Origin of the sequence: Marinobacterium iners DSM 11526 (assembly GCF_900107855.1) — a bacterium.
GTDB classification, from domain to species: domain Bacteria; phylum Pseudomonadota; class Gammaproteobacteria; order Pseudomonadales; family Balneatricaceae; genus Marinobacterium; species Marinobacterium iners.
In genome coordinates, this window is the sequence record NZ_FNRJ01000001.1 from 226,766 (window position 1) to 284,436 (window position 57,671).

Below are 57,671 nucleotides of genomic sequence, written 5' to 3' on the forward strand. Positions count from 1 at the left end.
GAGCCAACTGGTGCAAGGGATGAGTACTGAAAACATCGCCGTTGAGTACCAGAAAAGGTTCATCGCCTCGCTCACACAACAACGGCAGAGCCTGCAGAATCCCTCCGCCCGTTTCCAGTGGCTCAATTTCGGGCGAGTACTGAATCCGTGCCCCGTAGCGACTGCCATCCTGAAGGTAATCCTCAATCTGCTGACCCAGCCAAGCGTGATTAATCACGATATCGGTAACACCGGCAGCCACCAGCCGCTCAATGGGATACTCAATCAGCCGCTTGCCACCCACGCTGAGCAGCGGTTTGGGGGTTGTCAGGGTCAGCGGTCGCATACGCGTCCCTAACCCTGCCGCAAGAATCATCGCTCGCATCACTGCCACCAACGCTCGATCTGCTTGCCGGCAAAATGCGGATGCGCCACGAAGGCAGGTACCACTCGCCGATCCAGCCAGCGCACGAACGGCGCCAGCTCCTCATAGCGTGAAGCGACCCGGTAAAGATAGGCAAAGGTTCTGGGCAGGTCATCCAGGTATCCAGCCTTGCCGTCGCGTAGCCAAAGCCGGGCGAAAATACCCAGCACCTTTATATGGCGCTGCATGCCCATCAAATCGAACTGCTGCTGAAACAGCCCCTGCTCCGCAACATCAAAACCATCCTGCTTCAGGCGCTGACGGAACGCTTCCACCCAGAAGCGCACCTGTTCGTCTGGCCAGTCGATATAACAGTCACGCAACAGCGAGACCAGATCATAGGTAACAGGCCCCGATACGGCATCCTGAAAATCGATAATGCCCAACCGGCCATCGTCGATCAGCATCAAATTGCGCGAGTGGTAATCTCGGTGCACACTGATTTGCGGCTGTGCCAGCGCGGATTCAATCAGCAGCTTGGCCACCAGACCAAGGAGGTGGTATTCCTCTTCCTGCAGTTCCAGTCCCAGCAACCGTGTCAAAAACCACTCGGGAAACAGCGCCATCTCGCGCGCCAGCATCACACGGTCATAGGGGGGTAATGCAGGCTGATCGGTTGTACGCTGAATCTGCCGTAACGCTTCGAAGGCAGCGGCATAATGCTGCTCTACCGTTGTTTCGGATAGCTGGGGTAGTAGAAGCTGGTCCCCAAAGTCCTCTAGCAGCATAAAGCCCAGCTCAAGGTCGCTGGCAATCACCCTCGGTACCGCAATGCCCTGTGCATGCCAGGCCTGAGCTATGGCCAGAAAAGGCTCACAATCCTCATGCTCGGGCGGCGCATCAACGGCAATCCAGCTCCCCTCGGGGCCTGTGGCTCGAAAATAACGGCGGAAACTGGCGTCACCGGAGACTGCCTGCAGCTCAGCGTCTACCTCCATTTCCTGCGCAGCGGCCTGCTGCTGTACCCATTCTGAAAGCTGTTTCAGCCGTTGCCCCATTCGCCCTTATCCTCTAGCACTTGAAGTTGTGAATGCTTTATCATGCATGGCTCGGTATGGTACTCGACTTACGGGCTGGCGTGAAACCGGCCACGACCGCAACTGGATGGCGATCTGATGCCCTTTAACACCCGCGCTGCATTCAAACTCACCCTTGCCATTGCTGCTGCCATCTGTACTCAGTCAGTACAGGCACAGGAGAGCAACGAACGACTCTGGAGCTGTAACCTGACTCCGTCTGGAGAATGGGACTGTGAAGTCAATGAAGCCCTGATGCAGCAACAAGAGGGCACACCCTCTGCCAGTCAAACAACGGCGGAGACCGATTCCACAACCGGGCAGGACACGCTCCAACCCAGTGACTCCTCTACAGCGGATACAACTGCAACGGCCGCCACACAGAAAGAAGCGGCAGCTGAAACAGGCGCAGAATCCGTCAGCATCAGCACTGTATCTGCAGCGCCGCCCGTTACTGACACAGAGTTGAAAACAGGCGCACCAGCGGCCATACAGTGGCCTGAGCCTGCAGCGGCTACACTACGATCGGAGCCCATCATGGCTCAAACACAGATTGCAGCCCCCCCCACCACCACTGGGGACTGGAGCTGTGTCGCTGTCGACGGTGAGTGGGACTGCAACCGTCAAAATGATACCAGTGGCCCTCGCCCAGGCATGGCCATTGCGGGACCGAGTGCTGCAATGACCGGCAAGCCGGAGTGGAGCTGCGAAGCTGACGGCAATGAATGGGCCTGTCAGCAGGTCGCCACTCAGGCCCCCTCTCAGCCTGCGGCCCAGGGCGCTCGCATCGCGACCCCTGCCAATCAAGCCTCGCTGGACTGGTATGCCTACGCACCCGGTGAGGCACCTGGTGCCTGTACTGGCCGCTACATTGAACCTGAATTTGCCTTTCTGGAAGATAACCGCCCCTTTGATCAACAGCCGGTCTATATCAATGCGCTCAGATCCAGCACAGAGCTTGGCGGCATTACCCGGCTGGAAGGTGGTATCGAAATACAACGCGGTGGCCGCCTGTTTACAAGCGCCAGTGGCGAATTTGACCAGGGCGCGCGCGTTGCTCGCCTGATTGGTGGCGTTAATTACCGGGAAAAAGGCCTCCTTCTTCTGAGTGAGCGGGCCGAAGCGAACATGATCAGCGGTGAGACCCGATTCGATGGCGCTCAATATGTGATGCATGAGCAGCACATGCGTGGCAACGCGGACAACATCACTCGCTTTGGTGATCGTCGTATTCTGTTGAACGAAGGCGCCATCACATTCTGCGAGCCTGGCAGCAATGCCTGGCAAATCGCAGCGGAATCCATTGAGCTCAACCCCGAGGCCGGACGAGGTGTCGCCAGGCATGCCACATTTGATGTTGCTGGCGTCCCCATCCTGTACACCCCTTATCTGTCATTCCCGATTGATGATCGTCGCCAGTCAGGCTTCCTCTACCCCAGCCTTGGTTACTCGGAAAGCAATGGGATCGATATCGCCATTCCCTACTACTTCAATCTGGCCGAGAATTTCGACGATACACTGACCCCACGCTACATCGGTGAACGCGGGTTGCTGCTGGAAAATGAATTCCGTTACATGAACCGCTGGTCACACAGCACTCTGAGTACAGCCTGGATGTCCGATGACAGTCGTTATAACGACAGTCGCTGGCTTTTTGGCGTCGATCATAAGGGCACCCCTTATGACAACCTCTACAGCCGTATCGACTTCACCCGAGTCAGTGACGATGATTACTTTGAAGATCTTGGCACATCACTCGAAGTTCAGCGTGATGACCACCTCGATCAGCTGTTTGAGCTACGGTATCTGCAGCCGAGCTGGAATCTTGCACTGCGTACTGAAAGCTATCAGACCATTGGTGGTTCCACTCCCTATGAACGTTTGCCGCAGCTGTTGCTGACAGGCCATCAGAACCGCCTTGCCGGCATATTGGATCTAAGCTATCAGGCCGAATACACACGCTTTGAGCGTGACCTCGACAGTATCTACGCACCGGCAGGTGATCTGGCAGCGACTGTTGGCGACCGTGTACATCTGCGCCCCAAGCTGAGTCTGTCTCTTGACCGTCCCTGGGGGTTCATCCGTCCGGCCGTTACACTTTGGCACTCATCCTATGAGCTCGAAAACGAGCGCAATGGCGCCTTGGGAGGTAGCCAGTCAATCACTGCCAGTATTTACAGCCTGGACAGTGGACTGGTACTTGAACGTGATTTTGGCCTCGCTGAAAGCAACTATACGCAAACGCTTGAACCTCGTTTATTCCTGCTGCATTCGGACGCCGACGAGCAACCGGATTCACTGATTCCCCGGTTTGACTCGTCACAGCTCGGCTTTACCTACTACAACCTGTTCCATGAAACCGGCTGGAGCGGTAACGACCGGGTAGCTGACACAACGCAGGCAACCATTGGTTTGTCCAGTGCCCTGTATAATGATCTGGGTATGGAAAAGCTGCGCGTGGGTGTGGCTCAGGCACAGTATTTTGCTGATCGTGAGCACGCGGGTCGTCCGGGTGATAACATTACAGGCTCTACTGCAGGCAGCTCCAATTTGGCCACTCTGGCCAACTGGAGTATCACGCCCAGCCTGAAGCTGAGTCATGATGGCGAAGTTGATCGCGACAGTTACGAGTTTCTGGAACACAACTACAAGCTAAGCTATCTGCCGGGTGACAAGCGCCTGCTCTACGTGAGTTATCGTGACAGTATCGAAAAGGATCTCAATGAAGGTGTTAAGCAGCTGGATGTAGCCTTTCGCTGGCCCCTTAACAAAAGCTGGACCAGTTACGGTCGCTGGCAACATGACCTGGACAACAGCGAAAACCTTGAAACCCTGCTCGGGGTCGAATACGCCAGCTGCTGCTGGAAGATGCGCCTTACCGGTCGCAGCTGGGTAGTTGATCCAAATACAGTTGCCCAAAACCAGTTTGAAACCGATACAGGCATCTTCCTGCAATTCGTTTTCCGAGGCCTTGGCGCCTTTGGACAAGGCAGTGGCCGCGAGTTCCTGGAAGATATCACCGGATATGATGAGGATGAAAATGGCTCTTTCTAAACTGAGGCACCCCCTTGCGGCCTTGCTACTGTTCGCCCTGCCGCTGACCTCCGTCAACGCCGAGTTACTCGATCGCGTAGCCGCCATCGTAAATGAAGATGTGGTTCTGGAAAGCGAGCTTGAACAGCGGTTGGAGCTGGTGACTGAACAGATTAATGCCCGCGGTGAAGACACGCGCCTGCCACCCGAAAATATCCTTAAACAGCAGGTGCTGGACCGCTTGATTCTGGAAAGCATTCAGACACAAACTGCCCAGCAGCAGGGCATCCGCGTCTCCGACCGCCAGCTGAACGATGCTCTGGAACGCATCGCGCAGCAAAACAACATGACGCTGGGACAGTTCCGCGAAGCACTGATTGCCGAGGGCCAGGATTACAACGCCGCTCGTGAGCAGATTCGGCGCGAAATTCTGCTCAGCCAGGTGCAGCAGAGTAACGTCAACCGTCGCATCAGTGTCTCTGACCAGGAGGTACAAAACTTCCTTGATTCAGAGTTGGGACAGCAGGAAATTCAGGCGGAATTTCAGTTGCGCAACATCCTGATCGCACTGCCTGACGGCGCTTCGCCCCAGATGATTCAGCAAGCCGAGGAGAAGTCACGCGACCTGTATCAGCAGCTGCAGGAGGGTGCAGACTTTGCCGAACTCGCACTGGCGGTATCCAATGCCCCCAATGCGCTGCAGGGTGGGGAACTGGGCTGGCGGCGCGAGTCCGAACTGCCTGAACCACTGGCTGCAGCCATCGGCAAACTGAGCCCTGGTCAGATCAGCCAGCCAGTTCGCACTCCCGGCGGCTTTCATATCCTCAAAGTTGAGGACAAGCGTGGTGGCAAGGTCCAGCTGGTGAGTCAGGTTAAGGTACGCCATATTCTGCTGACGCCAAATGAGATTCGCAGTCCCGAACAGACCCGCCGCCTGATCGACGAGCTGTACCGCCGCCTGCAGGATGGCGAACCCTTTGATGAACTGGCCCGTCGCTACAGTGACGATGCCGCCAGCGGCTCGCAGGGCGGTGACCTGGGCTGGACCCAGAATGGCCAGATGGTGCCTGAGTTTGAGCAGGTGATGAACAGCACCGACAAGGGTGAGATCAGCGAGCCTTTCCAGTCACGTTTCGGCTGGCACATTCTGCAGGTACAGGATTATCGTACACAGGACATGGGGGAGGAGATGCTGGAATCACAGGCACGCAACAGCATTCGCCAGCGCAAGTTCTCAGAGGAATTGAACAACTGGCTGCGCGAGATTCGATCTCAAGCCTATATTGAGCGCAAGATTTGACTGTGAGTTGCCCACGCCTTGCCCTCACCCCCGGGGAGCCTGCCGGTATAGGCCCTGAGCTCTGCGTACAGCTGGCCCAGCAGGCGTTTCCCTGCCAGCTGGTTGCCGTAGCGGACCCGGAGCTGCTGCGCCAGCGTGCTGCAGCCCTGGGGCTTGAACTTGAAGTGCTCCCCTTCAACAGTGTCGAACCTGCTGTGCCCGCTCAGCCTGGAGCCATTTATTGCCAGCCGGTACAGCTCACGGCCAAAAGTGAACCCGGCCTGCTGAACCCGGCCAACGCTTCCTATGTGCTGGAAACGTTGCGACAGGCAACGCTGGGCTGCCTTTCCGGCAGCTTCGATGCGCTTATCACGGCACCTGTACACAAGGGCGTAATCAATGACGCCGGCATCGCCTTTACCGGCCATACTGAGTTTCTGGAAGAGATGACCGGCAGTCACAAGGTCGTGATGATGCTGGCCACTGAAGGACTGAAAGTCGCCCTGGCTACCACTCACCTGCCTCTTGCCGCCGTATCCGCCGCCATCACCCAACCGCTGTTGCGTGACGTCATTACGGTGCTGCTGCATGATCTCAAGCGGTCATTTGGCATCAAGCAGCCTCGCATACTGGTGGCCGGGCTCAACCCCCATGCCGGTGAGGGTGGCCACATGGGCCGCGAAGAGATCGATGTGATCGAGCCGATACTGGCGGAATTCAGACAGCACGGAGCTGATCTGGTGGGCCCCCTGCCCGCTGATACGCTGTTCACCGAACACCATCTCAAGGATGCCGATGCGGTGCTGGCCATGTATCATGATCAGGGACTGCCCGTCCTCAAGTACAAGGGATTCGGTCGAGCGGCCAACATCACACTGGGGTTACCGATCATCCGCACCTCGGTTGATCACGGTACGGCGCTTGACCTGGCCGGCACTGGGCTGGCCGACATTGGCAGCCTTGAGACCGCGCTGCGTTTTGCCCTCGACATGGCCCGCCATCAATCAGGTAACTGATCAATGAGTAAAAAACCCGTTGGACACAAGGCGCGCAAGCGTTTTGGTCAGAACTTTCTGCACGATCAGGGCGTCATAGGACGTATCATCCGTGCCATTAACCCTCAGCCGGGCGAACATATGGTCGAAATCGGCCCGGGGCTTGGAGCTCTGACTGAAGAACTGCTGGACGCCTGCAATGGCGAACTGGATGCCGTGGAGCTGGATCGGGACCTGATTCCGGTCCTGCGCACGCAGTTTTTCCGTTATGCTGACACCTTCACCATCCATGAAGCCGATGCACTCAAGTTCAACTTTGAGAGCCTGAAACAGGATGAACGGCCGTTACGCATTGTGGGCAACCTGCCCTATAACATCTCGACACCGTTGATCTTTCACCTGCTCAGCTTCAATGGCCTCATTAAGGATATGCACTTCATGCTGCAAAAGGAGGTCGTTGAGCGCTTGGCCGCAGGTCCGGGTGAAAATCACTACGGCCGACTGGGGATTATGGCCCAGTATTATTGCCGCATAGAACCACTGTTTATTGTGCCTCCGGAGGCTTTTTCGCCGGCCCCCAAGGTCGATTCAGCCATTGTCCGTCTGGTCCCCTACGCCGAACCCCCGGTTCCGGCAAAGGATGTGCACCTGTTGCAAACAGTCGTGCGTACCGCCTTCGGCCAGCGCCGTAAAACACTGCGCAACAATTTAAAAACGCTGATTGATGCCGATCAGCTGGAACAGCTGGGTATCGACCCGGGACTACGCCCGGAGCGTCTGACACTGGCACAATTTGTCAGCATCAGCGATGCTTTGACTGCGTGATGAACCCTGCTCACAGGCAAGAGGAAACCGAAAAACTGATGCAAAACCTGGACTACAGTCGAAACATCGAGATCCGTGTCGACACCGCCTACCTGCCGGAACAGTCCGAGCCAGAGGCGCACCGTTTTGTTTTTTCCTACCGAATCAGCATTACCAACAACAATACCGAAAGTGTTCAGCTATTGAGCCGACGCTGGCGCATCACCGACGGCAATGAACATGTTCAGGAAGTTGAGGGTGAGGGCGTGGTTGGAGAAAAACCAGTCATCGAACCTGGCCATACCTACGAGTACACCAGTGGCACCGTGCTTGCTACTGAGGTTGGCAGCATGCAGGGACACTACCATATGGTAACGGGTGACAATCAAGGCTTTGACGCTCAGATCCCCCCGTTCACTCTGGCTCAGCCCAACGCACTGCACTGAGTGTCAGAACAGCCCCGGTTGACGCCGGGGCTGCGTTGCCCAGTCGACAAAGCCACAAATCCCGGGCCGCTGTTGCTCCAGCCTCTGTGCAAACCAGCGCGCCAGCTCAGGCGCCCTCGCATTATCGGGCGAGTGCATGAATATGAAGGGGGTCCTGCCCTCATCAATCCATTTCAGTACCTGTCCAACCCAGGGTTCAAGCCACTGATAGCCCTGCTCCAGTGCCAGCGGTGCAATGAATCTCACCATGGGTGTTAACCCTGTCGCCAATACTCTCAGCGGCAGATCCGGTTTCTGCTGAAGTGCCTCTCGACTGACAGGGTCAGCCGCCGGGTTGGCAAACAGAGCTCTGGTATCAAAACTGATCCGATTGATCCCCGTTTCCATCAGCAGTCTGTTCAGACAACGCTCCGGCTCCCCGCCCTGAAAAAACGCCTGATGCCGAACCTCTACCCCGTAACGCACACCGGCTGGCAGCTGCTGCAGAAAGCGTTCAAGCAGAGTCAGGTCGTTCGGCCCGAAGCTGGCAGGCAACTGCAGACAGAGCATTCCCAACCGCTGCTCCAGCAACAGCATATGATCCAGAAACGCAGCCAGTTCAGCTCCGCAACCGCGCAGACGCGCTGCATGGCTGATGCTTTGGGGAAATTTGAAGCAGAAACGGAAATCTGCAGACGTTTGGCTCTGCCAACGCAACAACGTATCGCGCCCGGGCAGCCCATAGAAGGTCGTATTACCTTCCACTGAATTGAAGCAGGCGGCATACTGGGCCAGATCGGATTGCTGTGCATCCGTCTGGAAACTGTTATCCCACTGCGGATGTTTCCATTGCGGCAGGCCAATATAGTAGTCTGACGACATCGGTAGGGTCTTGTTATACTGCGACTTCACATTCCAGTGCCGACATTGGCACGGCTGTACAGGGTACTCAAAAACAATGGATTTCGCCTCACTTCTCGGGATTTTTTCAGGCATTGCCCTGATCGTCAGCGCCATCCTGTTGGGCGGCAACCCCGATGTATTCGTCAACGTCCCCGGCCTGATGATCGTAGCCGGCGGGACTATTGCAGCCACTCTGCTAACAGTCCAGTTCAAGGATGTACTGAACGCCTTTAAGGCGGCCTGGATCGTATTTACACAAGACAAAACCAATGCGCAGGAAATGATCGATACCATGCTTGAGCTGAGCCGGGTATCACACCGTCACGGTCTGTTGAAACTGGGAGATGTGGAAAGCGACTCCCATGTACTGAAACGCACCTGCAACCTGCTGGCCGAGGCCGCTTCAGAGCAAGTGATCAGAAATACTCTGCAGAATGAGATCGACTCTCTGATCGCACGTCACCATTCGGTACAGGACGTGTTTCGCAAGATGGCAGCCTATGCACCGGCTTTCGGCATGCTGGGCACCCTGATCGGTCTGATCCAGATGCTCAGTCAGTTGAGCAACCCGGAAACCATTGGCCCCGCGATGGCCGTTGCTCTTTTGACAACCTTCTATGGTTCACTTCTGGCCACCATGGTGTTTCTGCCCATTGCCGGCAAACTGCACGCGCGCACCCTGTCTGAAGTCACCAACCTGGAGATTATCCGAGAAGGCTGCATCAGCATCCTCACCAATGACCATTACATGCATGTCTACGAACAGCTGGCCTCCTACCTGCCCGAAGCCCAGCGCAAGCCGATTAAAATCGGTAAGGCACAAAAGCCCGGTGAAGAGAATGCCAAAGCAGCTCGCAAGAAGCCCGAGGCTTCGCGGTGAGCAGTCGTCGACGTGAGCTGACAGATGACTCCGGCTCTCCAGGCTGGTTGATGACCTACGCCGACCTGATGACGCTGCTACTGGTGTTCTTTGTTTTGCTGTTTTCCATGTCCAACCTGGAAAAGGAACGCTTTGCCGATGCAATGCGCTCATTTCAGACAGCTTTCCAGCGTGCCGTCTCCGGTGCGCCCAACAGTATCGTTCCACTGGAACATAACGCCCCAACCACTGACTCAACCGAAATTAACGATACCATTTTGCAAACGCCGGAAGAGCGTCCACAGTCCGATCAGGATTTTGATGCGGATCAGGAAGCACGCGCACTGGAGCTGGAGTGGCAGCAGCTGACGCGTGACATGCAGAGAGCGTTTGAGCTCATGCAGATGCAGGATGCGGTCGAAATCGGCGCACCCAAAGATGGCAAACTCTCTCTACGCGTCAAGGGAGCAGCCCTGTTTGGCTCCGGCTCTGCCGAGTTCAATCGCGCCATGCTGCCGATGCTGGATGCACTGCTTGAGACGCTGGTAATCAACCCAGGCTACAAGCTGGAAATTCAGGGTCATACCGATGATATTCCGATCAGCACAGCTCAGTTCCCGTCAAACTGGGAATTGTCGGCCGTGCGTGCTACCACAGTACTGCGCTATATGGTCGATGCGGGTATCAACCCCAAACGGCTGACAGCAACCGGCTATGGCTCTTCGATTCCGCTTGTACCGAACATCTCGCCAGAAAACAGGGCCATTAACCGCCGCATTGAATTCGTTTTGGAAAAACGGGCTGTAGAACAATGAAACCAAGGATCCATATTCCAGAGCTGGCCGACAACGGACGCAGGGCCTATCGCCTCAAGGTAAACGAGGACGACCCCATCTGGGTTGAAATACAGGGTATGAGCGTACACCTGGAAGACTTGTCTGAAACCGGTATCGCCTTTTTTGCTGAAGCAGACCTGTCGCTCCAGTGCTATCCGGTCAGGCTGAAATTCCAGATTAATGATCGCGCATTCAGTTTTGACTGCTCACTCCAGCTGGTGCGCCAGGTAAATGAACTCTGGTGTGGCGACCTGTCGGGCCTGTCCGAGTTTGAGCACAGAATGCTGTCGCAGTTCGTAACCTGGTGCCAAACACGTGCCATCCGACGCGATAGAATGAAAACGTAATAAACTCTTGACCTTAGCTTAATCCGTGCGTAATATACGCGTCATCAAGTTGATGCGGGGTGGAGCAGTCTGGTAGCTCGTCGGGCTCATAACCCGAAGGTCGTTGGTTCAAATCCAGCCCCCGCTACCAAATTTTAAGAGGCAGACTAGGTACTTACCTGATCTGCCTTTTTTCATTGCGTTTCTTATATTACTCTGTGTAAAAAACCCTCTGACAAAAAATCGCTCCTGCTGAAATATTAAATTTTTCACCTGACTTTTAAGGTACTTTTGCTCAGCTACCACTAAGAATTGCTCAACCTCAAGTTTGGCATCGGCTTAACAAGGAAGGATTACACTAGAATCCGCCCTTGCTGAGGTCATTTGGAGTAGGTATTTTCAACACGCTATGGACTGCCACAATCACGATCAAACTCTTAAATACAATCGGAATTTTTTCAAATTGGGCCGCGGCAATGGCTGAAAGTATGATTTTTTATCCCTACGATCGGAATAGCACTTTCCCCAACGAGGTTATGAAGGGCATAAACTCGCTGCGAGTCATATCCAAATGATGGAACATTAAATCAGCCGCCAACTTTTCATCTCGTTGCATAATTGCCTCAGCAATAGCAATATGTTCTTGAGCAGATTCAGCGGTCATACCCGCAACACGGTGGATATGACGCCTGTAAGGGGCGACTTTTCTTCGCACATTAAACACCGCACTCACCAGTTCATCATTACTGGTCATTTGATACATCAGTTCGTGAAACAGCTTATTTGAGAGAGAGTACTCAGGTACGCCCTCTGCAGAGGCATCAGTTGTTTGCTTGGCCAAAGCCAATAATTCTTTTTTGTCCTCAACGCTCCCAGATCTGGCGGCAAGCCGCGCACAAGACGATTCAAGCACAGCCAAAAACTCCAACAGGGATAATACATAAGTAAGGCTTACTTCCTTGACGAACACCCCACGACGCTCCCGATGCTCAACGAGCCCCTCGCTCTGAAGCCTAGCTAAAACATCTCGAATCGGAGTCCTAGATACACCGAATTCAGCCGCCAGGTCACGCTCGTTTAGACGTTCTCCTGCAATATAAAATCGGTCTAGAAGGCGTTCTTCAATCGTTTTTTTTATCTGATCCCTATCCAAAGGACGCTCCATTTTGCACAAAGCTTGATAGGTGCCCTTTGAGCTGAAGCCCAAAGGGCACTACACATTAAGACTACTTATTGTATTCCGTCAGTACCTCCACTAACAGACCCGCATCATCACCATACGTGCTGGCAAACTCCTGCATATACTTGTCAGTCAGTGAATTGATAAGCTGCTCGTCGTCCTCCTTAAAGCTGATCACTGTTTTTGATTGCGACTCCACAATTTTAGCAAGTCGCTCAGACTCCGCATCAAAGTTTTCCGCAGACCACGCGATCGTGTTCCGGACAGCCTCCCTGACGGCCTGTTGCTCAGATTCGTCCAATCGATTCCACTTACGGAGGTTCATCAGCAGGGCATAAGGTGTACGAACAATGGACCGCTCAAGCCGTGCTGGAGCAACTGTAGCCAGCCCCAGGTTGGCATAGGACGAATTGGTTGTAATAACACCATCCACACCACCTGTCTGCAGCTGTAAGAACTGTTCCGCCGCACTCATGAATACCACTGAAGCTCCAAGGTCTTGCAGAACCGGATCCGTGTACCCACCGACCCCCCTGATCCGTTTACCGGAGAACTCCTTGATGCTGGATATAGGATCCGCAAGGAAAACCGTCGTTTCACCAGACGAGTTCACGAAGCCAAGCAACTTGACTTGAGATGTCTCAAACCGCTTCCCCAGTATATCAAGCACACGAGGGTCATTCGCAAACTCCAACAATTTTGAATCTGTCATCGATTTGGATGGGAAGGGAATTGTGAATATCCGCATCAGATCAACACTGCCAACCGCATAACCACCAAACAAGCTATAGATATCTACCGTGCCTCTGGCAGTCGCCATAAACCCATCCCGGCCTTTTACCAGTGACTCCGATGGATATACTTTTACATCGAAAGCATCAGAGTTGAGCTGGTCAGCAAAGTACTGTGCAGTTTTCCCCCTGAAATCTTCAGTGGGGAAATAATGTCCCAGCCGAAGCACCTCTTTAGCATAAACAGACATCGAAAGCATGGAAGCCAACAGAACTAGCATGAACTTTTTACTTAGCGTTATCATATAAAGCCTCATTTTTTTTATGTGTATAGCGCTTAATAGATAGCTGTCAGCGAGGGAAATACCGAAAGAACGGCAATCGCAACAGCGTACAGTACGATGAACGGGATCGTGCCTCGAATGACCTGAGCAAGCGTAAGCCCAACAACACTATCTCGAACAACGTAAAGACATAGGCCGACAGGCGGCGTTATAACGGCGAAGCACATGTTCACCATAACCACGACACCCAACCAGATGGGGTCAAAGCCATAGGCAATCATTGCCGGAAATATAATCGGGATGGCGATAATCACGAGAGAGATGGCATCAAGCAGCATTCCGAGGAAAAACAGCATCACCATCACAATGATGAAGAATGTCCATTTATTCAGTTCAGCCGAAATAACCATCTCGGCGACATGTTGAGGCACCTGCGCATTGCTGAGGGCATAACTGAACACCATTGCGAATGCCAGTATTGCCAACAACATGCAGTTGGTCTTGGTGGATTTGACGAGTGCCTGTGAAAAAGTTTGTACCGATAGTGAGCCTTTTAAGGCCGAAATGACCAGCGCACCGAAAACCCCTATTGCAGCTGCCTCTGTCGGCGTGGCAACACCATTATAGATACTGCCAATGACGACGATGATCAGGAAAATAACTGGCCCCGCAAGCAGTAGCGAGCGGACAAAGCTCAGATTCTCATGCAGTTCAACTTTCACGTCCCCATGGAATTTGCGCTCTTTCATTGAAACGAAGATGACATAGCCACACATCATCAATACGATAACGATCCCTGGAACCAGTGCGCCCGAGAACAGGTCAGCAATCGACGTTTCCGTTACAACACCGTACATAATCAGTGGCAGGCTTGGAGGAATGACCATGCCTAGCCCACTGGAAGCTGCAACGGTACCCGATGACATCTCACCACTGTAGTTACGCTTCATCATTTCGGGTATAGCCACACTGCCGATCACCGCCGCAACACCAACGGCCGTTCCGCTAACTGCTCCAAAAATTGCACCTGCTACAATAGCACTGATTGCGATGCCACCCGGCAGACGGCAAAACCACTTATCTACACTTCGAAACAGGTCTTTGCCAACACCGGAGCTGTTGATAATCTCGCTCATCAGAACAAACAGAGGAATTGCGACCAGCACAAATTCGGAAACAGTCCCCCAAATGATGTCTGAGACTGCCACAGACGCTTCAATGCCGCCTACATACACGATGCCCAACAGAGCTGAGATTGCCAGGGAGAAAGCGACTGGTGTCCCCAGCGCAAGCAGTATCAAAAGCGAGGAGATAACGATGATCACCATCATGCTGCTTCTCCCTGACCAGTATTCACAACTCGGCTGATATTTCGAAGACATTGCCGTAGCGCCTCAAAAGCCAGTACGACTGACCCAATCGGCATTAACATCTGCGGTATATACAGCGGCATCCCCAAAGTAGTGGATGATTGCCAATTCAGTTGATACGACAATAACGCCATATCATAAGTGGCATATCCCACTACCAGTGCGAGGATCAGTACGAGCAGATCCACGAGTGCCATAAAAACCAATTTGGGTGAACCGGAGAGCATATCAACAAATATTGACATGCTGACGTGCCCCCCCTCTCTGTAAACCCGACCCGCCGCAAGAAAAAGTATTGACGAGACCAAATACCCAGAAACTTCAGACACCCAAACGGAGGAAGAACTGAACAAGAAGCGATTAGCCACCTCCCAGGTTATGGATATCACCAAGAAAACCGTGATAATTTGAGAAATTTTGAAGCAAAGATCACCCACTTTTCCAAAAGCACTATCTATTATTTTTATAATCATAAGAACCTCTATTTTTATAAGCGGTGCTTTATTTAGATAAAAAGGCTTGTATGCTCCGCTCTCAAATGAGCCTTTAAGACTTTTCCCATTGCATTTCTTGGCAGCTCCGCAACAACCTTCACGGCTTTAGGCACCTTGTATCCTGCAAGGTTTTCTTTGCATACAGCAATGACATTTTCGGCAATCGTGTCGGATTTCTCACCCGGTACCACCACCGCTACCACGGCCTCACCGAAATCAGGATGGGGCACACCAATGACCGCAGACTCCTGTACCTCAGGGATGGCATCAATGACCAGCTCAACCTCTTTGGGGTATACGTTATATCCTCCTGATATGACGAGATCTTTCCCCCTCCCCGAGATATACAGATAACCTTCTTCATCAAGTCTCCCCAGGTCACCGGTTTTAAACCAGCCATCACGTGTAAACTCTTCTGCTGTCTTCTCGGGTTTGTTCCAGTACCCTTTCATAACAGCTGGCCCCTTTATCTCGATTGAGCCGACATCACCAACTGCAACACTATCGCCACTCTCCGCAGTGATCCTTACCTGAACGCCTTCAATGGGAAGGCCAACAGAGCCAATTTTACGTTCCAAATTATAGGGGTTGCTGGTAATGATGGCGGATTCCGTCATGCCATAACGTTCCAAAATGACGTGGCCCGTGCGTTCATAGAACTGCTGACTGGACTCTTCAAGCAACGGCGCTGATCCAGAGATGAACAATCGCATTCTGCGCGTCAATTCTTTATCAAAGCCTGGGGCTGCCAACAGGCGAGTGTAAAAGGTGGGCACTCCCATCATGACCGTGCTCTGTGGGATGTTTTCCATGACCGTCGTGGTGTCAAACTTCTCCAAAAAGATCATTTTACTCCCGGAGAGCAACACGCAATGCGTTGAAATAAACAGGCCATGTGCATGAAAGATAGGCAATGCATGTAACAGCACATCAGAGTCATCAAACATCCACGCTTTGGTTAGCGCCTGTGCGTTCGAGGTTAGGTTGGCGTGGGTAAGCATCGCCCCTTTAGGCTGCCCGGTCGTTCCCGAGGTATAGATAATAATCGCAACATCGGAGCCATCCCTCACCACCGGGGGAGCCAACTCTTCATGGATAACATCGGCCAAAAGAGTGGCACATTCACCACTATCGTTAAATATCACCGAGCCAAGGCGAACATGAGCATCAATCGCTTTTTTATTTTCCACGGCCTTTGCAGCAGAGCAAAAAAATATTGCAGGTTTGCAGTCACAAAGAAAATAATCGACCTCTTTGGGTGTATATGCGGTGTTCAAGGGTACAAAAATACCCCCTACCCTGAGGACAGCCAAGTAAAGAAGAAAACCATGCGGACTTTTATTTATTTGGGCCGCGACCCGATCACCAGGTTCAACCCCAAGGTTATGGAGATGCTCTGAGAAAATAGAGGTTATATTCAACAGATCATTGTAGGTGTACGTCTTTCCTGCGTGCTCGACCATAAATATTTTTGATCCAGACACGGATGCAGATTCTATAATTCGACTGAAAAAATTCTCATTCATTATTATTATCCTTCAATACGGTCAATTATTTTTAACGCAATGAGTTCAACATTTACTTTTTTGACATCACCAGACACAATAATCTGATCAACAACGCCATAAGGCAGGGCCTGAACCTTAACGTTTGCAGAAGCCGTCACTTCAGTGGATGCAGAGGCAAGCGCTATGTAGAGCCCGCCTGAGACATCTTCTGCAAAGTGGCATATGACCTCACAGCCCTCATCCACCTTGTGATAAATTGCTTCAGACAGCCCATAAAGCAGATAGCTTTGGTACGCATTTTCATCCTGAGTATTGAGACTGTGGCATGGCCATTCACACGTAAGGGTGAGTGTATTTTCTCGATCCCAGTCTGTTACAGCCGATATCAGGGCCGCGAGGTCTACAACGGAGGGAGCGGTAGTTCCTGCACAGTACAAACCTGCAGCATTGATGTGCACTCGGGGGGAAACATTCTGCGGCCCTGCTGCCACGGGTATATGAGCCATATCCAACTCAGCCGCATTTGGACCGCTGCGAGTAAGAGCCTCTATTAATGCCCTCTTCACCTCGCTTTGACCTTCAGCCCAGACCCCTGATGCATCTTTTTCAATACGATTCTCTGCAGCGATAATCGCACTCACATCCTGGTTCCGGTTATCCGAGAGTTTCTCCAGCACTCGAGGACCTGTCATCGAGACACGAGTAGAGGGCTCATAGATACGCGTATCCCCCCCCATCGCAAGCAGACTGGCTCCACCAAAAACATTTCGCCCCATAAGGACAATGAAGCGGTGGCCTCCCGTTCGAAACTCAAGAACAGACCTCAGCAACTTTCTAAAAGACGCCTGAATACCGTCTCCTTCGCTTAGTCTTGCTCCTGCCGAGTTGAGATAAAAAAGAATGGGCCAGCGTTTCTTTGCAGCGTATTCAAATACTTTGCAAATATGGTCAATTTCAACCGCACCAAGAGCGCCTTTATCTGCTGTATTCTCGGAGCGGATCAATACAACAGGCTGGTCGTGAAAGCGCGCGCACCAACTGGTCACTGAAAGCGGGTTGCCTGTTAAACCAAGCGCCAAAGAATTCAAAAGTGCGACATGCTCGTCGATGAACGTACGCATGAGCTCCATGGTATTTCCTTTTTGTTTTTTGGTATACCAAATATAGCAACTGAAGCACCATATGAGTATATTAGACTTTAGTCTAAATCAATGTGTATCGTCGTCATGCCTTTGTATGATTCCAACACATACAGCACCAGCATGCTTATGACCTGCTCTACACCCTCAGATCACTGGATTTTTCAGTCAGCAGCACGGCTTGGGAGCATCAGGAGGGACGCGCGTACCCGGGTGCTGCCATGCTCAGTGGAAAAACCGCTGCAGCCATGATCAACACCCTTGGTATTCCTTTAGTTCGAGTTGGTTACCCATGGATCGGAGATGCTCAGGTGCCAGAAGAGTTTTCCGAAGGCCTGGGCGGCATGGGTGTAAGTAACATTGATGATCTAATAAAACCAATTGAAAACATTATCTACTCAATTATCGCCTGCTGTACCAGGGCAAGAGAAGAGATAAACATATAACCATCCTGGAATAGGTCATTTGTAAAAAATGGCCTATTCCGGCTTAACGCAAGGCAATTTTTCAGGGCAATGATTGTGATAGTTTACATGACTGATAATCCAAAAGCGTTCATGCCCCTCCCTCCTTTTGCACACGATACGCGACCTGTCGTCTTGTAACGCCGAGCATTTTCGCTGCCTGAGTCAGATTACCGCCCGACTTTTCCACAGCCATGTGATAGATGCGATTCAGATGCGTTTCCATATCAACTGAACTGCCAATCAGTGACTCATAGAGGCCATCAAGACCGGCCTCTTCCAGTTTGTGCACCTGCCCGCCGGGACTGAGCCCCGCGCCGGAAATCGACAGCCCTGCCTTGCCCGGGAACAGATGCTCGATTTCGATCGGGCCGCCTTCTGGCGCGAGGAGGACCGCTCGCTCTATCAGATTTTCAAGTTCACGTATGTTGCCCAGCCATTTGTATTCAGTCATGGCTTGCATTGCGCCGTCCGTAATCCCACTGATGGACTTGCCGTAGAGCGGCAGAAACTTGTCCAGCATGGCCTGAGCCAACAGCGGGATATCCGATTTTCGCTCACGCAACGGAGGTATGTTGACCGGGTATGTCGCTATTCGATAGAAAAGATCCGCCCTGAAGGCACCATCCGCAATTGCCTTCTCCAGATTCACATTAGTTGCGGCAATGAGCCGAACATCCACCTTGCGTGTCTGGTTGTCACCCAACCGTTCAACTTCCCCACTTTGAAGCACACGCAGCAGTTTGACCTGCGCCGAGGGCGAAAGATCGCCAACCTCATCAAGAAAAAGGGTACCTCCATTTGCCCGCTCGAAACGTCCGGGCCGTGACTCCTGAGCGCCCGTGTAGGCGCCTCGGCGAACGCCAAACAGCTCGGCTTCAATCAATTCATTTGGGATGGCTGCGCAGTTAATGGCTACAAATGGCTGCTCGGCACGGGCACTATTGTCATGCAACCATTTGGCAAAGACCTCCTTGCCCACGCCTGGTCCACCGAGAAGCAGCACATTGATCGGTCCACGACAGGCTTTTTGCAAAAGGTCGAACGCCTTTGCAAAACCGGGAGACTGGCCGACCAGATTCCCCCGATTCAGCGGCTCAAGTCTGGGCCTTGAGCCGCGCAACTGCTGCAGCTGCTCTTCAAGATCGCAGCCGGAGGTCGGCACCTGATCCATTCTGAACAGGTCAATGTAGCTGTCATCGTTCCACTCTTCCGCGGGTTTCCCGATGATCGTGCAGTGAGGATCCCCCTTACAGGCACATTCAACCTCTCGAAATACGATGAACCTTCGGAAAAACGTACTGACATAACCTGAGGCATAACCGACCAGGGTCCAGCAGCCAACATCGTCGCCAACACCATACTTCTGGATATGCGCTTCAGCTTCCCAGGACCCTTCCATGCGGACATGTCCATCGAAGCTGCCTTTCTCCCAATCGATATCGGCCTGAGTGATTTCGGCCTTGACCTGCCCTTCGAAAGCATGAAGCTCGGGACCAATCTTGAATACATCATAGTCATCACCGGCCCCGTACAGCTGCATGGCAACCTGAGCATCAAGCTGACCGGCCTTGAACCCCATCCGAATCAGGACCCCACGGGCACGTGCCTCGCTCATATTTGAGAACAGCTCGTCTCTCAAACTGCTCAAGGCTTGCGTATGCAGCAGCAACATCCGATTTTCACACAACCAGATGTGACCATTGTCGATATTGAATTTGAGTTTCGAGCGCAGATTGAAATGCTCGATCAATCTTTTCTCACTCATGGACTATCCACTCAGGCCACAGTTGCTGGTATTGAGGAAGACCCGGGCCTACGCCAGTGTCAATATAGCTTCACAGGCTTGTTTGACTTTCTGGTATGCCGGTCGGACCTGCTGCACCCCCAACTCTCTGGCCTGCAACAGTTCACCACGTTCGGCCAACTGAAAAATCACATCCCGGGACGAACGGTAATCCCTGATCGCTGTTCGCAATGCCGTTATGAGCTGGTCTTTAAGCTGGGGGGCCGTGTTGGTGTGACAGGCACCGCTGATCCGATCCACTTGCATGTCGATAAAGCCATCGATTTGCCGAACGCGCCTGATAAATGGCACGACCTGATCAGAGGTTCGCGCATTCATGATCATGATGTTATTCAAACGTATCTCTTCAATTAAATCCATCAGGAGCGCATGATCACTTGCCGTCACATCCAGATCACTGGCCATATCCTTGATCGTCGTGAACTGCATCGTCAGCTGACGTATATCCTCATTACAGCTATTAACGAGCTGATCGAGGCGGTTGGACAACTGCTGACCCTCATGCGCCGACGTCGTCAACTGGCCCGTGATATGCAATTGAGCATCGGCACCACCCAGCATGCGCTCTGCTTCTTGCGAAGCGATGGCTGCATGCTCATCAATACTGTTCAATAGAGCCGATACCTCCTCCGCCACGCCATGCACCGTCTCTGTTGTCTCTGTAGCGACTGTCAGCTGTACATCAAGCTTTTCAATGCCCGCTCCAATACTGTCAATGATCTGCCTGACATCCTGAGTGGAGCGTTCGGTACGCTCGGCGAGCTGGCGTACCTCATCAGCGACCACTGCAAAACCACGCCCGTTTTCACCTGCCCGCGCAGCTTCTATGGCAGCATTCAGTGCCAACAGATTGGTCTTGCCGGCAATTTCCTGAATGATGCTTACGATCTCCCCTATACGTGCAACATCATTGCGTACCGTACCAAAATCACCGGAAACCCTTGTGATCACGTCCAGCATCGTTGCCGCATTTTCCGCCATTTGACTGGCCGTGCCATTCCCCTGCTGTGCGCCGTCCTGTACCAAAGACGATACATCGACCAGCTCGGTGGCCTGTTGACTGATGTCTGATGCATGCCCCGCCACACGTTGAACAACAGTTGTTGTCTGCTCAGCCAGCAGCGCCTGACGATCAGCCGTCGCAACAATTTGTGTGAAGTTTGACACCAGACTGCCCGCCGCATTGGAAAGCGAACGGGTCAATTCGTTGATGCGTGCCGCTTTAGTGACCTTCTCAGCCAACACGTCATTGAGCTGAAGCAGCTGTTCAGCCGTGGATCTGCGGCTCGCGTCTGTCTCGAAAAGAGCGCAAACCCGGTCAGCCGCGTTTACCAACCGCTTTTCCCGTGCCTCACTTGAAAGATGGTAGCCCACTGCCAGCAACAGGGCGAAACCGGTGAGTGCCTTCAATTGAAAACCACCGGCACTGTAAATAATACACACCAGCACCAGCACGAGCGCAGCCAATAAAAGGCGCTCTGATTTCAGCTTTGTTTTTATAGTCATCAGAGATTACTCAAGAATAAAAGGACATCCCTGTCATGAAATCGCGTGTTTATGTCATGCTTTTTTTCTAAGCAAGAAGTACCCCAGAGAGGGCAGCAATATCAGTGCTCCGAGCATGTTCCAGATGAACATGAATGCCAGTAGGATACCCATGTCCGCCTGGAACTTGATGGGCGACAGCACCCAGGTAAAGACCGCCACACCCAGTGTAATGCCAGTCAACACAACCACTTTTCCGGTAAACAGCAGGGCCTGATAGTAAGCCTCTGACAACGTTTTTCCTTCTTTCAGGCGCGCCATGGTCACTGTGAGAATATAGAGGGCATAATCGACCCCGATACCGACGCCCAATGCAATCACGGGCAGTGTTGCCACCTTAACCCCAATATTCAGCCAAACCATCAGCGCCTGGCAGAGTATGGATGTCAACATCAAGGGCAGTACCGCACACACAACCGCACGCCAGGACCGGAAGGTAATGAAAGCAAGCAGGATAACGGCGGAATAGACCAGCACCAGCATTTGCACATTGGCCTTTTCCACCACGATATTGGTGGCGGCTTCGATACCGGCATTGCCGGCGGCACTCAAAAAGCGGATCTTGTCACTGTTGTATTGGGCCGCGAAACGCTCCACTGTTTCGACGACGCTGTGCAACGTATCGGCTTTGTGGTCTTTAAGGTAGGCATAAACAGTCAGCAAATCACAGTTTTGATTAAACAGCTCACGCGGTGCCCGTGTGATAATGGCATTCAACATCCCCTGAGAACGCGGAATGCCATACCATTTAAGGCTGCCTTCATTCATGCCGACCTGCGCAATCTTGGCCAGTCCGGCAAGTGAACTGGTGGACTCCACGGCCGGCAACTGGGCCAGCTGACGCTCCAGAGCATCGACAGCCATCAGTGTGTCATAGTGCGCACACTCATACTGCCCCGTGCGCACCATTACAACATAGACGTCACTGCTGGCGGCGTAGTTGTCTACCATGAACCTGTTATCCAGGTTGTAACGCGAGTCCGCTCGCAGTTCCGGTGCTCCCTGACCGGTATCACCGATTCTAACCTTGGAGCTGACGACCAGCCCAACGCCACCCAGCGCAATAGAAAAGACCACAACAAGCGTCGCGTAACGTTTTTGGGTGAACAGGTCCAGCCATGCCCAGAATGGGTGTTTGCTATGTTCCGTATCGTTGAGATCGGCAATCTCAGCACGAATACTGCGTTCGGCAGCTTTTGCATTCACTCCAGTGTAAGACAGGAGCACAGGCAACAGGATCAAATTGGTAAAAATCAACACCGCTACACCGATGCTGGCCGTCACTGCCAGATCCTGAATCACCGGAATATCAATGACCATCAGAACAGCGAAGCCAATCGCATCAGACAGCAAGGCTGTCAAACCGGCCAGAAAAAGGCGACGGAAGGTGTAACGCGCTGCCAGCAACTTGTGCACACCTCGACCAATATCCTGCATGATGCCGTTCATTTTCTGCGCGCCATGACTCATGCCGATGGCAAACACCAGAAAAGGAACGAGAATCGAGTAGGGATCCAGGTCGTAGCCCAGCAGGGGCAACAATCCCAGCAGCCAAACCACAGCCGTCAGCGAACTCAGCACGACCAACAACGTGCTGCGGAGGCAGCGGGTATAAAGATAAAGTACAAGCATCGCGATGGCGATCGTCAGGGCAAAGAACAGCAACACCTGCTTCAGCCCCTCGATCAGATCGCCCACGACCTTTGCAAATCCGGTGATATGGATGCGAACCTTGTTTGATTCGTACTTGCTTCTCAACTCTTCGAGCTGCTGCGAGAACGCATGGTAGTCAATGCGCTCTCCCGTTGATGCATCAGTTTCCTGCAGCGGCACCAACAGAATGGAAGACTTGAAGTTTGCTGCCACAAGCTGACCGATCTCGCCTGACCGCTCAACATTGTTGCGTACCTGATCGAGGCTTTCAGCCGAACCATCATATCCATCCGGTATGACAGGGCCTCCGTCCAGACCCTCTTCTGTCACGCCGGTCCAGCGTACGGCCGGCGCCCAAAGTGATTTCATGAAGGGGCGATCGACACCGGGCAACAGAAAAATCTCGTCGTGGATTTTTCGCAAGGTGTCCATGTACTCGGCATCGAAGATGGTGCCTTCCGCGTTTTCAACCGCAATCCGAAGGGTATTGCCCGTACCCGCCATTTGTTTGCGGTTTTCAAGGAAATTAACGATGAAGGGATGACTGGTTGGAATCATCTTTTCAAAGGCTGCACTCATGCCAAGATTGATTGACTGCATCCCCAGAAACACTGTAATCGCCATGCAAATCAGGATCACGGCGATACGATTGTTAAACAGAAGCCGCTCCGTCAGCCGACCGGAACGGGTATCAAAATCTTCCAGGTGACGAATCATCTCACCTGTATGGGCTTGATTGGAGCTATTCATCACTTGTCTTCCAACGCAAAAATGGAATCTTCCAGACGCACGGGGCCCCTTGCGGTGGCGAGTATCAGGGCGCCATCACGGGCAAGCGTCATGTCTGTAATTGAAGGTACCGGGTTGATATCCAGCTTCTTGAAATCCAGGCCTCGGTCGTTGCCCAGCATCAGATGGCCACCCTCGTCAGCCAATAGAATGTGGCCATCCTTCAGTTTAAGCCCTGCCGTCAGGGTCGCCTCCGAGCCGAGATCAATCGCCTCCCAGCCCGCATTGCTGCTGCACCAGACATTTCCTCTGAGCCCAAATACCAGCAACTCATCGTTGTACAAGGGCACAAAACCGAAGAACGTTCCCTCATAGGGGGTTTCCACTCGGGAGTAGGTCAACGCCTCGGCCCCGTGTCGGAACAGATTCCCCTGCTCACCGGCAATGATGCGACGACTGCCTTCCATCTGGACCGAGTAAAGATGTCGGCCACCCGTGTTTGGAATCAGCTCCACACTGGACTGCCAGCTCTGCCCCCCATCAAGGGTATGCAGGGCGATGCCATAGGCACCGACCGCCCAACCCCGGTTTTGGTCAGCAAAGAACAGGTCAAGAAACGGCTTGTCGGCGCCTTCCTTGACAAGGTATTCGGCATTGCGGACGGCATCTTCTGCGTCCGGCATACCGGCATCAAGCCTGCGCCTGGCTTCCTGATAAATCAGATCGGCGGCCTTGTAGCCATCCATTTGCAACGTCCAGGTTTCGCCGCCATCGGCCGTGTGAAGAATCACACCACTATGGCCGGCAGCCCAGCCGTCCATGGGTGAAGCAAACTCAACATCAGTCAACGTTACGCTGACCGGTACACCTGAGCTCTGGCGCCAGCTGCGCCCGTTATCATCCGACAACAGAACAATGCCCTTCTCACCTACCGAGACAAGACGCTCACCTGCCAACGCGATACCGAGCTGGATCGACTGGAGTCCTCGGGCGGCTTGCTGTGCCGGCAATTCCAGAAGATCGGGCACTGAGTTTCGATCTGCAGGCTGAGCCAATGAAAAGTCAGCTGCACTGATCAGCAGCGTGCTCAATACCGAGGCTTTCAACACCTGGTTGAATCTGGCGTTTTTTATTTTCATCTTTGACTACTCAACTGGCGGGTTTACCGGGTACCTGCCCGGTAATTGGCCGAGTCGCCTGCACCGGCAATACCGATGCAGGCGACTCAGTTTTAGCGAATGGCTTCTGCAGCAACAGCATCACCAGTGAAGAAGGTTTCCGGTTTAGTCTCAACAATGCGGAAGTTTTCTTCGTTCAGGGCCTGAATCACGCTCATGGTGTTGGCCTGCAGATTGAACACGGTGGCGGTTTTCATCATCAAGGTTGGTATCTTGGGCACGACAAAAGGCGTTACCATGGATGTCCGCCACAGCTTGTCTTCAGCGTCGTAACCATCAACCAGCAGGACCAGCCAGCTGTCTTCGTCAACATAATAGGTTCGCTTGGGCACGGCATGACGCTTGCCATCAGCCACATTGGCTTCTACAACCCATACACGGTGCTTTTCCCAACGCATGTGATCCGGATTCAGGTGGTATGTGCTCAGAGCATCATCAAGTGAAGCGCCGACAAAGTTGTTGGTGTTGTAGGGTACCAACAGTTCCTGTTTGCCTTTCAACGTCCAGTTGAAGCGATCAACAGAACCGAAGAAGCCCTGTACCTCATCGAAGTAGTTGGCACCTGAGGCCACGAAGTCCGGGGTATCGTAAGAGACTGTCGGAGCACGACGCACGCGTCGCTGCCCCAGCAGATACTGCCATGCCTGACGCGGCTGATCACGATCAATGCTGTCTCGTACCACCAGAGACTCACCGGCCTTGAAAGGCGGTTCCAGCGTATTGAAACGGAACATTGAGTACTCGCCTGACCAGTCTTGTGGCGTTGCATCCTTGTAGTACTGCGGATACTGGAAGGAGATGTCATTACGGGTCGCCAGGGTATGACTGCCATCGGCATTACCCACAATGTTCTTGAACGTGTACTCAATAGACGGCGCTTCCACACGCATCAGGAAGTTCCACATCACTTCCACGCCTTCCTGTGGAATCGGGAACGGGATACCGCCTGCACAACCCTCAACGGAGTAGCCACCCTCAATCAGCTTGCATCGAGTCGCATTCGCCAGGGTGTTGTCATACACCGATTGAGGCGCCGCCATGGTACGGTGAGTTGGATAGACATCAAGCCGGAAACTGTCCGGGTATTTCTGCAGCATGGCCTGTACGCCATCGCTCAGCAGCGCCTGATATTGAGACATGTTTTGTGCCGTCACTTGGTACAACGGCTTTTCATCGGCAAAAATGGACTTGGGAATGTCGCCAATATAGTCACCGGGCAGCATCTCGGTCATACCGCCCGTCCAGGCGGGAATGCTGCCATCGGCATTAGCGGCTTTTTCACCGCCAAGTGGTGTCAGGTCGACACTCAAGCGAGCCGCTTCCTCGGCAGAAACACCCGCCTGCACCTGCGGTGCCACAATTAACAGGGCCGCAACACCGGCCAGAATGGATGAAGTGGATTTCATTATTGTTCTCCTAACCACGAGTTCGTAACAGATCAAAACGTGCGCTGGATCGACAGTGAGATGAAGTCACGGTCACCGTGGAAGTTGTCGTAGGACAGCTCCGGTACCGCCGTACCGTACTTCACGATCGAACCGGCACTGCCGATGTAATGGGTGTAATTGAGTGCAGCCTGCCAGATACGCTGGTAATCGGCTGTCAGGCCCAGACTGATGTTGCCGCCACCCTCAGACGGGAACAGCACGCCGTTAACGGAAGAACGCCCGGACAGACCATATCCCACACCGATCGGCGTTTTCAGATCCAATCCAGGCAGTACCTGAAAGTATTCCGGAGTGAACACAAACTGCAGCGCACTGGCACTGCGGGTGGCGGATGGATCAAGCTGATCGGCGTTATCGCTGATGCTCAGCCGGCGGTTGTAGGCGAATTCGCCGATGAAGGTAGCGCCATCCCAGAGGGCACTTTCGGGCAACACGCTGATCATGGAGAGGTTCAAGTGCATGGTGCGACCAACCGGATAGGCGGCATTGTTGTCACCGTCCGAGAACTGGTTGGTAATAACAGTATTGCCGCTGGCTACTAAAGGCTGGTTGTCACGGAATGACAATTCGCCCGCCACATTGGTCTCGCCGACCAGCGTACTGAAGCTGGCACCCACAGTGCGAATGTCTTCGCCAAACACCTCGACGTAGTCACCTACACTGCCCGGCTGTACGTTAGAGCCCGGGCGCGCGTAGAACTGAGGCAGTTTTTCGTGGAACTGGGCGGCATACAGGCCATATTCGGCGTTGTCAGTCTTGAAACGTACCTGCATACCGAACTGGCCACTGTCACTGGGTTCAATGTCTTCACCGCGATACACGACCGCTCCCGGCCCCAGTATCAGGCTTTCACCGCCTTCATCGACGAAGTCGGCAAAGCTGAAGTAGCTGCCAGCGCCGGGGATACGCGTCTTGCGCCACTCCAGCTGGTAGTAGGCACCGATCGTGAGATCAGAACTTAACTGCATCTGGCCAGACAACTGACCCACCGGGCGCAGAATTTCCTGGAACTGGGAGTTGGGTACCGACAGTGCCTTGACCAGATCCAAAGAGGTCTGGGCCGCCGCAATACCGTTCGAGCCAAAAAAGAGGCTTTCGCCGTACAGCTGTGTAAAGCGTCCCAATTTCAGGTTCAGGCTTTTGTCAGCCACGTTGAAATTGCCGTAGGCAAAGGCGTCAAGAATCTCGGCATCACCACCATGCAGATCCTTGGTGGCATCGGTGAATTGGGTGTAATCCACTGAGCGAGAGTTGACCAATGCACCACCGAGGGCTCCCGGATTATCGGTGTCACGGTGATAGACATCGTCATACCAGGCCGCACCCGTGAGGCGCAAACCGTATTTGCGTTTATAGGACAGGTTGAACTGCGACAGAATATCCAGACGGTTTGAGATCAGCCCCTTATCGAAGTTAAGGTCACCATCGTTGGTGTTGGCCTGTGGTCCAATGGAGTTGTCGGCCACATCGGGGTCGGCATCCTTGAGACGATACCCCAGGCTGTACTTGATCGTATTATCCCAAGTCATGCGGATGTCGGGGTTGGAGCTGTCGATCTGGAAGGCTTCAACGCCTGTTGCACAGGCGAGAGTGATCAACCCCACCACTACAGGCAATGTGCGCCGAGTGCCAATAGTGGCTGGCATCGAAGGATTAAATTGCATGCTCATCATGCGATCTCCTTTGTATTATTTTTTATTCTTGTCTCGCTCTTGCCCTGGCAATCACGGATATTTTGTACGTTATAGAACTGATCAATTACCTTCCAATACAATTGACTAACCATCTTCATACCCATAAGGTATGAATAAACGTATAAAAAACCGCTTTGATGAGACATACCCATGGACCTCAGGAAGCTGAAATACTTTGTAACCGTGGCCGAGGAAGGACACATCAGCCGAGCGGCGACTGTCCTTAACATTTCCCAGCCACCGTTAACGCGTCAGATCCAGCAACTTGAAGAGGAACTGGGCGTTCAGCTGTTTACCCGCACGGCCAAGGGGATGGAGATCACACATGCCGGGGCCCTGTTTCTGCAGGAAGCACGCAACATTTTTGCGCTGATTGAGCAGGCAACCGAGCGTACCCAACGCGCAGGACAGGGCCGCCTCGGCCGTTTGGACATTGCCATCTTTGGCTCGGGCATTCTCGAGACGATCCCTCGCATCCTGCTGACATTTCGAAACACCTACCCTGACGTCAAGATTGTGCTGCACACAATGGACAAGCACTCGCAGATCGAAGCGCTGCGCCAGCAACGCATCACGATCGGTTTCAATCGCATGGTCGAACCTCAGAGCGACATCAGGACAGAGCTGGTGATCACCGAAAAGTTAGTGCTGGCCGTAAGTGATTCATCGCCTCTGGCCGCCCTGCCCGTGATCGATTTCCGCGAGATTGCCAATCACCCGTTGATTCTGTTCCCCGCACAGAGCCGCCCCAACTTCATTGATAAGGTATTGAAGATGTGTGAGCTATCGGGCTTTGCTCCGCAGATTTCCCAGGAAGTGGATGATGTATTGACGGGGGTCGCACTGGTTGCCAGTGGCTTCGGTGTCTGCCTTGTATCGGAAGCGGCACGCACGCTTACCTTGCCAGGCGTCACCTATATTCCCCTGACCAATACACCTCCCGGGGCGAGCGCTGACCTCAGCTGCATTTATCGGGAGGGAGACCAGTCTCCAATTCTGAAGGCATTTCTGGGTACGGTTCGGGAGTATTCCAGACAGCAGCCCCTTGAGACTGAACGCTAAAAAGAAGCCATCCCTGGCTGAAGGGGGAGAGTAAACGAAGCAGTCCCGCTCGGTTCTTTAGTCCGGTTCAAATCTGCCTTTCATCTTGCCTATGACACGGATGATGAGGTCACTTTCGGGATAAATCCTGCACGCCAACACGCGATCATGTTCCAGATCATCCTCATTGATGTGACTGCGGCTCATCCTTTTGCTGCGGTAATGACCGTGAAGCACTTCGACCTTGCAAACGCCACAGCCGCCGCCCCGACAGCCTGAGGGGATGCCACGACGTCCCAGTCGAACCATCCCCTCCAGTACGTTTTGCGTACTGCTGCAGACAAAGGTTTCATCACTGTCGACGATTTCAACACTGAATTTGATCTGGGCATCCATCATCAGGCATCACTTGCCAACAGTCCGCGCTCCTTCGCCATGGTCATCGCAGTATCCTGAATCATGTCTTCCTGACCACCGATCATTTTCTTGCGGCCAAGCTCTACCAGAATATCGCGCGCCGGAATGCCGAAACGCGCTCCGGCCCGCTTGGCGTGCAGCAGGAAGGTGGAGTAGACACCGGCATAGCCCAATGTCAGAGACTCTCGATCCACTCGCACGATATGCTCCATCATCGGTACGATAATCTCTTCGCCCACATCCATCAGCTTGAACAGGTCGATACCGGTTTCAATACCCATGCGCTCGCATACTGCGGCGAACACCTCCAGCGGTGTGTTCCCGGCCCCCGCACCCAGCCCGGCCACCGAACCGTCAATGCGGGTTGCACCGGCTTCGATCGCCGCGATGGAGTTGGAGATCCCCATGCCCAGGTTATGATGGCCGTGGAAGCCGATTTCGGTTTCCGGATTGAGCACATCACGCAACGCACTGACACGCTCGGACACATCCTGCGGCAACATGTACCCTGCAGAGTCGGTGATGTAGACGGTATTGGCGCCGTAGGACTCCATCAGCTTGCCCTGCTCGGCCAGTCCCCTGGCATCGTTCAGATGAGACATCATCAGAAAGCCCGAGGTATCCATGCCCAGTTCGCGCGCACAGGCGATATGCTGCGGCGAGGTATCCGCCTCTGTGCAGTGGGTCGCCACATGGACGCTGCGAGCCCCACAGTCATAGGCTGAACGCAACTCTTTCATGGTCCCCAATCCCGGAATCAGTAGCACCGATACCTTGGCCTGCTTCATGCGCGATGCCACCGCCGTGATGTATTCCTCGTTACTCGCCAGCGCGAAACCGTGCTGCAGTGAATTGCCGCCCAGACCCGCACCATGGGTGACCTGGATATAGGGCACACCGGCATCATCCAGTGCCGTGGCAACCTTGATCATCTGCTTAACGCTGATCTGCTCACGCAGCGCATGCATGCCATCTCGCAGACACATGTCGTGCAGAAGGACGTTGCGACCTTTCAGTGTGCTCATCAGGCCACCTCCACCGGTTTGAGTTCGATTTTTCCAGACAGGATTTCTTCGGCAAACATTTCAGCCGTACGCGTGGCGGCGGCGGTCATGATGTCCAGATTGCCGGCGTATTTGGGCAGGTAGTCACCCAGGCCTTCCACTTCCATGAATACGGCGACCTTGTTGCCGTCAAAGCTCGGGCCGTTGACCAGCTTGTAACCGGGTACATACTTCTGCACTTCCCCGATCATCGTCAGGATAGAATCACGAATGCTATCCTGATCCGGCTCTCCTTCGGTGAGGCAGTAGATGGTATTACGCATAATCATCGGCGGCTCGGCCGGATTAATGATCGCCAGCGCCTTGCCCTTCTTCGCCCCCCCCACCACTTCGATGGCGTTGGACGTGGTGTAGGTGAACTCATCCAGATTGGCGCGAGTGCCTGGCCCAATGGAGCGTGACGACAGACTGGCAATGATCTCGGCATACTCTACCGACTGGATGCGTGATACGGCGTTCACGATCGGGATGGTGGCCTGACCGGCACAGGAAATCATGTTCACGTTCATCTCCTGTTTGTCGGCATGCTCGGCCAGATTGACCGGCGGCACACAGAGCGGGCCGATCGCCGCCGGCGTCAGATCGATCATCATCACGCCCAGTGCATTCAGCTTGCGGCTGTTCTCGGCATGTACATAGGCACTGGTGGCATCGAACGCGATCTGGATACCATCTTCAATTACATGCGGCAAGAGCCCATCCACGCCATCTGCCGTGACCTTCAGCCCCATCTCCCGCGCACGCGCCAGGCCTTCTGATTCGGGGTCGATTCCGACCATCCAGACGGGCTCTAGCACCGGGCTGCGCTGGATTTTGTAGATCAGGTCAGTACCGATGTTGCCGGACCCGATCAGGGCACATTTGATCTTTTTCACTTCGTCGCCTCCTGCTGAGCCGCCTCAGCTGCAGCCTGATCGCTGGCACGACCGGCCCGACCCGCTACATAAAACTCATCCTTCCCATGTTCAGTGATCAGGATACGTACGGTATCCGGCTTCACTCCCAGGCTTTCCGCAGCAGCGGCTGTAATGGCGCTGGCCGCACGGGCCTTGTCCTCACTGCTGCGTCCCACCAGCAGATGCATTTCGATAATTGGCATGAATCAGTCCTGTTGTTATTGTTCGAATCGAATGGAGATGGAGCCCAGTTCCTGGAATCGGGCATTGATGTGATCGCCGGGCTGTACCGCTACAGCGGCGGTGATACCACCGCTCATGACAAAACTGCCGGCCGGCAGTGTTTCACCCAGGTCATGCAGAATATTGACCAGCATCGCGACCGCTTCGGCAGGATGCCCCAGTACTTCAGCAGCGGCCCCCATCTCGACGATTTCACCGTTTTTCTCCAGCACGACGCCCAGCGTGCGCAGATCCAGCTCATCCGGATAGCGCGCACGGCCACCACTGACAAAGCGCGCGGAAGAGCCGTTATCAGCCACGACACTTTCCAGATCGAACTTGAAACCCGAAAAACGGGAGTCAATGATCTCGATGGCCGGCAGCACATAGTCGGTCGCGGCCAGCACCTGCTCGGCGGTACAGTCAGGGCCACTCAAGTCCGCCTTCGTGACGAAAGCCACCTCGCACTCCACCCGCGGGTGCACCAGATCGGATACCGAGATCGAGGAGTTTTCCGGTCGCGCCATTCTGTCGGTCAGAAAGCCAATGGACGGTACATCCACACCCATCTGTTTCATTTTGGCCCTGGAGGTCAGGCCCGCTTTCCAGCCGATCAGGGCATGTCCCTGCTCGATAAATCGACGGCGCAGTTCGGTTTGAATCGCATAGCCATCAGCCATGGTCATATTGGGATATTCGTCGGTCAGTTTCGGGATCGCGTAGGCTCGGGTCTGAGCCCCCTCAACACGCTCACACAGACGTACGATATCTTCACGAGACAGGGTAACCATCAGACTGCACTCCTTCCGCTGAACTTGACGCGGCAACTGCCCAGACCACCGACCGTGCACACCAGCTCGTCACCATCGACGACCGGCACCAACTGTGACTGTGAACCGGACAGAATCACCTCGCCGGCCTTGAATGGGATACCCAGCTCACCGAGGGTATTGGCCAACCAGACCACAGCATTGACCGGAGAGCCCTGCACCGCAGCGCCCACGCCGGTGGAAAACAGCTCGCCGTTTTTCTCCAGCACCATGCCGGCCAGCGTCAGATCCAGCTTGCGTGGATCCCCCCTGGTTTCGCCCAGCACATAGACGCCACAGGAAGCGTTATCCGCCACCGTGTCCTGAATCTTGATTTTCCAGTCATCGATGCGGGAATCGACGATCTCGAAGCAGGGCACTACGTAATCGGTGGCCCTGATCACATCCATCGCCGTGATGCCCGGACCGTTTAAATCCTCCTTTAACACAAAAGCCAGCTCAGCCTCGGCCTTGGGCTGGATCAGCCCGTTCAGGTCCAGAGTGGCGCCACCGGTGAACACCATACCGGACGTCAACTGACCGAAATCAGGCTGATAGACCCCGAGAAACTGTTGCACCGGCTTGCTGGTGGCACCGATTTTTTTGCCGACAATGCGTTCACCGGCTTCAAGGCGACGGGCGATAAAGCGCTCCTGAATGCGGTAGGCATCCTCAAGCGTGAGGTCGGGCAGCTGATCGGTCAGCGGCGCAATCGTGCGACGCTCGACGAAGGCGGTGTACAGCGCATCACCGAGCTCTTGAATTCTGTTAGTCTCCATTTTTCACCTCAGAGCTTGATGCAGACATTGCGAGTTTCGGTGTAGAACTCCAGCGAGTGCACGCCCCCCTCACGGCCGATACCGGACTGTTTGGAGCCGCCGAAAGCGGTGCGCAAATCGCGCAGGAACCAGCTATTGATCCAGGTGATACCGACATCAACGCGCTCGGCCATGCGGTGCGCCCGGGTCAGATCCTGGGTCCAGATGGTGGTCGAAAGGCCGTAGTCGGTATTGTTGGCCAGGGCCACCACCTCCTCTTCAGTGTCGAAGGGACGAATATGGCAGCAGGGGCCAAATATTTCCTCGGTCACCACAGCGGCATCATCGGCCAGGCCGGTCCAGATGGTCGGCTCGATCCAGTTGCCCGCGGCCAGCTCTGCGGACATCTCGGGTATGCCCCCCCCGGTAACAACAGTCGCTCCTTCTTCAACCGCCTTGCGGTAGTAGGACAGTACCTTTTCACGGTGCTCACTGCTGATCAGCGGGCCATAGTTGGACGCCTTGTCCAGTGGGTGACCAAAACGAACACTTTCAGCCCTGGTTTTAAGGGCGTTCACGAAGCGTTCGAACAGCGGGCGTTCAACGTAGACACGCTCCGTGCCCAGACAGACCTGGCCGCTGTTGAGGAAGGCGGAACGGAAGATGCCGTCGACCGCCGCGTCGAAATCGCAATCGGCGAACACGATGCCGGCGTTCTTGCCGCCCATTTCGAAGGACACATCACGAGTGCCTTCGGCGGCGGCCTTCATGATCGCGGTACCGGTACGGGTTTCGCCGGTGAAGGTAATCGCATCCACCTGCGGATGCTGGGTCAGGAATTCGCCCGCCGAATTGGGGCCAAAGCCGTTGATCACGTTATAGACGCCCTGCGGAATGCCAACGCTGTTCATCACTTCGCCCAACAGCGCGGCCGTCAGCGGCGTCTCTTCCGAGGGCTTGACCACCACGGTGTTGCCACAGGCCAGCGCCGGCCCGACTTTCCAGGTCATCAGCAGGAAGGGCGCATTCCAGGGCGAGATCACGCCGATCACACCCTTGGGGACACGCATGGCGTAGTTCAGGGCGCCTCGACCATCGGGTGTGGAGGTTCTGAAGGATTCACTGGCCACGTTCTTGACTACATCGGCAAACACCTTGAAATTGGCGGCACCGCGAGGAATAAACGCATGGGTCATGACATGGTGCGGCTGTCCGGTATCAGCCATTTCGGCCTCGACAAACTCGTCGAAGCGGCGGGTAATTTCGTCCGCCACGCCGTACAGCAGGTCTACGCGCTGTTCGGGTGAGATCCGACCCCACTCACCCTGCAGGGCGTTGCGGGCCGATATCACGGCACGATCCACATCAGAACGTCCCGCTTCGGCGATGGACGCGATAATTTCGTTGTTGACTGGTGAACGTTTCTCGAAGCGCTTGTCGTGCTCAGCGACCTCGAACTGCCCGTTTATGAAATTATTGATCAGGCGCATCTCGGTTTGACCTGTGGTTTGATTGGTTTGGAAATCCACGCTCGAATACCCACACTCAATCCGGTAATGAAATTCGAGAACTCTCCACAGACTAATCAACCAAACCCATACCATCTAATACTATTTATTGTCATTCTTGATACTTATTAGGTATTAAATGAACACTCTCCCAATACAAAAAGCGGAACCTCCGTCAGGATGGTTCCGCAAAAAAGCTGTCCAAGGCCCTCTCAGAGTCCATCGGACCGACAGCTATGGCAAACAGGTTTTCAGGCCTGCATAAAATTCAAATTCGCTTGAACAAGGCCGAACGCGTTTGCTCCTGAGCCCCATCCGCGGCGGTTACAAAACGTTCCATGTGGATGTCACGCTCAAACAGACGCCCCTGCATCAACGTGGTAATGGCCGCGTCGATCATCGGTGGCGGTCCACACAGATAGGCCTTGTGACCACTGAAGTGATTGTCGAAGTACTTCGCCGCCGCTTCGTGGACAAAGCCCTTGAAACCATCCCAGCAGTCCTCATCCTGAGGCTCGTTCAGAGCGGGAATGTAGTGGAAGTTTTCATGCTCGCGGTCCAGCGTCTCGAACAATTCACGGTTATACAGTTCAGTGACATTGCGCGCGCCCTGAAAGAGGTAGATCTGACGCGTATCGCCCTCTTCCAGCATGTCCAGAATCATTGACTGTGGACTGGACAGGCCTGAACCACCGGCGATGAAAATCGCGCCCTGATCATCAGACTTGCGCACGAAAAACTGACCGTAGGGCCCGGACACATTGAGCGTATCACCTACCTGCAGGGTTTCATGCAACCAGGTGGTACCCGCACCACCGGATACAAGCCGCACATGCAACTCCAGCCCGCGGCTGTCCGATGGCTTGTTGGCAATGGAAAAGGCACGTGTGCCTTCGACACCGGGAATACGCAGGTTGACGTACTGCCCGGCCTGAAATGCCATGTCATTGTCCAACTCAAATGTGACCCTCTTGATGGTTGGGGACAGATCAACGATGTCAGTCACGGTGCCAACAAAGTCATGCACCGGGTAACCCTCGAAGTCCGGATCAACATCGATATCAGCCTCAATTACCATATCCGACTCGGGTATGGCGCAGCAGGCCAACACCTTGCCCTCCTCACGCTCCATGTCCATCAGGGCAAAGGGAGAGGCATTGCCAAGATCGGCATCGCCCTCCAGCACTTGCACCTTGCAGGTGGCACAAGTGCCGTGACCGCAGGCAAAAGGCAGCCACACACCCTGACGCAAGGCTGCGTCCAGAATGGTCTGTCCCTCCTCTACCTCAATTACATCACCGGTTGGCTCTACCGTGACTTCATAACTCATGACTGCTCTCTCCTCGGCCTAGATGGATGCACCGCTGATTCCGTTCAGGCCGGGCGTACTGAACCGCACGCTGGCCTTGTGGCCAATCCCCTGCTCGTCCAAGGCCTTATCCAGCTCTGGCTGGAATGACTGATGACTGAGCGTCCAGTTGACCTGCTCCCAGTCGATCTGTCTCCACTCGGGATGTTGACCATAGGCTTCGGCCATCAACTGATCACGCAGTTGACGAAAGGTCATGCCCTTGGGCACCAAAAAGGAGAACGGACATGAAAAAAGAAGGTGACGCTCCCAGCAGACATACACTACATGGTTGCCGTGAAAGTTCTCTGCACGGTCTCTGACTTCGCCCCGATATTCAGGCGTATAAGCATGTACTGGCATTGTTTTTGTCCTCGGTTTCACAACCTGCCACGCGGCTTTGGCGGCAGGTTGTGGGTACACATGTTGTCGATGAAGGGTTAGGCCACACCTTTCCACTCTTTCCAGCGCACTTCGTCAGGCGAGCCCTTGATGTCCAGATTGTCGCTGCCCAGATTGATGCCGCAAAACTCCAGAATCCCCGGCAGATCGGGACCACCGCAGTTGCCCTGATAGATCTGATGGACCGGCAGCCAGGACTGCACGTACTTTTCTGGCTCCTCTTCGAAGATCTCCTTACAGCCATCGGAGCAGAAGTGATAATGCTCACCCTGGTAGTGGGTCTCACGATGGGCAATCAGCGTCGGATCATCCATCTCGGTGAACAGCAGCGGTAACTGGCAGGTTGAGCACAGCTGCAACAGTGTGCCGTTGTAGAAACGCTTGCCCTCGGCCTCGAGCTGCTTGGCATACTCCCAGCGTGGGCGGTAGTACTTGTCGAAGGTGTTGGGATATTTCTCGCTCAGCCAGTCCAGCTCTTCGTCAGTCGGAATCCAGGTGTGGAAACCGGCCGCCTGACCATAGGTGTAAAAGGTCCACCAGGTCTGATGGGACACGTGCTCTTTTTCCTTCTCAACCTGATCGGCAAATTTCGGAATCCTGATACCATAACGCACCAGATCCTTGAACAGGGCGCCACCGGCTTCCTCGAAGTAGACCTCCCAGGCTTCCTGCCAGCTCATCACCTTGTTCGGCAGCATGTAATCCATCATCATCGCCACCACGCTGAGCAGGCGGGTGCCGCGCCAGAACCACTTGTCGATCCATTTCTGTACGATCGGCACGTTGTCTTCATGTTGTTCCAGCAGGAACTTGATCACCTCAAGACCCAGCGTCATGTGACGTGCTTCATCGGACTGAGCCGAGAAACCGAAAGTCACGGTCGCCATGTCACCGTTATAGGCAGCACCGGACATGAACGGTACGAACAGCAGGTTGGTCAACACGTATTCAAAGCTGAAACCGATTGCGACAAGAAACTCGAACGGACCGGCACTGCGGGCATCATGGAAGAATGAGGTCGGCACCGACAGGTACCAGAGGCGGTCCTGCATGTGCGACCAGTTCTGGAAGCCATCAAAGTATTTGTTGTACTGGCTCATGGCATGGACCTGGGTCTGCACATGGCGCAGTTCGTCCAGCGACTGCATCTGGCAGGCAACACGGGCACCAACACCGCCATACTGGCGACCGATGTGGGCAAAGCCCTGATGCGCCTGATATTCCTGTGGCGAAATCGCGGTCAAAAAGATTTTGATGGCGTTAACGTAACGCGGGTCGGTCACGTTCAGCTGGCCATTGTTCTGGGCAAAGGCATCCAGAATGGCATACAGCTTCTTCTCTTTCTCGGACTGGTATTTCCAGTAGGCGTCCATGGTCAGGCGGAAGGGATCTTCCCACTTGTCCCAGTCGGTGATCTTGATGCCTTCGAACTCTTCAAACGGAAACGCCTCCTTACGATCCTGGTAGGAGAATTCCCAGTCCAGATCACGGGTCAACAGGCCGTACTTGTCTTTCAGGTTCAGTTTTTTGGCTGCCATTGTGTTCACCTTTTTATTATGAGTTCCAGGACAGACTCAGCTGGTCATCGTCTTCATCGACATTGCCGCCCAGAGTAATCAGGTTCAAATGCAACTCCTGAACCTCCCAGTCACGGCCCATTTTTTCCTCGACCGTGCTTTTCCTGACCACCAGATGCCCTTCATTTTCGATGCGGATCATGGCCGGGTTATGGATCACGGTAACGTCCGGATTGTCTTCTTCTATTGCTTCGACGATATAGCGGGACTCGTCGTTATCCTGCAGTGCGATATACACCTTTGACATGGGTCTGCTCCTTACTGGATACCGGCTTTCGCCACACGTTTATCGAGAACGGTCAACGCGGTTGCCAGTGCATCCGCACCCAGCATCTCCTCGGCGACCGGTGCCAAGGCCTCAGTAGCCTTGCCACGCCAGGTTTCAATCCATTTGGCCATAAGAGCCTTGTTGTGCTCGGATTCGGCGGCAGCGGTTTTGATCACCGCATCCACCCAGCGTCCGGTATCCTTGTTCCACTGCTGCATGAATTCCGTCAGCATGGCGATATCACGGCCACCGTTTTGAGTCAGTTTTTGATCAAACTGGTTATAGAACAGCTCATGCATCAAGGTATCGATCACCAGATCCTGAGCAAGAAAGAGCTCGAACCAGTCTTTCACCACCAGGGTTTCTTCACACAGCGCGCGCGTGCCCTGCCAGATGGGATCGTTCATCCACAGGCTCTTGGCCTCCTTAAGCACCTCACCGCTGTTACCGTCCAGCAGCAGCCCGATACGAGACAGATACTGGGCGATACCCAAACGATCCATGCCGTCATACAGCAGCGCCTGCGTAATCGCCGTGCCATAGCCATAGGCGGTTCCGTACATGTTGTTCAGGTTGGCGGTATGCTCAATATGGCGCAGAGGTATCAAGTACCGAATCACCTCAGAACGCACCGCGTCACCAAGCTGCTCCGCCAAGCCTCTCTTCTCGAAAAAGGCAAAATTGCTCTCGGCAATCTCTTGCATCCTGGCGCGCTGCTGCACATAGGTGCCGTAATAGAACTGACGCGGGTCTTTCAGGGAGTACCAGTCCTGCATCACCAGCTCTGTGCGCCGCGGGTCATTCAGTTCGCGCTCAGGGTCCCAATAGGGACGGTAGTGGAAGTTGGCTTCGGCTTGAACGTCGTACGTCGCTTCCTGATAGCGCGTGGCCGGTTTGTCACCAAAGCGCCGCTCGATGTGCGCAAACGTATTGCGTACTGGCTCCAGCGTTGATGTTTTAATCTCTAAACTCATGTTCAATGTCTCCAGCTGCTGCTGTTGTTGTTATGCTGCTGTGTCTTCGGGCCCGCTATTCGGCGCCATGATCATGGTTACGGGCCATCAAGGTGCCGTCTCCGTAGCGCCACTTTTCCATTTCGGCGTCTACAGCATGCATTTGCTCTTCACTCATGTGCACTACGTCATTGACGGCACAGAAATGCTCGAAAGCCTTTTGAGGCATCACCAGCTCGACGAACAGGGAGGGATCGCCAATGGCAAAATCAAACTCGACAAAGCGAGACTCGGGACCGCTTCTCACTCTGATGAACTTGGTCAGGCGCCTCAGGCCATCGCACCCGTGATCTTTCTTGACCAGATGCATATTCATAACCCCTTGTTTTTAAAAACCACCCCCATACATCAGGCGCAAGGAGGTCCCAGAGACAGATCTCAGGTCTGTCTCCCACACAGAAATGGCGATTATTGGTCGGCTTAGCTAACGACCGTCAGGAACGTCTCATGCAGCTTGCGTTGAGGGTAATCCAGCCCCTGCGCGAAGTTGTCGAACGTCCAAGTCAGGGGTTCATAATCGGGATAGGGTTGATAACCGCCCATGAAGGTTTCAAAGCGGTTACCGGAAGGGTCCCAGGCGTAGATGGTACAGCCACGGGTGATGCCATGACGGGTCGGGCCGATATCGACCGCCACGTCATTCATCGACATGATGTCACCGGCACGCAGCACCTTTTCCCAGCTTTCCATCAGGAATGAACAGTGATGCAACTTGCCGGGCTCTGGGTATTCGGCAAAGGCGATATCATGCACCTTGTGGGAACAGGACAACCAGATGGCGGCTTCACTTTCGCCATCCTCGCCGATGACGCGCTCGACCAGAAAGAAGCCCAGCACGTCGGTAAAGATCTTTTTGACTTCAGCAATATTGGGGCCGTACAGCAGAGCATGATCCAGTCTTAAAGGAGCAATACCCTTTTCAGACTCGTCATACCAGGGGGCGGGGTTGACCATCGACATGCCGTTGCCACAGGCGGTTTTGGTGGCATACAGCTCCATTTCATGACCCGACGGCAACGTAAAGCGGACCCGCTCGCCGGTCTCCAGCAGATCACCCGCGGGCATGCGGCGGGTTTCGATCCCATAGGCCTGCAGATCCGCTTCCAGTTGATCCAATGTCGCTTCATCCAATACCTTGAAGCCGAAGAAGTCGATGCCTGCCTGATCTGCTTCACGGATTATATAACTGCTGTGATCCCGCTCATCCCAGCACTTGAAGTACACTCGGCCATGCTCATCGCGACCGGTTTCAACCAGCCCCATGACATCACGATAGAACTTGATACCCTCTTCAAGATCCAGTACTCGAACCTGTGCGTGTCCGGGACGCAATACACCTGTCATCGCCATATTCTGTAACTCCTGCTTTGTTTTTATAAGTGTCTAATACGTCGAAAAATGGCTGCTTCGACTTAGCTTGCCTTGTTACAAAGCAGGTTTGATGCCAAAACCCGTAACATCATGTTTATAAACAAAAAAACAAAATTTACACCAGCCCATAACCGATATATAGATTACAAAAATGTCAAGCAACCCATCCAGGGTTACAAAATTGTGAGTATGAGAGGGCGACTAGCTAGAGCGCCGTTTCAGATGGTGCACAAAAACCAATCTGCCAGTCTTCAGCCCGTTGTTGTTGCTGCCAGAGATGGGCGTACAGGCCATTAAGGTCCATCAGCGTGTCGTGGGAGCCTGCCTCCACCAGGCTTCCATGATCAAGAACGAGTATTTTGTCTGCGTCCTGGACTGTTCTCAGTCGATGGGCAATGATGACGACCGTGCGACCACGGGCGAGGTTACTGATGGCCCGCTGGATCTCGCTTTCAGCGGATGGATCGACACTGGCGGTAGCCTCATCGAGCAGCAGGATGGGCGCATTTCTCAGCAAGGCACGGGCAATGGACAGGCGCTGGCGCTCACCACCGGATAGCGAACCGCCATTCTCGTCAAGCACGGTGTCATAGCCATTGGGTAACGCCCGGATAAAGTCGTCCGCGTAGGCCTGTTTGGCGGCGGCAACGACCTCTTCATACGAGGCATCCGGCCTGCCCAGGCGCAGATTGTCCATAACCGTCCCGGAGAACAGCACCACGTCCTGGAACACCATGGCCACCTGCTGATAGAGCGTATCCCGGCTCATATCACGGACATCAACGCCACCAATGCGAACACTACCCGTGTTGACGTCCCACAGGCGGGCAATCAGATGGACGAACGTTGTCTTACCGGCGCCACTCGGCCCGACCACTGCCGTCAGCGCATTGGCCGGAACCACACAACTCAGGTGGTTCAGGACCGGCTGTTTGTCATAACCGAAGCTGACCTGATCAAACTCGATGGTCTGGTCAACAGGGACGGAAGGTGACGATGGCTCCGGCATCACCGGCTGTTGCAGCAGTTCCTCAAGGCGCGCCATGGCCCGGCTGGCAAACCGCAGCAGCAGAGTGGACAACCCGACTTCGAAGAGTTGCCGGTAAACAGGCAGGGCAAGCACCAGAAACGTCACCAGGTCGGCGGTTCCGATGGAATCGTTGCCCAGCCAGCCGGCACCGGCCACGACGATCAGGAGATAGCCCAGTTCCAGCACGAAACCGAACGCGGCCAGCCAGGGAGCCGGCCTGGATTCGGCCTCCATTTGCGCACGGTGATGCTCATCCAGGGTTGACTCAAGCCGGCTCCATGCCCAACCGAACCGACCAAAGCCCCGAATCGCGGCAATGCCCTGAATATATTCCTGGACAGCCGCCTGGGCGTGGGAGCCGGCCGCCAGCAAACGCGGTCCGGTGCGGGTCAGCCTCTTCTGCGTCAGGTACAAGGTCACCAACGCAAAGGGGATGGTGATGAGGGTAACCAGCGCCAGTTGGGCGTCAATGGTAAACAGAAAGAGCAATAGGAAGACCGGCACCAGCAGGCCGGACACAAACACACCGAGAAAATGCGACCAGATGTGCTCGACCAGCTCTAGGTCAGAGGTCAACCGGGCACCCAGGTCACCCCCCCGTTGCTGGCCAAACCAGCCAAGCGGAACACGCCCGAGGTGATCCGCAACCCGCAACCGGGCTTCGGCCATCATGGCATAGGCGCCGCTGAACACCAGTGGCATGCCTCGAATCCCCGCCAGTATGCGAAGCACCACCGAGAGCAACATCAACGCGGCAAAAAGCAGTATCTCCGCGCCCGTAAGTGCCCCCTCGAAAAGCCCGGTCAGGAGGTAATAGACAAACACGTACGGCAGGGCCGTGAACAGTGCCTCTGCCATGATCCAGACAAGGCCTCTGGCAAGTCTTGGGTCGCGTTGCCCGGAAAGCCGGAATCCCGCCTGCATTAATTCGCGGATCATATCTCTACTCCTGTCGTCGATCCCAGAGTCCAGTTTCGGGCCCGCTGGTCTGCACCCCACAGCCGGCGGTAGACCTCACAGCTCCCCAGCAGTTGCTCATGTCGGCCACAACCGACCACCCGCCCTTCATCCATCACCACTATCCGGTCGGCGTGCTTTATCGTGCCCAGCCGGTGCGCAATCATCAGCACGGTGCGATTCCGACACAGGCGGTTGAGGGCCTGCTGGATATAAGCCTCGTTCTCCGCATCAATACTGGCGGTGGCCTCATCCAGTAACAGGATCGGGGCGTCCTTGAGTAAGGCCCTGGCGATGGAGATCCGCTGGCGCTCGCCTCCCGACAGGTGGGAGCCCAGCTCGCCAATGTCGGTGTCATAACCATCGGGTAAGCCGGCAATAAATTCATGCGCGCGGGCCGCACGGGCCGCCTGTTCAATGTCGCTATCAGAAGTCGAGGGTCTGGCCATCCGCAGGTTGTCGCGAACGGTGCCGTGAAACAGGAATACGTCCTGCAGCACCACACTGAAGCGCTGTAGCAACTCGTCCAGCGGCCAATCCTTGATCTCCCGGCCACCCACGAGGATGTCGCCCTGCTGGTATTCGTAAAGCCGGGCAATGACTCTCAGCAAGGTACTCTTGCCCGCGCCACTGGCCCCCACGATTGCCGTCATTTGCCCGGTTTTGGCGGTAAAGCTGACGTTATCCAGCACCCAGTTGTCGTGATACCGCTGGCTGACATTGCGAAACTCAATCTCCAGGTCTGTTTCAGGTAAGTCGTCTGCGTGGGCCTGCTGCAAAGCAGGTGCCTCAAGGATTTCCCCGATTCGCTTCAGAGCCTCCTGGCGTTGCGCCTGCTCTCCGATCGCAAAGGTCAGGCGTAACAGGGGGGAAAGAACCGTGGGCGCCACCAGAAGAAACAGCACCAGTGTGGACACTTCCAGATCATGGCTCAGTACACGCCAGGCGCCCAAAGGCGCGACAACGGCCAGTCCCGCCCCCAGCAGCGCAACAAACACCACCCAGGCGCGGGAAGACTGGCGAGCGAAATCCGAGACCCAGTCAACGGCTCCCCGGATCGCCTGGGCCAGCTCACCAAAGGAGCGGGCACTGAGGCCGAAGGTCTTGATCAGGTGGATACCCCGGATATACTCACTGACCTGACCGGCGATGCGCTGCTGGAGCTCATTCCACTGGCGCATGCGTTCACCGCTGTTACGCATGAACCACCACTGTCCCAGCAGTGCCAGGGGCAAGGGTGCAACAGCCGCCAGCCCCAAGGGCCAGTCGACCACCATCAGAAGAGCAGCCGCCAGCACCGGTACCGTGGCCGAGGCGGCAATGTCCGGCAGCATGTGTGCGAAAAAGCCTTCCATGCTATTGGCATCATCGTTAATCACCCGGCGCAGGGCGCCACTTCCGCGGCCACTGAAAAAGGACAGAGGCACCTCACCAAGCCGGCGGGCCATGGCCATTTTCAGGCGGTGCTGGATGCGAAAGGCCCCCTTGTGGGCCTGCACATGGGAAACCGCCATCAGCGCCCACCGCAGCAGCAACACCAGAGCGATCAGTCCTGTCTGCTGCCAGATGACCGTCATTGACGGAGACGCGCCCTCCAGCTCAACCACCATGCGGTAGATCAGCCACAGGGGCAGAATGCTCAGGCCCGCCGACAACATGGCGCAGATAATCGACATAGAGACAGGACCAGGCGCCAGCCGCAACAGCCGGGACATGGTTAAAGGCATTGCAGGATCTTGACTCATTATGCGGGCTCCAGGCCGGTTTGATCGGGATTTACCGGCGTTCTGTTCATCACATTCATTGAAACCAACACTAGGGTGGCCAGCAGTGACAGAGAGGTGGAGACCCCAAAACAGACGGGGTAACCAAAGTGCTGTGCCAGAGCGCCGCCCAGGACACCACCAATCATTGCGATCAGGGCATCGGAGCATTGGAAAAGGGTGAAGTCGACGCCGGATTGGCTTGGGCTGGTCAGTTGCATTAACGCGGAATAGATCACCACGAAGCCGGCAGCCATGCTGGAAAAGATGCCGCTAGACAGCGCAACCAGCACACTGGTCGAGGCTTCAAACACCAGTGCGACAATAACCCCACCCAGTGCTGTGGCCTGCAGCGCCAACACCACCGTGACGGCCCACCAGCCGGGCAGAAGGCGGGCCAGGATACCGCCAACCAGGGTGCCCAGCAGTCCGGCCAGAGCACTGAAACCGCCAAACAGCCAGCCAAGCTCCGACAACTCGATACCGTGGTCCAGAAGCATCGGGCCAAGCATGCCAAAGGCCATGCGTATGCCAGCGCCCAGCAATAGAACCAGAAGCAGGCCCTGCTGGATTTCCCTGCGCGACAGCGCCATCAGCAGTGATGGCCGCGTGCGGTGGCCTGCCACCCAAGCCTTCGGGCGCCGGGTCATCAGCAAAGGCACGCTGATCAACACCACCAGCGCGGACACGATCAGCAATGCCCAGGGCCACCCGGTGATACCGGCAACCAGCAGGAATCCCCCGCCCCCCAGCAAAACGCCGACATAACTCCCACCCACCTGCATCAGGTTGCCCCGCTCGAAACGGGCCTCTCCACGCAGGGTATCGATAAGCAGGCCGTCAGTGACGATATCCACGGAAGCCGACACCAGCGCAGCCAACAGCAGCAAAATTCCGACCATCACGGGCAGAGTGATACCACTCAGCGACAGCACGGCAGGGAGCAGAAGGACCAGGGCCAGCAGACACTGGCCGCCTACAATCATCCGCACAGACCGGTCGTTACCGGGATATGGATGCCGGGCCCGTTCCACAGCGGGTGACCACAAGAACTTCAGTACCCAGGGCAGATAGAAGAGGTAACTGAGCCCCACCATTTGCAGCGATAACCCGGCATCCCGAAGCAGTGCCGGCATGGACTGGGTCGCCAGCGTGGTGACCAGCGTCTGGGAGACGTAAATCGCCCCACAGGCCAGCAGGAACGCCATTGGCGCCGAGCCGGCTATCCTCCTGGCCTCAGTAGACATAGTCGACTGAAACCCCCAGAGTTCTGCCGTCTGCAACCTGGGCATAACGGGTACCACCGAATACAAAGCCGTAACCGCGGTAGGTTTCATCCGTCAGGTTCTGGCCGTAAACGGACAGGATGAGGCCCGGTAGAGGCTGCCAGTCAACACTGGCATCCAGCAGGGTGTACCCGGGCTGCTCCAGGGTATTGGCACTGTCGAAGTACTGCCGACCAGTCCGAGCCACTGTCACACGTGGCTCCAGGCGCTGCCCTGAGGGCCGGAAGTGACCGGTCACTGATATACTGCCCTTATACTCCGGCACCAACGGCACCTTGTTTCCGGAGCAGTCACTGCAACTGGCCGGGCTGTCGTAGTCGTCGTACTCCGCCCTGGTATAATGACCGGCGGCAGAGAGGGACAAATGGGGCAGCGCCCACCAGTCCAGAGACACTTCCAGGCCGGTGGCATGCATATCGCCCACGTTCGTGAGCGTCTGAGTCCCCATATCGCTGTCGCCGTACATCTGAACGTCCCGGGTATTAATCCGGTAAAGGGCGGTTGCAAAGTTCAGCCGGGGCGCCTGGTAACGAAGCCCGAGTTCGTAGCTGATCGAGGTCTCACGATCAAACCCTTCGGCATCGGCGACACTGGATGGCGCCAGGTTATAGCCGGCGGGTTTGTAGCCCTGGGAAACATTCACATAGGTCCGCCAACGATCACTGAGCCAGTAGCCTGCAGCCACACGCCCGAGCCAGGTATTATCCGTGACCTCCGCACTTCCACTCAGACCACTGCCTGCCACCGTGCCATCGAAGCGAGTTTTGGCATGATCCCGGGAAAAACGACCGCCCACAGACACATCCGCGCGGTCCGTCAGATACCAGGTCAGGTCGGCGTAGGCCGCCAAGGACTTGCGTTCATTGTCAGAGCGGGTGTCGATATAGGGAGAGTATACCGGTGCTACCATATCGAACAGATAACGCCGGCTCTGGTCCGTTTCCTGATGAAAGATCCCCATGATCATGTCCCAGGGCTGGCTGCCGTCATTCAGGCTCACCATCCTGATCTCCGCCGTACGCTGGTCCCACTGCTCCGGTTGGGAGGAGTAGTAGTTGGCAATGGCCCAGTGTCGGCGGACGTCCAGGTCCTGGTCACTGAACATCGCGGAGATCTGCCAGCCGCCTATCTCATATTGGCCGTTGACCGCAAACTGATTGCCGCAACGCTCCTGGTCAAATTTCCGGTATTGGTTCGGTAGGTCGGGTGAAATCGCGGCCTGGCGATCATCGATCTCATCATAGAGAGTATAGACATCCTGGGTTGTCTCAGTGCAGTCCCTTGCTGCGGTCACATTCACTTCGTAATCGGCGTCATCCGGAGCCAACCGGAGTCGCAGCCGGCCGGCATCCGTCTGCATACCGCCAAGATCGTCCGAAACGAGTGAGCTATCCAGGTCACCGTTTTGTTCCTGACTCAGAACAGTCAGGGAGCCATACAGCAGGCCAGGCTTGATAGCGCCGGAAGCCTGTCCCATCAATTCATAACCATCACGACTTGAGACACCGGCTCTGGCATGCAGGTAGGGTTCATTTCCAGGCTCCCGGGTCACAATATTGAGGATGCCACCCGAGGCACTGCGGCCATACAGCGTTCCCTGCGGCCCCTTGAGCAGTTCCACCTGACTGACATCTCCCAGGGCTTGTAATGAGGCCACGGGCAACTGCGGCACACCATCTACATACACCGTCAGCGCCGGATTATAAAAATCCTGCGCTGACGTCACCCCACGCATGGTCATGATCGGAAACAACGAGGAACCACTGTAGGACATGTGTAGTGACGGGAACGCCCAATCCAGTTCCTGGACGTTATTGATATGCCCTGCCTTTAACTTTTCACTGTCGGCGACCTCTACTGCCTTATTCATAGCCGCTGCCGACTCGCCTTTCTTGCTCGCCTGAATCACCAGTACCTCAAGTTCCTGGATGCCTTCAAGCTTCTGCTTCTCGTCTTGCCCCAGAACGGCGGTCGGAGAGAATGTAAGCGCCAGTGCAGCCACCAAGGGCATTCGAGCGCCGATGTATCGTCGTGGAACGTGCTTCATGATCACACCTGCATTACAATCGGAATTGATAATGCGTATCATCTACAGCGCAATCATGAGCCGCTAGCGAATTTGCGCTGAAAATAGCGGAAATGAGGAAATAACTGATGGATTGCCCTGCTTCAGCCCCCCGCAACCCGATGTCCCTGTCCATGCCCTCGGACTGGGCGCTGATCAGCCAATTGCACTCAGTCAGTGACGGAGTCAGTATCGGCTGCCTCGATGGCCGGCCGACATCCAACTGGCAGCTTGATGGTATTTCCCGGCCGGGTTTTGGCATCGCTATTGTCCTGGAGGGAGCCGGGACCATGGCGCTGGACGGCGGACCGCCACTGAGCATAGAAGCCGGCACCGCCATTCTCTATTCCACCGCCCAACCCATCCGGGGCTGGGACGATTTTCGGGGCGGTCACGCCACCCGCATTGTTGATATCCGCTTTACGCCGGAGGGACTGGCATCCCTGTGCGGGCATCCACCACCGGAACTCACAGGCAAACTGCTGCGTGACTGCAGCGTTCCCTGCCAGAACGCCTACCTGGGCAGCCTGCCGGCCAGCCGTGAGATGAAACGGCTAGCCGCCGATATTCTGCAATACCCGACAAACAGCACAAGTGAATTATCTTCTTTGCTGTTCCTGCAAGCTAAAGCTATGGAATCCCTCGCCCTCACCCTTCGACATTTAGACACCCGCCGGCGACATCCTACAATGCCAGCTCCGTACGACCGAAGTAGGGTCCAGCAGGCATATGAGTATATCCTCCAGAACTATGAGCAAGATTTGACGATCAAGGTACTTTCTGAACAAGCTGGCATCAGTGAAAAACGACTTCAAGCAGGGTTTACCGCTCTCTATGGCCAGACGATACATGCCTGTCTGAGACAGACACGAATGGAAATAGCTGCTTCTCTTATGGAGCAAGGATGGAGCGTCACGGAAGTAGCCGACGCCGTCGGTTTTTCCAGCCTGAGCCACTTTATTAAAGCCTTCAAGCGACACTGGGGCGCAACCCCAAAAGCATGGATCAGCTCTGCCAACAAAGAAGTTGATCCCGTCAGTAACGACACCATGCTGTAATACCAAACACTGTACCCTCGCAGTCTAAGAATAGTTCCTCCGCAAATACCCGAGCACATCTGCCATTTCAAAGAGCTTTTGTAATCATGATGAAAGCGTCCATTTTTTCACCGGCTGCAACTACCTTTTCTGATAGTACAAGCGGATTAACCCTGCCCTTTCAACATCTGGTCTACCCGTACAACGTTGACCAGTTTACTGTCGTTTTTCTTCAGGCCACGGTAGCGTGGCGTTTACAAAACCAAACTGGCACTTGAGGATCCGAAACAGATTCTCAACTTTCGCATGGATACTGGCCTTAAGATCTCCGGGGTGCCAGTGCTGTGCTTGAACGGCCGGGGATAGCAGCCAAGGGTTCCGTGGCTAGCATTCAGGCGCCAGTTTGCAAGCCTGAGGCTTGATCGTCCGCCAGGCCTACCTGCAGACGTGCCGCCTGCAGAGAATGCCATAAAGCGTGGTAGCGGCCCGCTTCTGCCATCAGTTCATGATGTTGTCCCTGTTCAACCAGTTGGCCGTCTTCAACGACCAGAATGCGGTCGGCACCGACGATGGTCGACAGGCGGTGCGCAATAACGATCACGGTTTTATCGCGCACGAGTGCGTCGATGGCGCGTTGCACTGCCAGTTCATTCTCTGCATCCAACGCCGCAGTGGGCTCATCAAGGATGATGATCGGAGCGTTCTTGAGCAGCGCTCGGGCAATGGAAATTCGTTGACGCTCTCCCCCGGAAAGCCGCTCGCCGATCTCTCCCAATCGGGTATGCCAACCTTGCGGAAGACGTTCAATAAATGTCAGACACTGGGCAGCTTCTGCGGCGGCCCGAACGTCGTCTTCACTTGCCTCGGGCCGTGCCATGCGGATATTGGCGAGAACGCTGTCATCGAACAGGTAGACATCCTGGAATACCACCGATATTAGGTCGCTCAATGCTTCGCTCGGTATCTGGCGCAGATCAGCACCGCCAATCGTGACACGCCCGCACTGTGGGTCAGCATAGCGCATCAGTAGTCGCGCAACCGTGGTCTTGCCCGCGCCCGAAGAGCCCACCAGTGCCGTCATGCCAGACGCCGGGAACAAAGCATTGAAGCCCGACAGGGCGGCGCTATCGGCATGTCTGTAACGAAAGGAGACGTTCTCGAAGCAGATATCGAAGGTCTTGGGTATGAGAGCGGGCGCCCGCTGGGGCAGTGGGGGGATGGCCAGCAGTGCGTCGATGCGATCCAGCGCCGCCTCAATCAGTTCCAGCATCATGGTATAGCTGACAAAGGTCGCCAATGGTTCAGAAAAGCGCACGATAATGACCATGGTGGCTACCAGCGAGGCCAGATCCAGGGTTCCCATCACCACCCAAGTGACACCGCAGGCGGCCACCCCCAGCAAGCCCAGTTCTACCACGCTTGCGACAAAAACGTCAGGCTTGGCCGCATGTCGACGGGCTTCGGTCTGAACCGTTTCAAGGTGCAGGAAACTGGCCTGCAGTGCCGCCGCCTTTTCGCCTCCACTACAGGCCGCGCGCAGAGTCGGCAAGCCCTGCAGGTACTCGATGATGTCGGCATTGGTGCGTCGATGAGCCTGGTCAAGTTGGCGCATACCGCGCCGAAAGGCCGGACGCCGCCAGCCATACAGAGGCACGATGACGGGAAACACCAATAACAGAATCACCCCCAGCCGCCAGTCCACAAACAGTGCCGCCAGGGCAACAGTCAGCGGTGTGATCACTGCCAACATGATCAGATTAGCGATGGCCAGGGTGTAATTGAGGTTTTCATCCACGTTGCCAATCAGTACCGCGCTTATCTCCCCGGTACGGCTGTCCTGCAAGCGCTCCAGCGGCATCCGGCGCAACTGCTCGCCGAGACGGGTACGCAGCGAGTGGGTCATCGCTGCCAACTGGCCGTCGTACTCAAAACCCTGCGCCCACCAGCGCAGAAGAGCCGCAATGATCGCCAGGAACGACATGACCGCTAGCCAATGCAATGCGGCCTCGGTATTGCCGGTTGACAGCATGGCCCTGAACATCGGAAACAAACACGCCAGTGCCAGCCCATTGGCGATGGCAGCCGCCAACAGACCGATCAGACTGTTGCGCAGTGCCCTGGCATGTTCACCAGCGGTTCTCAGCAGGCAGAGCCAGGTTGCGATCCAGGAGGCGGAGGTGTTGCGGCCTGAACGGGTGGTTACCATCGGTTATTCTCCTCCGTTTTCCGAGACCACAGGTCGACGCTTCAATGCCCAGTTTTGGGCTTTTTCATGGCGGCTCCAGAGCCAGGCATAGATACCGCTCTGGTTCACCAAGTCATCATGTTGACCCCGTTCAACCAGTTGCCCCTGATCGAAGACCAGTATCTGATGGGCACTGCGAATGGTGGCAAACCGGTGAGTCACCAGGATCACAGTTCGGCCACGCATCAGCACAGACAACGCCTTCATCAGTGCAGCCTCGTTCTCCGGGTCGGCAAAGGCGGTGGGCTCGTCGAGAACCAGGATGGGACGGTTTTGTAGAATGGCCCGGGCAATCGTAATGCGCTGGCGCTGGCCACCAGAAATAAGACCTCCACGCTCCCCGACCTGGGTGTCGTAGCCCTCAGGCAGACTCTGGATGAAGTTGTGAGCCTGAGCGGCGCGTGCGGCCGCCACCACCTCTTCCATGGTCGCGTCCGGCCTCCCCATGCGGATGTTATTGGCAACGCTGTCGGCGAGCAGGAAGCTCTCCTGAAAGACGAAGGCGACCTGTGCCATGAGCGTCTCGGTGGTCATATCCCGGATATCAACGCCACCGATCCGGATGCACCCCGCGTCGACATCCCAGAATCGGGGGATCAGCCGGGCGATGGTTGACTTGCCTGCGCCTGAGGGGCCAACCAGAGCGGTTACGGTGCCGGGCGCGGCATGGAAGGTCACATCGTGCAGGACGAGCTCACCTTTGCTTTGCGGGTACGCACCGTGTCCAAAGCTGACGCCCTCAAAGTCGATGGCGGAACTGGATGGCTGCCTGGACTCTATGGGGATCGGCAATATGGGCAATGCCATGACTTGCTGAATACGGCCAACACTCAGTTTCGCCCTGGCAACCAGATGATGCAGTGACATCAAGGGCATGACAGACTCAGCCATACCGGCACCGAGCAGGAGCACAGCCGCCCAGGTCGCGAAATTCAGTGTACCTTGGGCTCCCAGCCAGCCGCCCAGGCCCAGCAATACGATCAGAGTCGGCAGTGGGTTCAACACGACAAAAGCGTATCGGGTAGGGAAACCTGCCTGCCGGTACCAGTCGGTGAGTATTTCCTGGTAGCTCTCCAGTGCCTGCTGATAGCGGCTGAAAGTGGTATGGCCGGTATCGAAGGTACGCACCACGGGCATGGCCTGAACGAATTCGACGATGGCTGCGCTGACGCGTTCACGGGCGGCGTTGTAGCGACATTGCATCTGGCCTGAGTTACGCATCGCCAGGCCTAGTACGCCGACCCCCAATAGCAGCACAGCCACCGCGCCGGATGCGAGCCGCCAATCCAGCCAGACGAGAATCAGCAAAGTGCAGATTGGCGCCACCATTGCGCGGGCATACATCGGCGTACTGTCGGCCACGAAAATATGAAGCGCCTTGATATCGTCCTGCATCACCTTGGACAGGGCTCCCGCCCCAAACTGCTGTATGTCCCCCAGCGACACCTGCGCCAGATGCTGTGCCATGTCAGTGCGCAGAATCGTCTCCAATCGGAAGGCGGCATAATGTGACTGGTTGAAGGCACTGAGGCGCAGCAACAGGCTTGCAGCCAGGCTGATAAAGGCCAGGGTCATGGCCAACCAGGGCCAGACATGAGGGTGTTGCATCAATTGCCCCAGAACCAGCCCCAGCAGCGCAAGCGCTGCGAGCCCAAACACGGCACTCGTACCTGAGAGCACCATGGCAAGCTGTATCTGTCTCTGGACAGGCTGAAGTATATCCCACGATTTACTCATCGCACCTCCTCGGCAATCACCGATGCGACTGGCGGAGGAAACGAAACAGCATCCGTACAAGACAGGGCGCCGACCATTGGTCGGTAGCGAAACGACAGCAGTGCCGCGATGATTGCCGCCAATACCGCCAGCGCCAATACACCAGCGTAGCCAAATATGTCTGCTAGCGCAGCACCCGCCGACATCATGCCCATGGCAACGAACATGTTAAGGCTGTACTGAAACGTATAATCGGTTGCCGGACGTTCGAATGACGCATGATCCATCATAACCGTGGCAAGTACGGTCGCGGCCGGGTTGTAAAGAAGAAAGAACAGGCCGACGGACAGCGTCGCAACCATCTCGCCGGTATAGTCAAACACCGGCAGGGCAATGATCGCGATTCCCGGAATCTGAACCAGGGCAGCACCAATGAGCACCTTTCGCCGCCCCAACCTGGTGAGTAACCAACCGGTCGAGAGAGCCGCCAGGACACCCAGTGAGGAGCCGACAATATTGACCGAAAAGCCAATGCGCTCCATTCGCCACCCGGCATCGACCAGTATCGGCGTAATGAGGGCGTAGGCAAGGCTGCTTGATATGGGATAGACCAGCAGTAACATGAGCCAGCGGCGGCCATTGGGCTGCTGCCAGAATGCTTTGACACACCGTATCAAAGCATGGCCAGTTGCTCGCGGCGTCTCCCAACCTGGCTCACGAAACCCGGCCAACAGGGTCAAGGGCAAACAGGTGCCGACCGCAAGAATCACCACGCTGCCGTGCCACCCGATATGAGGATAGGCCAGCAACACAGCACCCCCGCCCAGCATGTTGCCCAACAGGCCACCGGCGATCTGGATACCGTTACCCAGGCCTCTCTCATCCGCAGAGAGCAAGCGGCAGGCCAAACCGTCGATGGCAATGTCCTGGGTTGCCGAAAACAACGCCACAAGCAGGCACAGTGAATAAATCACCGCAAAGTCGTTTAGGGGATCGAATTGACCGAAACCTAGAAAAGCTAGCGCCAGCCCACCCTGCATGACGATTAGCCAGGTTCGGTAGTGCCCCATACGGGCAATACTAAACCTGTCCACGATGGGCGCCCAAAGGAACTTAAAAGGCCATACCATTCCTGTCATATAGATAAGACTCACCTGCCCTAACGTGGCCCCCTGCTCTCGCAGGATGACCACCAGCGCCACTACCAGAAACCCCAAGCCGAGATACTGCGTCGTATACAGGCTAGCCAGGAGGCACCAGGTGGATTTGGGTGTTTTCGAACTCATGCGCGACCTCATGGCAATTAGAAGGTGTAGTTAACACCGAGCCCGAGGACTCGGCCCTGGGCCGGAGCACCGTAGTGGGTAGAAGGGGGTGCAAAATAGCCATACAGGTCGTAGTGTTCATCCAGCAGGTTGCGCCCCCAGACATACCATTCGCTGTTGCCGCTGCCGAGGCCAAGACGCATATCAATCTTGTTATAAGCACCAAGATCAAAGGAGTTCTGAGGATCGGCGGGGCGGGTCCCTTGATAGTGATAATCCAGTCGCGCGTTGAGCAGTGGAGAGGACAAACCCAAGAAGGGCGAAATCTGTCGTTGATAGGTCAGTGCCAAGTGGCCGGACCACCGGGGAACGTCAGGTACACGGTTACCCGCGTGTACATCTCCATCCCCTATATTGAAAACATCCGTGGTAATTTTTGAATCTATATAACTCACATCGCCTGAGAGGGTGAGGCCATTATCAAATTGCCAGCTTGCTTGAAGCTCGACCCCCATGCTGCGGGTGTCGGCATTTACCGCGCTGACGGCATAGGTGGATGAGTCGTAGGAAAGTAGATGATTATCCTCGATATCCGTGTAAAAAAGGGCGCCATTCATGGTCAGACGCAGGTCTTCCATCGAGTATTTAAACCCTAACTCTGCCGATTCAGAGGTTGCAGCGCGGTAACTGGCCGAGCCCGGGGCGTTGGCGTAATCCTGAAAACCACCGGGGTTGTATCCTCGCGAGAACATGCTGTACACATTAACCTCTGGCGTTAGCGCATAGGTCAGCCCAACCCGACCAGTGATGAAGTGATCGTCCAACGATTCCGATTCACCAACAACCGTTCCACCTGAGTGGTAGGTGGCATCATAGGTTTTGCTGTCCCAGGTGTGGCGTAGCCCGGCTGTCAGCGTCCAGTCCCTGGCGAGAGGAAGCGTCGTTTCGCCATAGAAGCCGTAGCGTTTCGTGGTGAAATCCCTGAACTGGGCGTTAGAGGTGCCATAGGTATTGCGCGGGTTATCATAAGAGCGGTCAGAGTGCAGAAGACTCACCCCGCCAACCCAGAAGGTATCCGCACCGGGCAGCGATGACAGGCGCAGGTCCTGTGTCAGCACTCGTTCATGGGACTCCTGGACCTGCCAGTATTCGGTCGCATTCGGGTTTCCGGTTCGGGAGATCTGAATCAACCGGTCGTAGACCACCGGCGAGGTATTGAAACCATCAGTGTAGGAAGTCACGGCGGTGAACTGGCCGGCGTCGAATTCGTGGTCGATCTGCAAGGAAGAACGCTTCACTGTCTTGTGGCTGTCATCGTAGATGTCTGGACTTACATCCATTACAGGCTTGTCCCCGTAAGGGCGCAGGACGATGTTCTCTCCCATGTACCGAGCCTTTTGTCTCTCGGCGCTGACAAGCACGGAGGTGTCCGGCGTGACATCCCACATCAGGCTGCCCCGGACAGCCAGCAGGTCCGGTTCGGAAACAGGGTCACCCGTTTGTAGGTTGGTTATGGGGTAGTCGAAAGACGACTGTTGAATGGCGATACGGCCGCTCAATTGGTCGGTCAGCGGTCCACCAAAGGCACCCGCCACCAGGTGCTTTCCTTCCTGACCATACTCACCCCGTAGGTACCCTTCGAGCTGACGCGTAGGCTTGCGGGTGGTGATGTTGATGGCACCTGCTTCAGCCAGGCCTCCGAAAAGAGTACCTTGCGATCCTTTTAGCACGTCAATACTTTCGACATCCAAATTACCCAGGGAAATATGCCGCGAAGAGATCGGGCTGCCGTTGAGATTCACGGCAACGGAGGTATCGTCCATACTCATTGGGTAGAGAGCGCCGCCCCCCCTGATGTATAGGGACGATACGTTGGCACCGCCAGACGAATTCACGTCGACGCCTGGGGTGGCACGCAAGACATCCTCCACTGACATCAAGCCACGCTCTTCAATCTCTTTACCCGACACCAGGGTCATACCAAAAGGAAGCTCTCTGGGGTCCTCCAGAGTGTTACCGCCCCTGGCCGAGACAGTCAGAGTGGGTAATGAGGGGATCATCGCTGCTTCTTCCGCGCCATTCTCCTCATTCTGCTGAGCGTAAGCGGCATTGATTGACAGCAGGGATGTAAAGGCAAGCAGCTTTATGAAACCTGCATCGTGCCAACCTAATACGTACTGACCAATCAACAGGTCACTTGAACCTTTCATTCCCATCGATAGCTCCTCGCCCAATTGTGATAGATAGCTAGTGAACAGACGGTAGTCGGTGGTCCAGCCCTTCCAGGACGAATTCTATGGCAGGGCATTGCAGCCGCCTGGCACTGAGAGCTTGTAGGACTCGACTTTTAGTCTGAGATACCGCACTATTTATGATTGAGAATCATTTCGATATCTACTCAAGTCGGTTCAATCTCTACCCGTTTCGGTTGGCGAGTGCTTGAGTTGAGAAAAGGTAATGCTATGTCGTCATTCGACGCGAAAGCAGAGATCGCCGCGTCTAGGTTGCTGGCAACTGGGATCAGTTCATTATTGCCTGTAACGCAGGAAGACAAATGCATCCTGTTAAAACGCACGCTTCAGGAAGGCATTGATGTTGTTGTATGGAAGGGGCGATTTACCCAGCCGATGGAAATCGACATCCACGATGACGACCACCGGATCACTTTTTCCTGTTCGCTGGCAGGCACCTCACATACCAGGTTCGATGATGGCGCCTCACCACTTGTCCACACCCTTCAAGAAAAAGAGGCCAGCATCAGCTTCCATCCTGGGCGCGTTGGCACTTTCACCCAAGTGGGACAATTCGACAGTGTTATGGTTATGGTACGACCGGACATTCTTGAAAAGTGGCCATTAGATACAAGTGTGATGCCATCAGATATCACGATCGGAGACTGTTATCTGACCCGTTGCGCGTGCAATGCCGAGCTCCGCGCGACAGCTCAGGTGCTGAGCCAGGGGCTGTGTAGCGTGCAAGCTTTTGCAGGTAGCAACACCGATCGCCTGCCACTATGGTTACTCGGTCAATGTCTGGTCATGGTGAGCCTGATCCAGCAAGGGAACCGTCATTCGGCCCCACACACCGACCGGATACCTTGGCGAGACCAGCAGCACCTGCTCCGTGCGAGAGACCTGCTGTTACAGGACCTGAGCGCCGCGCCCACACTACCTGAGCTCGCACATGAGGCAGGTCTGAGCCTACTGAAACTCAAATGCGGATTTCGGCAACTCTTCGGCCATACGGTCTACGGACTGTTTCAGCGTGAGCGCATGCAGGAAGCACGGCGTCAACTGAACCTGGGCTTGCCAGTATTAACTGTCGCCTCTGACCTTGGCTACAGCAATGCCAGCCACTTTGCTGCAGCCTTCAAGAAGCAATTTGGCATCACCCCTTCAGAAGTCAAACGCCAGCGCTGAAGCGTGCAGCGCTATAAATATTTCTCAATCGGCAGCCAGAACAGCACCCGGGTCATGGTTCGGCGCAAGAAACCGTTTCCGGTTAATGGGA

The 57,671-nt window shown here is 55.1% G+C and carries 49 protein-coding genes, 1 tRNA gene and 1 pseudogene (1 of these 51 cut by a window edge); 13 read left to right on the forward strand and 38 right to left on the reverse strand.

Translation table 11 applies throughout. From position 1 onward, the window contains the following. Nucleotides 1-364: the 5' portion of an N-acetylmuramate alpha-1-phosphate uridylyltransferase MurU gene (gene murU, locus BLV48_RS01185; RefSeq protein ID WP_091821800.1), read on the reverse strand. 323 nt of this gene lie to the left of the window's left edge; only the first 364 of its 687 coding nucleotides appear in the window; the start codon lies at nucleotides 362-364; the stop codon falls past the left edge of the window. Then, entirely contained in the window at nucleotides 364-1,401 is a 1,038-nt protein-coding gene (locus BLV48_RS01190) for an aminoglycoside phosphotransferase family protein (protein WP_091821803.1), read from the reverse strand. Before BLV48_RS01190 ends, murU begins: the two co-directional genes overlap by 1 nt. Before the next feature lie 117 nt (nucleotides 1,402-1,518). Between BLV48_RS01190 and BLV48_RS01195 the strand changes: the two genes are divergently transcribed. From BLV48_RS01195 to apaG, 5 genes are read left to right on the forward strand one after another with little or no spacing between them, the layout of a single operon-like run. Further along, complete coding sequence (locus tag BLV48_RS01195) at nucleotides 1,519-4,473, forward strand: LPS-assembly protein LptD (RefSeq protein ID WP_091821806.1); 2,955 nt, start codon at nucleotides 1,519-1,521, stop codon at nucleotides 4,471-4,473. After that, on the forward strand, nucleotides 4,460-5,752 hold the full coding sequence (locus BLV48_RS01200) for a peptidylprolyl isomerase (RefSeq protein WP_175527530.1): 1,293 nt from the start codon (nucleotides 4,460-4,462) through the stop codon (nucleotides 5,750-5,752). Before BLV48_RS01195 ends, BLV48_RS01200 begins: the two co-directional genes overlap by 14 nt. A gap of 2 nt (nucleotides 5,753-5,754) precedes the next feature. Then, nucleotides 5,755-6,747 (forward strand): 4-hydroxythreonine-4-phosphate dehydrogenase PdxA, encoded by a 993-nt coding sequence (gene pdxA, locus BLV48_RS01205; RefSeq protein ID WP_091821812.1) that lies wholly within the window; start codon nucleotides 5,755-5,757, stop codon nucleotides 6,745-6,747. A 3-nt stretch (nucleotides 6,748-6,750) separates the two neighbouring features. Then, on the forward strand, nucleotides 6,751-7,551 hold the full coding sequence (rsmA, locus tag BLV48_RS01210) for a 16S rRNA (adenine(1518)-N(6)/adenine(1519)-N(6))-dimethyltransferase RsmA (RefSeq protein ID WP_091821815.1): 801 nt from the start codon (nucleotides 6,751-6,753) through the stop codon (nucleotides 7,549-7,551). A 38-nt stretch (nucleotides 7,552-7,589) separates the two neighbouring features. Beyond that, nucleotides 7,590-7,976 carry a Co2+/Mg2+ efflux protein ApaG gene (gene apaG / locus BLV48_RS01215; RefSeq protein WP_091822836.1) on the forward strand — a complete coding sequence of 129 codons (387 nt, stop codon included), beginning with the start codon at nucleotides 7,590-7,592 and terminating at the stop codon, nucleotides 7,974-7,976. Between the two features lie 3 nt (nucleotides 7,977-7,979). Here apaG and BLV48_RS01220 read toward each other — a convergent pair whose 3' ends face one another. After that, a complete protein-coding gene (locus BLV48_RS01220; protein WP_091821818.1) occupies nucleotides 7,980-8,837 on the reverse strand; it encodes a DUF72 domain-containing protein in 858 nt (285 codons plus the stop codon). Nucleotides 8,838-8,913: 76 nt separating this feature from the next. Here BLV48_RS01220 and BLV48_RS01225 point away from each other — a divergent pair, with 76 nt between their 5' ends. From BLV48_RS01225 to BLV48_RS01240, 4 genes are all read left to right on the forward strand, one after another. Next, on the forward strand, nucleotides 8,914-9,738 hold the full coding sequence (locus tag BLV48_RS01225; protein WP_091821821.1) for a motility protein A: 825 nt from the start codon (nucleotides 8,914-8,916) through the stop codon (nucleotides 9,736-9,738). After that, complete coding sequence (locus BLV48_RS01230; RefSeq protein ID WP_091821824.1) at nucleotides 9,735-10,532, forward strand: flagellar motor protein MotB; 798 nt, start codon at nucleotides 9,735-9,737, stop codon at nucleotides 10,530-10,532. Before BLV48_RS01225 ends, BLV48_RS01230 begins: the two co-directional genes overlap by 4 nt. Continuing rightward, entirely contained in the window at nucleotides 10,529-10,900 is a 372-nt protein-coding gene (locus BLV48_RS01235) for a PilZ domain-containing protein (RefSeq protein WP_091821828.1), read from the forward strand. The genes BLV48_RS01230 and BLV48_RS01235 overlap by 4 nt, the downstream gene beginning before the upstream one ends. A gap of 53 nt (nucleotides 10,901-10,953) precedes the next feature. Further along, nucleotides 10,954-11,030: transfer RNA gene (locus BLV48_RS01240), tRNA-Met, on the forward strand. Between the two features lie 351 nt (nucleotides 11,031-11,381). Here the strand turns inward: BLV48_RS01240 and BLV48_RS01245 are convergent. The 6 genes from BLV48_RS01245 to BLV48_RS01270 all read right to left on the reverse strand — a co-directional run bounded on the left by BLV48_RS01245 (nucleotide 11,382) and on the right by BLV48_RS01270 (nucleotide 17,576). Next, entirely contained in the window at nucleotides 11,382-12,032 is a 651-nt protein-coding gene (locus tag BLV48_RS01245; protein ID WP_175527531.1) for a GntR family transcriptional regulator, read from the reverse strand. Between the two features lie 73 nt (nucleotides 12,033-12,105). Further along, entirely contained in the window at nucleotides 12,106-13,095 is a 990-nt protein-coding gene (locus tag BLV48_RS01250; RefSeq protein ID WP_175527532.1) for a TRAP transporter substrate-binding protein, read from the reverse strand. Between the two features lie 32 nt (nucleotides 13,096-13,127). After that, nucleotides 13,128-14,405, reverse strand: coding sequence for a TRAP transporter large permease (locus BLV48_RS01255; protein ID WP_175527533.1), 1,278 nt, complete (start codon nucleotides 14,403-14,405; stop codon nucleotides 13,128-13,130). Further along, nucleotides 14,402-14,917: a TRAP transporter small permease subunit gene (locus BLV48_RS01260; protein ID WP_091821841.1), complete on the reverse strand. Its 516-nt coding sequence runs from the start codon at nucleotides 14,915-14,917 to the stop codon at nucleotides 14,402-14,404. The genes BLV48_RS01255 and BLV48_RS01260 overlap by 4 nt, the downstream gene beginning before the upstream one ends. A 32-nt stretch (nucleotides 14,918-14,949) precedes the next feature. Continuing rightward, nucleotides 14,950-16,464 (reverse strand): AMP-binding protein, encoded by a 1,515-nt coding sequence (locus tag BLV48_RS01265; protein WP_091821844.1) that lies wholly within the window; start codon nucleotides 16,462-16,464, stop codon nucleotides 14,950-14,952. 5 nt (nucleotides 16,465-16,469) lie between these two features. Beyond that, complete coding sequence (locus BLV48_RS01270) at nucleotides 16,470-17,576, reverse strand: hypothetical protein (protein ID WP_091821847.1); 1,107 nt, start codon at nucleotides 17,574-17,576, stop codon at nucleotides 16,470-16,472. Between the two features lie 230 nt (nucleotides 17,577-17,806). Between BLV48_RS01270 and BLV48_RS01275 the strand changes: the two genes are divergently transcribed. Further along, nucleotides 17,807-18,031 (forward strand): hypothetical protein, encoded by a 225-nt coding sequence (locus BLV48_RS01275; RefSeq protein ID WP_175527534.1) that lies wholly within the window; start codon nucleotides 17,807-17,809, stop codon nucleotides 18,029-18,031. 109 nt (nucleotides 18,032-18,140) lie between these two features. On the opposite strand, the gene BLV48_RS01280 is transcribed toward BLV48_RS01275, so the two are convergent. From BLV48_RS01280 to BLV48_RS01305, 6 genes are all read right to left on the reverse strand, one after another. Continuing rightward, a complete protein-coding gene (locus BLV48_RS01280) occupies nucleotides 18,141-19,817 on the reverse strand; it encodes a sigma-54-dependent Fis family transcriptional regulator (RefSeq protein ID WP_091821850.1) in 1,677 nt (558 codons plus the stop codon). Between the two features lie 48 nt (nucleotides 19,818-19,865). Beyond that, nucleotides 19,866-21,362 carry a methyl-accepting chemotaxis protein gene (locus BLV48_RS01285; protein ID WP_091821852.1) on the reverse strand — a complete coding sequence of 499 codons (1,497 nt, stop codon included), beginning with the start codon at nucleotides 21,360-21,362 and terminating at the stop codon, nucleotides 19,866-19,868. Nucleotides 21,363-21,416: 54 nt separating this feature from the next. Continuing rightward, nucleotides 21,417-23,804, reverse strand: coding sequence for an efflux RND transporter permease subunit (locus BLV48_RS01290; RefSeq protein WP_091821853.1), 2,388 nt, complete (start codon nucleotides 23,802-23,804; stop codon nucleotides 21,417-21,419). Beyond that, nucleotides 23,804-24,922, reverse strand: a complete 1,119-nt coding sequence (locus BLV48_RS01295) for a WD40/YVTN/BNR-like repeat-containing protein (protein WP_091821854.1) — start codon at nucleotides 24,920-24,922, stop codon at nucleotides 23,804-23,806. The genes BLV48_RS01290 and BLV48_RS01295 overlap by 1 nt, the downstream gene beginning before the upstream one ends. A gap of 92 nt (nucleotides 24,923-25,014) precedes the next feature. Beyond that, nucleotides 25,015-26,367 carry a DUF1329 domain-containing protein gene (locus tag BLV48_RS01300; protein ID WP_091821855.1) on the reverse strand — a complete coding sequence of 451 codons (1,353 nt, stop codon included), beginning with the start codon at nucleotides 26,365-26,367 and terminating at the stop codon, nucleotides 25,015-25,017. A gap of 32 nt (nucleotides 26,368-26,399) precedes the next feature. Next, nucleotides 26,400-28,082, reverse strand: coding sequence for a DUF1302 domain-containing protein (locus BLV48_RS01305; RefSeq protein ID WP_217632917.1), 1,683 nt, complete (start codon nucleotides 28,080-28,082; stop codon nucleotides 26,400-26,402). A gap of 171 nt (nucleotides 28,083-28,253) precedes the next feature. On the opposite strand from BLV48_RS01305, the gene BLV48_RS01310 reads away from it, so the two are divergent. After that, nucleotides 28,254-29,165, forward strand: a complete 912-nt coding sequence (locus tag BLV48_RS01310; RefSeq protein WP_091821856.1) for a LysR family transcriptional regulator — start codon at nucleotides 28,254-28,256, stop codon at nucleotides 29,163-29,165. 57 nt (nucleotides 29,166-29,222) lie between these two features. Here the strand turns inward: BLV48_RS01310 and BLV48_RS01315 are convergent, their stop codons facing one another. From BLV48_RS01315 to BLV48_RS01400, 18 genes are all read right to left on the reverse strand, one after another. Beyond that, nucleotides 29,223-29,543, reverse strand: a complete 321-nt coding sequence (locus BLV48_RS01315; RefSeq protein WP_217632918.1) for a 2Fe-2S iron-sulfur cluster binding domain-containing protein — start codon at nucleotides 29,541-29,543, stop codon at nucleotides 29,223-29,225. After that, a complete protein-coding gene (gene dmpG, locus BLV48_RS01320) occupies nucleotides 29,543-30,586 on the reverse strand; it encodes a 4-hydroxy-2-oxovalerate aldolase (protein WP_091821857.1) in 1,044 nt (347 codons plus the stop codon). Before dmpG ends, BLV48_RS01315 begins: the two co-directional genes overlap by 1 nt. Next, the gene (locus BLV48_RS01325; RefSeq protein ID WP_091821858.1) at nucleotides 30,586-31,500 is read right to left on the reverse strand and encodes an acetaldehyde dehydrogenase (acetylating); all 915 of its coding nucleotides are present in this window, start codon (nucleotides 31,498-31,500) and stop codon (nucleotides 30,586-30,588) included. The genes dmpG and BLV48_RS01325 overlap by 1 nt, the downstream gene beginning before the upstream one ends. Further along, nucleotides 31,497-31,724, reverse strand: coding sequence for a tautomerase family protein (locus BLV48_RS01330; RefSeq protein ID WP_091821859.1), 228 nt, complete (start codon nucleotides 31,722-31,724; stop codon nucleotides 31,497-31,499). The genes BLV48_RS01325 and BLV48_RS01330 overlap by 4 nt, the downstream gene beginning before the upstream one ends. Before the next feature lie 15 nt (nucleotides 31,725-31,739). Beyond that, entirely contained in the window at nucleotides 31,740-32,534 is a 795-nt protein-coding gene (dmpH, locus tag BLV48_RS01335) for a 2-oxo-3-hexenedioate decarboxylase (RefSeq protein WP_091821860.1), read from the reverse strand. Beyond that, entirely contained in the window at nucleotides 32,534-33,331 is a 798-nt protein-coding gene (gene dmpE, locus BLV48_RS01340; RefSeq protein ID WP_091821864.1) for a 2-oxopent-4-enoate hydratase, read from the reverse strand. Before dmpE ends, dmpH begins: the two co-directional genes overlap by 1 nt. Nucleotides 33,332-33,339: 8 nt before the next feature. After that, nucleotides 33,340-34,800: a 2-hydroxymuconic semialdehyde dehydrogenase gene (locus BLV48_RS01345; protein WP_091822844.1), complete on the reverse strand. Its 1,461-nt coding sequence runs from the start codon at nucleotides 34,798-34,800 to the stop codon at nucleotides 33,340-33,342. Nucleotides 34,801-35,086: 286 nt separating this feature from the next. After that, on the reverse strand, nucleotides 35,087-36,148 hold the full coding sequence (locus BLV48_RS01350; protein ID WP_091821867.1) for an NADH:ubiquinone reductase (Na(+)-transporting) subunit F: 1,062 nt from the start codon (nucleotides 36,146-36,148) through the stop codon (nucleotides 35,087-35,089). Nucleotides 36,149-36,166: 18 nt separating this feature from the next. After that, the gene (locus tag BLV48_RS01355) at nucleotides 36,167-36,529 is read right to left on the reverse strand and encodes a phenol hydroxylase subunit P4 (RefSeq protein ID WP_091821870.1); all 363 of its coding nucleotides are present in this window, start codon (nucleotides 36,527-36,529) and stop codon (nucleotides 36,167-36,169) included. A 77-nt stretch (nucleotides 36,530-36,606) separates the two neighbouring features. Continuing rightward, entirely contained in the window at nucleotides 36,607-38,106 is a 1,500-nt protein-coding gene (locus BLV48_RS01360; protein ID WP_091821873.1) for an aromatic/alkene/methane monooxygenase hydroxylase/oxygenase subunit alpha, read from the reverse strand. 16 nt (nucleotides 38,107-38,122) lie between these two features. Further along, nucleotides 38,123-38,392, reverse strand: coding sequence for an MmoB/DmpM family protein (locus BLV48_RS01365; protein WP_091821876.1), 270 nt, complete (start codon nucleotides 38,390-38,392; stop codon nucleotides 38,123-38,125). Nucleotides 38,393-38,403: 11 nt separating this feature from the next. Continuing rightward, nucleotides 38,404-39,387, reverse strand: coding sequence for an aromatic/alkene monooxygenase hydroxylase subunit beta (locus tag BLV48_RS01370; protein ID WP_091821879.1), 984 nt, complete (start codon nucleotides 39,385-39,387; stop codon nucleotides 38,404-38,406). A gap of 55 nt (nucleotides 39,388-39,442) precedes the next feature. Continuing rightward, nucleotides 39,443-39,736 (reverse strand): phenol hydroxylase subunit, encoded by a 294-nt coding sequence (locus BLV48_RS01375; RefSeq protein WP_091821881.1) that lies wholly within the window; start codon nucleotides 39,734-39,736, stop codon nucleotides 39,443-39,445. Between the two features lie 110 nt (nucleotides 39,737-39,846). Further along, the gene (locus BLV48_RS01380) at nucleotides 39,847-40,776 is read right to left on the reverse strand and encodes a catechol 2,3-dioxygenase (protein WP_091821883.1); all 930 of its coding nucleotides are present in this window, start codon (nucleotides 40,774-40,776) and stop codon (nucleotides 39,847-39,849) included. Between the two features lie 226 nt (nucleotides 40,777-41,002). Further along, nucleotides 41,003-42,766: an ABC transporter ATP-binding protein gene (locus BLV48_RS01385; RefSeq protein ID WP_091821884.1), complete on the reverse strand. Its 1,764-nt coding sequence runs from the start codon at nucleotides 42,764-42,766 to the stop codon at nucleotides 41,003-41,005. Next, nucleotides 42,763-44,529 carry an ABC transporter ATP-binding protein gene (locus BLV48_RS01390; RefSeq protein WP_091821885.1) on the reverse strand — a complete coding sequence of 589 codons (1,767 nt, stop codon included), beginning with the start codon at nucleotides 44,527-44,529 and terminating at the stop codon, nucleotides 42,763-42,765. Before BLV48_RS01390 ends, BLV48_RS01385 begins: the two co-directional genes overlap by 4 nt. Next, nucleotides 44,529-45,794 carry an MFS transporter gene (locus BLV48_RS01395; RefSeq protein ID WP_175527535.1) on the reverse strand — a complete coding sequence of 422 codons (1,266 nt, stop codon included), beginning with the start codon at nucleotides 45,792-45,794 and terminating at the stop codon, nucleotides 44,529-44,531. The genes BLV48_RS01390 and BLV48_RS01395 overlap by 1 nt, the downstream gene beginning before the upstream one ends. Beyond that, nucleotides 45,784-47,880 (reverse strand): TonB-dependent receptor, encoded by a 2,097-nt coding sequence (locus BLV48_RS01400; RefSeq protein ID WP_217632920.1) that lies wholly within the window; start codon nucleotides 47,878-47,880, stop codon nucleotides 45,784-45,786. Before BLV48_RS01400 ends, BLV48_RS01395 begins: the two co-directional genes overlap by 11 nt. Before the next feature lie 107 nt (nucleotides 47,881-47,987). On the opposite strand from BLV48_RS01400, the gene BLV48_RS01405 reads away from it, so the two are divergent. After that, nucleotides 47,988-48,956, forward strand: coding sequence for an AraC family transcriptional regulator (locus tag BLV48_RS01405; protein WP_091821913.1), 969 nt, complete (start codon nucleotides 47,988-47,990; stop codon nucleotides 48,954-48,956). A 146-nt stretch (nucleotides 48,957-49,102) separates the two neighbouring features. Here BLV48_RS01405 and BLV48_RS19305 read toward each other — a convergent pair. The 5 genes and pseudogenes from BLV48_RS19305 to BLV48_RS01425 form a co-directional block, all read right to left on the reverse strand. Next, nucleotides 49,103-49,259, reverse strand: a pseudogene (locus BLV48_RS19305) (IS5/IS1182 family transposase); the annotation flags it as partial. 67 nt (nucleotides 49,260-49,326) lie between these two features. After that, nucleotides 49,327-51,141, reverse strand: coding sequence for an ABC transporter ATP-binding protein (locus tag BLV48_RS01410; protein ID WP_091821918.1), 1,815 nt, complete (start codon nucleotides 51,139-51,141; stop codon nucleotides 49,327-49,329). Nucleotides 51,142-51,144: 3 nt separating this feature from the next. After that, on the reverse strand, nucleotides 51,145-52,917 hold the full coding sequence (locus BLV48_RS01415) for an ABC transporter ATP-binding protein (protein ID WP_217632921.1): 1,773 nt from the start codon (nucleotides 52,915-52,917) through the stop codon (nucleotides 51,145-51,147). Next, nucleotides 52,914-54,182, reverse strand: coding sequence for an MFS transporter (locus BLV48_RS01420; protein WP_091821922.1), 1,269 nt, complete (start codon nucleotides 54,180-54,182; stop codon nucleotides 52,914-52,916). The genes BLV48_RS01415 and BLV48_RS01420 overlap by 4 nt, the downstream gene beginning before the upstream one ends. A gap of 17 nt (nucleotides 54,183-54,199) precedes the next feature. Next, nucleotides 54,200-56,377, reverse strand: a complete 2,178-nt coding sequence (locus BLV48_RS01425) for a TonB-dependent receptor (RefSeq protein ID WP_217632922.1) — start codon at nucleotides 56,375-56,377, stop codon at nucleotides 54,200-54,202. 246 nt (nucleotides 56,378-56,623) lie between these two features. On the opposite strand from BLV48_RS01425, the gene BLV48_RS01430 reads away from it, so the two are divergent. Beyond that, complete coding sequence (locus BLV48_RS01430) at nucleotides 56,624-57,580, forward strand: helix-turn-helix transcriptional regulator (protein WP_091821927.1); 957 nt, start codon at nucleotides 56,624-56,626, stop codon at nucleotides 57,578-57,580. The last annotated feature ends 91 nt before the right edge of the window (nucleotides 57,581-57,671 follow it).

Bases quoted from the DNA above. Each gene is read 5' to 3' on its own strand.
- BLV48_RS01190 (WP_091821803.1), bottom strand. From the start codon at position 1,401: ATGGGGCAACGGCTGAAACAGCTTTCAGAATGGGTACAGCAGCAGGCC.
- BLV48_RS01195 (WP_091821806.1), top strand. From the start codon at position 1,519: ATGCCCTTTAACACCCGCGCTGCATTCAAACTCACCCTTGCCATTGCT.
- BLV48_RS01200 (WP_175527530.1), top strand. From the start codon at position 4,460: ATGGCTCTTTCTAAACTGAGGCACCCCCTTGCGGCCTTGCTACTGTTC.
- rsmA (WP_091821815.1), top strand. From the start codon at position 6,751: ATGAGTAAAAAACCCGTTGGACACAAGGCGCGCAAGCGTTTTGGTCAG.
- apaG (WP_091822836.1), top strand. From the start codon at position 7,590: ATGCAAAACCTGGACTACAGTCGAAACATCGAGATCCGTGTCGACACC.
- BLV48_RS01220 (WP_091821818.1), bottom strand. From the start codon at position 8,837: ATGTCGTCAGACTACTATATTGGCCTGCCGCAATGGAAACATCCGCAG.
- BLV48_RS01225 (WP_091821821.1), top strand. From the start codon at position 8,914: ATGGATTTCGCCTCACTTCTCGGGATTTTTTCAGGCATTGCCCTGATC.
- BLV48_RS01235 (WP_091821828.1), top strand. From the start codon at position 10,529: ATGAAACCAAGGATCCATATTCCAGAGCTGGCCGACAACGGACGCAGG.
- BLV48_RS01250 (WP_175527532.1), bottom strand. From the start codon at position 13,095: ATGATAACGCTAAGTAAAAAGTTCATGCTAGTTCTGTTGGCTTCCATG.
- BLV48_RS01255 (WP_175527533.1), bottom strand. From the start codon at position 14,405: ATGATGGTGATCATCGTTATCTCCTCGCTTTTGATACTGCTTGCGCTG.
- BLV48_RS01260 (WP_091821841.1), bottom strand. From the start codon at position 14,917: ATGATTATAAAAATAATAGATAGTGCTTTTGGAAAAGTGGGTGATCTT.
- BLV48_RS01265 (WP_091821844.1), bottom strand. From the start codon at position 16,464: ATGAATGAGAATTTTTTCAGTCGAATTATAGAATCTGCATCCGTGTCT.
- BLV48_RS01270 (WP_091821847.1), bottom strand. From the start codon at position 17,576: ATGGAGCTCATGCGTACGTTCATCGACGAGCATGTCGCACTTTTGAAT.
- BLV48_RS01275 (WP_175527534.1), top strand. From the start codon at position 17,807: ATGCTCAGTGGAAAAACCGCTGCAGCCATGATCAACACCCTTGGTATT.
- BLV48_RS01280 (WP_091821850.1), bottom strand. From the start codon at position 19,817: ATGAGTGAGAAAAGATTGATCGAGCATTTCAATCTGCGCTCGAAACTC.
- BLV48_RS01285 (WP_091821852.1), bottom strand. From the start codon at position 21,362: ATGACTATAAAAACAAAGCTGAAATCAGAGCGCCTTTTATTGGCTGCG.
- BLV48_RS01290 (WP_091821853.1), bottom strand. From the start codon at position 23,804: ATGAATAGCTCCAATCAAGCCCATACAGGTGAGATGATTCGTCACCTG.
- BLV48_RS01295 (WP_091821854.1), bottom strand. From the start codon at position 24,922: ATGAAAATAAAAAACGCCAGATTCAACCAGGTGTTGAAAGCCTCGGTA.
- BLV48_RS01300 (WP_091821855.1), bottom strand. From the start codon at position 26,367: ATGAAATCCACTTCATCCATTCTGGCCGGTGTTGCGGCCCTGTTAATT.
- BLV48_RS01305 (WP_217632917.1), bottom strand. From the start codon at position 28,082: ATGATGAGCATGCAATTTAATCCTTCGATGCCAGCCACTATTGGCACT.
- BLV48_RS01310 (WP_091821856.1), top strand. From the start codon at position 28,254: ATGGACCTCAGGAAGCTGAAATACTTTGTAACCGTGGCCGAGGAAGGA.
- BLV48_RS01315 (WP_217632918.1), bottom strand. From the start codon at position 29,543: ATGATGGATGCCCAGATCAAATTCAGTGTTGAAATCGTCGACAGTGAT.
- dmpG (WP_091821857.1), bottom strand. From the start codon at position 30,586: ATGAGCACACTGAAAGGTCGCAACGTCCTTCTGCACGACATGTGTCTG.
- BLV48_RS01330 (WP_091821859.1), bottom strand. From the start codon at position 31,724: ATGCCAATTATCGAAATGCATCTGCTGGTGGGACGCAGCAGTGAGGAC.
- dmpH (WP_091821860.1), bottom strand. From the start codon at position 32,534: ATGGTTACCCTGTCTCGTGAAGATATCGTACGTCTGTGTGAGCGTGTT.
- dmpE (WP_091821864.1), bottom strand. From the start codon at position 33,331: ATGGAGACTAACAGAATTCAAGAGCTCGGTGATGCGCTGTACACCGCC.
- BLV48_RS01345 (WP_091822844.1), bottom strand. From the start codon at position 34,800: ATGCGCCTGATCAATAATTTCATAAACGGGCAGTTCGAGGTCGCTGAG.
- BLV48_RS01350 (WP_091821867.1), bottom strand. From the start codon at position 36,148: ATGAGTTATGAAGTCACGGTAGAGCCAACCGGTGATGTAATTGAGGTA.
- BLV48_RS01355 (WP_091821870.1), bottom strand. From the start codon at position 36,529: ATGCCAGTACATGCTTATACGCCTGAATATCGGGGCGAAGTCAGAGAC.
- BLV48_RS01360 (WP_091821873.1), bottom strand. From the start codon at position 38,106: ATGGCAGCCAAAAAACTGAACCTGAAAGACAAGTACGGCCTGTTGACC.
- BLV48_RS01365 (WP_091821876.1), bottom strand. From the start codon at position 38,392: ATGTCAAAGGTGTATATCGCACTGCAGGATAACGACGAGTCCCGCTAT.
- BLV48_RS01370 (WP_091821879.1), bottom strand. From the start codon at position 39,387: ATGAGTTTAGAGATTAAAACATCAACGCTGGAGCCAGTACGCAATACG.
- BLV48_RS01375 (WP_091821881.1), bottom strand. From the start codon at position 39,736: ATGCATCTGGTCAAGAAAGATCACGGGTGCGATGGCCTGAGGCGCCTG.
- BLV48_RS01380 (WP_091821883.1), bottom strand. From the start codon at position 40,776: ATGGCGATGACAGGTGTATTGCGTCCCGGACACGCACAGGTTCGAGTA.
- BLV48_RS01385 (WP_091821884.1), bottom strand. From the start codon at position 42,766: ATGATCCGCGAATTAATGCAGGCGGGATTCCGGCTTTCCGGGCAACGC.
- BLV48_RS01390 (WP_091821885.1), bottom strand. From the start codon at position 44,529: ATGAGTCAAGATCCTGCAATGCCTTTAACCATGTCCCGGCTGTTGCGG.
- BLV48_RS01395 (WP_175527535.1), bottom strand. From the start codon at position 45,794: ATGTCTACTGAGGCCAGGAGGATAGCCGGCTCGGCGCCAATGGCGTTC.
- BLV48_RS01400 (WP_217632920.1), bottom strand. From the start codon at position 47,880: ATGAAGCACGTTCCACGACGATACATCGGCGCTCGAATGCCCTTGGTG.
- BLV48_RS01405 (WP_091821913.1), top strand. From the start codon at position 47,988: ATGGATTGCCCTGCTTCAGCCCCCCGCAACCCGATGTCCCTGTCCATG.
- BLV48_RS01410 (WP_091821918.1), bottom strand. From the start codon at position 51,141: ATGGTAACCACCCGTTCAGGCCGCAACACCTCCGCCTCCTGGATCGCA.
- BLV48_RS01415 (WP_217632921.1), bottom strand. From the start codon at position 52,917: ATGAGTAAATCGTGGGATATACTTCAGCCTGTCCAGAGACAGATACAG.
- BLV48_RS01420 (WP_091821922.1), bottom strand. From the start codon at position 54,182: ATGAGTTCGAAAACACCCAAATCCACCTGGTGCCTCCTGGCTAGCCTG.
- BLV48_RS01425 (WP_217632922.1), bottom strand. From the start codon at position 56,377: ATGGGAATGAAAGGTTCAAGTGACCTGTTGATTGGTCAGTACGTATTA.
- BLV48_RS01430 (WP_091821927.1), top strand. From the start codon at position 56,624: ATGTCGTCATTCGACGCGAAAGCAGAGATCGCCGCGTCTAGGTTGCTG.